Origin of the sequence: Bradyrhizobium sp. 76 (assembly GCF_023073025.1) — a bacterium.
In the GTDB taxonomy this organism is placed as follows: Bacteria; Pseudomonadota; Alphaproteobacteria; order Rhizobiales; family Xanthobacteraceae; genus Bradyrhizobium.
The window spans coordinates 1-53,860 of sequence record NZ_JADPIS010000019.1 but is presented as its reverse complement, the minus strand read 5'-3'; the positions used below and the strand labels follow the sequence as shown (position 1 = coordinate 53,860).

The 53,860-nt window shown below is 61.1% G+C and carries 59 protein-coding genes and 3 pseudogenes; 33 read left to right on the top strand and 29 right to left on the bottom strand.

What is annotated here, in order from left to right; all coding sequences use genetic code 11:
* Positions 1-500: 500 nt before the first annotated feature.
* The gene (locus IVB48_RS06720; RefSeq protein WP_247398735.1) at positions 501-1,655 is read left to right on the top strand and encodes a LuxR C-terminal-related transcriptional regulator; all 1,155 of its coding nucleotides are present in this window, start codon (positions 501-503) and stop codon (positions 1,653-1,655) included.
* A gap of 362 nt (positions 1,656-2,017) precedes the next feature.
* Here IVB48_RS06720 and IVB48_RS06715 read toward each other — a convergent pair whose 3' ends face one another.
* Together IVB48_RS06715 and IVB48_RS06710 are read right to left on the bottom strand one after the other, a co-directional pair.
* Positions 2,018-4,045: a Hint domain-containing protein gene (locus IVB48_RS06715; RefSeq protein WP_247398732.1), complete on the bottom strand. Its 2,028-nt coding sequence runs from the start codon at positions 4,043-4,045 to the stop codon at positions 2,018-2,020.
* Between the two features lie 49 nt (positions 4,046-4,094).
* Positions 4,095-4,297, bottom strand: a pseudogene (locus tag IVB48_RS06710) (DNA ligase); the annotation flags it as partial.
* Positions 4,298-5,215: 918 nt separating this feature from the next.
* Here IVB48_RS06710 and IVB48_RS06705 point away from each other — a divergent pair.
* The 3 genes from IVB48_RS06705 to IVB48_RS06695 all read left to right on the top strand — a co-directional run bounded on the left by IVB48_RS06705 (position 5,216) and on the right by IVB48_RS06695 (position 7,545).
* On the top strand, positions 5,216-6,445 hold the full coding sequence (locus IVB48_RS06705; RefSeq protein WP_247398729.1) for an ABC transporter substrate-binding protein: 1,230 nt from the start codon (positions 5,216-5,218) through the stop codon (positions 6,443-6,445).
* 129 nt (positions 6,446-6,574) lie between these two features.
* On the top strand, positions 6,575-6,904 hold the full coding sequence (locus IVB48_RS06700; protein ID WP_247398725.1) for a hypothetical protein: 330 nt from the start codon (positions 6,575-6,577) through the stop codon (positions 6,902-6,904).
* 464 nt (positions 6,905-7,368) lie between these two features.
* Positions 7,369-7,545, top strand: coding sequence for a hypothetical protein (locus tag IVB48_RS06695; RefSeq protein ID WP_247398723.1), 177 nt, complete (start codon positions 7,369-7,371; stop codon positions 7,543-7,545).
* A gap of 911 nt (positions 7,546-8,456) precedes the next feature.
* On the opposite strand, the gene IVB48_RS06690 is transcribed toward IVB48_RS06695, so the two are convergent.
* Together IVB48_RS06690 and IVB48_RS06685 are read right to left on the bottom strand one after the other, a co-directional pair.
* Positions 8,457-8,726, bottom strand: a complete 270-nt coding sequence (locus tag IVB48_RS06690) for a hypothetical protein (RefSeq protein ID WP_346658969.1) — start codon at positions 8,724-8,726, stop codon at positions 8,457-8,459.
* Between the two features lie 106 nt (positions 8,727-8,832).
* The gene (locus tag IVB48_RS06685) at positions 8,833-8,988 is read right to left on the bottom strand and encodes a hypothetical protein (RefSeq protein WP_247398719.1); all 156 of its coding nucleotides are present in this window, start codon (positions 8,986-8,988) and stop codon (positions 8,833-8,835) included.
* Between the two features lie 352 nt (positions 8,989-9,340).
* On the opposite strand from IVB48_RS06685, the gene IVB48_RS06680 reads away from it, so the two are divergent.
* The 3 genes from IVB48_RS06680 to IVB48_RS06670 all read left to right on the top strand — a co-directional run bounded on the left by IVB48_RS06680 (position 9,341) and on the right by IVB48_RS06670 (position 11,624).
* A complete protein-coding gene (locus tag IVB48_RS06680; protein WP_247398716.1) occupies positions 9,341-9,568 on the top strand; it encodes a hypothetical protein in 228 nt (75 codons plus the stop codon).
* A gap of 204 nt (positions 9,569-9,772) precedes the next feature.
* Entirely contained in the window at positions 9,773-10,636 is an 864-nt protein-coding gene (locus IVB48_RS06675; RefSeq protein ID WP_247398714.1) for a L,D-transpeptidase family protein, read from the top strand.
* Positions 10,637-11,081: 445 nt separating this feature from the next.
* Positions 11,082-11,624, top strand: a complete 543-nt coding sequence (locus IVB48_RS06670) for a hypothetical protein (protein ID WP_247398711.1) — start codon at positions 11,082-11,084, stop codon at positions 11,622-11,624.
* Positions 11,625-12,252: 628 nt separating this feature from the next.
* Here the strand turns inward: IVB48_RS06670 and IVB48_RS06665 are convergent.
* Complete coding sequence (locus IVB48_RS06665; protein ID WP_247398709.1) at positions 12,253-12,462, bottom strand: hypothetical protein; 210 nt, start codon at positions 12,460-12,462, stop codon at positions 12,253-12,255.
* Positions 12,463-13,044: 582 nt separating this feature from the next.
* Here IVB48_RS06665 and IVB48_RS06660 point away from each other — a divergent pair.
* Entirely contained in the window at positions 13,045-13,245 is a 201-nt protein-coding gene (locus IVB48_RS06660; RefSeq protein ID WP_247398707.1) for a hypothetical protein, read from the top strand.
* A gap of 47 nt (positions 13,246-13,292) precedes the next feature.
* Here the strand turns inward: IVB48_RS06660 and IVB48_RS06655 are convergent, their stop codons facing one another.
* Positions 13,293-13,658, bottom strand: coding sequence for a hypothetical protein (locus IVB48_RS06655; RefSeq protein ID WP_247398705.1), 366 nt, complete (start codon positions 13,656-13,658; stop codon positions 13,293-13,295).
* 849 nt (positions 13,659-14,507) lie between these two features.
* On the opposite strand from IVB48_RS06655, the gene IVB48_RS06650 reads away from it, so the two are divergent.
* The 4 genes from IVB48_RS06650 (at position 14,508) to IVB48_RS06635 (ending at position 16,957) form a co-directional block, all read left to right on the top strand.
* On the top strand, positions 14,508-14,762 hold the full coding sequence (locus IVB48_RS06650; RefSeq protein ID WP_247398703.1) for a hypothetical protein: 255 nt from the start codon (positions 14,508-14,510) through the stop codon (positions 14,760-14,762).
* A gap of 142 nt (positions 14,763-14,904) precedes the next feature.
* Positions 14,905-15,639, top strand: a complete 735-nt coding sequence (locus IVB48_RS06645) for a GGDEF domain-containing protein (protein WP_247398702.1) — start codon at positions 14,905-14,907, stop codon at positions 15,637-15,639.
* 22 nt (positions 15,640-15,661) lie between these two features.
* A complete protein-coding gene (locus tag IVB48_RS06640) occupies positions 15,662-16,003 on the top strand; it encodes a PilZ domain-containing protein (RefSeq protein WP_247398699.1) in 342 nt (113 codons plus the stop codon).
* 609 nt (positions 16,004-16,612) lie between these two features.
* Positions 16,613-16,957 carry a hypothetical protein gene (locus IVB48_RS06635; protein ID WP_247398696.1) on the top strand — a complete coding sequence of 115 codons (345 nt, stop codon included), beginning with the start codon at positions 16,613-16,615 and terminating at the stop codon, positions 16,955-16,957.
* 289 nt (positions 16,958-17,246) lie between these two features.
* On the opposite strand, the gene IVB48_RS41125 is transcribed toward IVB48_RS06635, so the two are convergent.
* The 8 genes from IVB48_RS41125 to IVB48_RS06600 form a co-directional block, all read right to left on the bottom strand.
* Complete coding sequence (locus tag IVB48_RS41125) at positions 17,247-17,369, bottom strand: hypothetical protein (RefSeq protein ID WP_256468872.1); 123 nt, start codon at positions 17,367-17,369, stop codon at positions 17,247-17,249.
* A gap of 10 nt (positions 17,370-17,379) precedes the next feature.
* Positions 17,380-17,508 carry a hypothetical protein gene (locus IVB48_RS41120; RefSeq protein WP_007600646.1) on the bottom strand — a complete coding sequence of 43 codons (129 nt, stop codon included), beginning with the start codon at positions 17,506-17,508 and terminating at the stop codon, positions 17,380-17,382.
* Positions 17,509-17,596: 88 nt separating this feature from the next.
* Complete coding sequence (locus IVB48_RS06625) at positions 17,597-17,824, bottom strand: hypothetical protein (RefSeq protein ID WP_247398694.1); 228 nt, start codon at positions 17,822-17,824, stop codon at positions 17,597-17,599.
* A 172-nt stretch (positions 17,825-17,996) separates the two neighbouring features.
* A complete protein-coding gene (locus IVB48_RS06620; RefSeq protein ID WP_247398692.1) occupies positions 17,997-19,646 on the bottom strand; it encodes an amidohydrolase in 1,650 nt (549 codons plus the stop codon).
* Positions 19,647-19,911: 265 nt separating this feature from the next.
* Positions 19,912-20,775 carry a methyltransferase domain-containing protein gene (locus IVB48_RS06615; RefSeq protein ID WP_247398690.1) on the bottom strand — a complete coding sequence of 288 codons (864 nt, stop codon included), beginning with the start codon at positions 20,773-20,775 and terminating at the stop codon, positions 19,912-19,914.
* Between the two features lie 93 nt (positions 20,776-20,868).
* Entirely contained in the window at positions 20,869-21,795 is a 927-nt protein-coding gene (locus IVB48_RS06610) for an NmrA family NAD(P)-binding protein (RefSeq protein WP_247398688.1), read from the bottom strand.
* A gap of 154 nt (positions 21,796-21,949) precedes the next feature.
* Positions 21,950-22,705: an alpha/beta fold hydrolase gene (locus IVB48_RS06605; protein ID WP_247398686.1), complete on the bottom strand. Its 756-nt coding sequence runs from the start codon at positions 22,703-22,705 to the stop codon at positions 21,950-21,952.
* A 38-nt stretch (positions 22,706-22,743) separates the two neighbouring features.
* Positions 22,744-23,637, bottom strand: a complete 894-nt coding sequence (locus IVB48_RS06600) for an NAD(P)/FAD-dependent oxidoreductase (protein WP_247398684.1) — start codon at positions 23,635-23,637, stop codon at positions 22,744-22,746.
* Between the two features lie 114 nt (positions 23,638-23,751).
* Here IVB48_RS06600 and IVB48_RS06595 point away from each other — a divergent pair, with 114 nt between their 5' ends.
* Positions 23,752-24,429: a TetR/AcrR family transcriptional regulator gene (locus IVB48_RS06595; protein WP_247398682.1), complete on the top strand. Its 678-nt coding sequence runs from the start codon at positions 23,752-23,754 to the stop codon at positions 24,427-24,429.
* A gap of 218 nt (positions 24,430-24,647) precedes the next feature.
* Here IVB48_RS06595 and IVB48_RS06590 read toward each other — a convergent pair whose 3' ends face one another.
* On the bottom strand, positions 24,648-25,385 hold the full coding sequence (locus tag IVB48_RS06590; RefSeq protein ID WP_247398680.1) for a hypothetical protein: 738 nt from the start codon (positions 25,383-25,385) through the stop codon (positions 24,648-24,650).
* Positions 25,386-25,732: 347 nt separating this feature from the next.
* On the opposite strand from IVB48_RS06590, the pseudogene IVB48_RS06585 reads away from it, so the two are divergent.
* The 4 genes and pseudogenes from IVB48_RS06585 to IVB48_RS06570 all read left to right on the top strand — a co-directional run.
* A pseudogene (locus tag IVB48_RS06585) lies at positions 25,733-25,951 on the top strand (hypothetical protein); the annotation flags it as partial.
* A 5-nt stretch (positions 25,952-25,956) separates the two neighbouring features.
* Positions 25,957-26,682, top strand: a complete 726-nt coding sequence (locus tag IVB48_RS06580) for an SOS response-associated peptidase family protein (protein ID WP_247398677.1) — start codon at positions 25,957-25,959, stop codon at positions 26,680-26,682.
* 153 nt (positions 26,683-26,835) lie between these two features.
* Positions 26,836-28,992: an exonuclease domain-containing protein gene (locus IVB48_RS06575; protein WP_247398674.1), complete on the top strand. Its 2,157-nt coding sequence runs from the start codon at positions 26,836-26,838 to the stop codon at positions 28,990-28,992.
* A gap of 195 nt (positions 28,993-29,187) precedes the next feature.
* Positions 29,188-29,412 carry a hypothetical protein gene (locus IVB48_RS06570; RefSeq protein WP_247398671.1) on the top strand — a complete coding sequence of 75 codons (225 nt, stop codon included), beginning with the start codon at positions 29,188-29,190 and terminating at the stop codon, positions 29,410-29,412.
* Between the two features lie 59 nt (positions 29,413-29,471).
* Here the strand turns inward: IVB48_RS06570 and IVB48_RS06565 are convergent, their stop codons facing one another.
* Positions 29,472-30,326 carry a recombinase family protein gene (locus tag IVB48_RS06565; RefSeq protein WP_247398669.1) on the bottom strand — a complete coding sequence of 285 codons (855 nt, stop codon included), beginning with the start codon at positions 30,324-30,326 and terminating at the stop codon, positions 29,472-29,474.
* Positions 30,327-30,420: 94 nt separating this feature from the next.
* Between IVB48_RS06565 and IVB48_RS06560 the strand changes: the two genes are divergently transcribed.
* The 4 genes from IVB48_RS06560 to IVB48_RS06545 all read left to right on the top strand — a co-directional run bounded on the left by IVB48_RS06560 (position 30,421) and on the right by IVB48_RS06545 (position 33,163).
* Positions 30,421-30,687, top strand: a complete 267-nt coding sequence (locus tag IVB48_RS06560; protein ID WP_247398667.1) for a hypothetical protein — start codon at positions 30,421-30,423, stop codon at positions 30,685-30,687.
* A gap of 88 nt (positions 30,688-30,775) precedes the next feature.
* Positions 30,776-31,138: a response regulator gene (locus IVB48_RS06555; protein ID WP_346658968.1), complete on the top strand. Its 363-nt coding sequence runs from the start codon at positions 30,776-30,778 to the stop codon at positions 31,136-31,138.
* Between the two features lie 106 nt (positions 31,139-31,244).
* Positions 31,245-32,036: an alpha/beta hydrolase gene (locus IVB48_RS06550; protein ID WP_247398663.1), complete on the top strand. Its 792-nt coding sequence runs from the start codon at positions 31,245-31,247 to the stop codon at positions 32,034-32,036.
* A complete protein-coding gene (locus IVB48_RS06545; protein WP_247398662.1) occupies positions 32,036-33,163 on the top strand; it encodes a PAS domain-containing sensor histidine kinase in 1,128 nt (375 codons plus the stop codon). The genes IVB48_RS06550 and IVB48_RS06545 overlap by 1 nt, the downstream gene beginning before the upstream one ends.
* Positions 33,164-33,338: 175 nt before the next feature.
* Here the strand turns inward: IVB48_RS06545 and IVB48_RS06540 are convergent, their stop codons facing one another.
* The 4 genes from IVB48_RS06540 to IVB48_RS06525 form a co-directional block, all read right to left on the bottom strand.
* Positions 33,339-34,037 (bottom strand): GrlR family regulatory protein, encoded by a 699-nt coding sequence (locus IVB48_RS06540; RefSeq protein ID WP_247398661.1) that lies wholly within the window; start codon positions 34,035-34,037, stop codon positions 33,339-33,341.
* Positions 34,038-34,154: 117 nt separating this feature from the next.
* Positions 34,155-34,817 (bottom strand): HAD family hydrolase, encoded by a 663-nt coding sequence (locus IVB48_RS06535; protein WP_247398660.1) that lies wholly within the window; start codon positions 34,815-34,817, stop codon positions 34,155-34,157.
* A gap of 1 nt (position 34,818) precedes the next feature.
* The gene (locus IVB48_RS06530) at positions 34,819-35,154 is read right to left on the bottom strand and encodes a hypothetical protein (RefSeq protein ID WP_247398659.1); all 336 of its coding nucleotides are present in this window, start codon (positions 35,152-35,154) and stop codon (positions 34,819-34,821) included.
* Between the two features lie 6 nt (positions 35,155-35,160).
* Complete coding sequence (locus IVB48_RS06525) at positions 35,161-36,108, bottom strand: Ku protein (RefSeq protein ID WP_247398866.1); 948 nt, start codon at positions 36,106-36,108, stop codon at positions 35,161-35,163.
* A 151-nt stretch (positions 36,109-36,259) separates the two neighbouring features.
* Between IVB48_RS06525 and IVB48_RS06520 the strand changes: the two genes are divergently transcribed.
* Positions 36,260-36,484 carry a hypothetical protein gene (locus IVB48_RS06520; RefSeq protein ID WP_247398658.1) on the top strand — a complete coding sequence of 75 codons (225 nt, stop codon included), beginning with the start codon at positions 36,260-36,262 and terminating at the stop codon, positions 36,482-36,484.
* A 1-nt stretch (position 36,485) separates the two neighbouring features.
* A pseudogene (locus IVB48_RS06515) lies at positions 36,486-36,719 on the top strand (hypothetical protein); the annotation flags it as partial.
* 55 nt (positions 36,720-36,774) lie between these two features.
* Here IVB48_RS06515 and IVB48_RS06510 read toward each other — a convergent pair.
* On the bottom strand, positions 36,775-37,239 hold the full coding sequence (locus IVB48_RS06510) for a hypothetical protein (RefSeq protein WP_247398657.1): 465 nt from the start codon (positions 37,237-37,239) through the stop codon (positions 36,775-36,777).
* A gap of 598 nt (positions 37,240-37,837) precedes the next feature.
* Between IVB48_RS06510 and IVB48_RS06505 the strand changes: the two genes are divergently transcribed.
* Entirely contained in the window at positions 37,838-38,665 is an 828-nt protein-coding gene (locus IVB48_RS06505; protein WP_247398656.1) for a hypothetical protein, read from the top strand.
* Positions 38,666-38,670: 5 nt separating this feature from the next.
* Entirely contained in the window at positions 38,671-38,796 is a 126-nt protein-coding gene (locus IVB48_RS41115; RefSeq protein WP_256468871.1) for a hypothetical protein, read from the top strand.
* Between the two features lie 628 nt (positions 38,797-39,424).
* On the opposite strand, the gene IVB48_RS06500 is transcribed toward IVB48_RS41115, so the two are convergent.
* The 3 genes from IVB48_RS06500 to IVB48_RS06480 form a co-directional block, all read right to left on the bottom strand.
* Positions 39,425-40,615: a cytochrome P450 gene (locus tag IVB48_RS06500; protein ID WP_247398653.1), complete on the bottom strand. Its 1,191-nt coding sequence runs from the start codon at positions 40,613-40,615 to the stop codon at positions 39,425-39,427.
* Positions 40,616-41,624: 1,009 nt separating this feature from the next.
* Complete coding sequence (locus IVB48_RS06485; protein ID WP_247398627.1) at positions 41,625-42,800, bottom strand: PHB depolymerase family esterase; 1,176 nt, start codon at positions 42,798-42,800, stop codon at positions 41,625-41,627.
* A gap of 4 nt (positions 42,801-42,804) precedes the next feature.
* On the bottom strand, positions 42,805-43,233 hold the full coding sequence (locus tag IVB48_RS06480; protein ID WP_247398624.1) for a CopG family transcriptional regulator: 429 nt from the start codon (positions 43,231-43,233) through the stop codon (positions 42,805-42,807).
* 230 nt (positions 43,234-43,463) lie between these two features.
* Here IVB48_RS06480 and IVB48_RS06475 point away from each other — a divergent pair, with 230 nt between their 5' ends.
* Positions 43,464-43,646, top strand: coding sequence for a hypothetical protein (locus tag IVB48_RS06475; RefSeq protein WP_027568297.1), 183 nt, complete (start codon positions 43,464-43,466; stop codon positions 43,644-43,646).
* A 10-nt stretch (positions 43,647-43,656) separates the two neighbouring features.
* Here the strand turns inward: IVB48_RS06475 and IVB48_RS06470 are convergent, their stop codons facing one another.
* The 3 genes from IVB48_RS06470 to IVB48_RS06460 form a co-directional block, all read right to left on the bottom strand.
* A complete protein-coding gene (locus IVB48_RS06470) occupies positions 43,657-43,872 on the bottom strand; it encodes a hypothetical protein (RefSeq protein WP_027568298.1) in 216 nt (71 codons plus the stop codon).
* A 183-nt stretch (positions 43,873-44,055) separates the two neighbouring features.
* Positions 44,056-46,161, bottom strand: coding sequence for an alpha/beta hydrolase (locus tag IVB48_RS06465; RefSeq protein WP_247398621.1), 2,106 nt, complete (start codon positions 46,159-46,161; stop codon positions 44,056-44,058).
* A gap of 9 nt (positions 46,162-46,170) precedes the next feature.
* The gene (locus tag IVB48_RS06460) at positions 46,171-46,779 is read right to left on the bottom strand and encodes a TetR/AcrR family transcriptional regulator (protein WP_035961606.1); all 609 of its coding nucleotides are present in this window, start codon (positions 46,777-46,779) and stop codon (positions 46,171-46,173) included.
* Positions 46,780-46,958: 179 nt separating this feature from the next.
* Here IVB48_RS06460 and IVB48_RS06455 point away from each other — a divergent pair, with 179 nt between their 5' ends.
* Together IVB48_RS06455 and IVB48_RS06450 are read left to right on the top strand one after the other, a co-directional pair.
* Positions 46,959-48,023, top strand: coding sequence for a class I SAM-dependent methyltransferase (locus tag IVB48_RS06455; RefSeq protein WP_027568301.1), 1,065 nt, complete (start codon positions 46,959-46,961; stop codon positions 48,021-48,023).
* Between the two features lie 1,387 nt (positions 48,024-49,410).
* Positions 49,411-50,310, top strand: a complete 900-nt coding sequence (locus tag IVB48_RS06450; RefSeq protein WP_247398618.1) for a 3'-5' exonuclease — start codon at positions 49,411-49,413, stop codon at positions 50,308-50,310.
* A gap of 35 nt (positions 50,311-50,345) precedes the next feature.
* Here the strand turns inward: IVB48_RS06450 and IVB48_RS06445 are convergent, their stop codons facing one another.
* The gene (locus IVB48_RS06445; RefSeq protein ID WP_063994485.1) at positions 50,346-50,531 is read right to left on the bottom strand and encodes a DUF3606 domain-containing protein; all 186 of its coding nucleotides are present in this window, start codon (positions 50,529-50,531) and stop codon (positions 50,346-50,348) included.
* 397 nt (positions 50,532-50,928) lie between these two features.
* Here IVB48_RS06445 and IVB48_RS06440 point away from each other — a divergent pair, with 397 nt between their 5' ends.
* From IVB48_RS06440 to IVB48_RS06420, 5 genes are all read left to right on the top strand, one after another.
* On the top strand, positions 50,929-51,249 hold the full coding sequence (locus IVB48_RS06440; protein WP_247398616.1) for a PepSY domain-containing protein: 321 nt from the start codon (positions 50,929-50,931) through the stop codon (positions 51,247-51,249).
* Between the two features lie 35 nt (positions 51,250-51,284).
* Positions 51,285-51,905: a general stress protein gene (locus IVB48_RS06435; RefSeq protein WP_247392913.1), complete on the top strand. Its 621-nt coding sequence runs from the start codon at positions 51,285-51,287 to the stop codon at positions 51,903-51,905.
* A 77-nt stretch (positions 51,906-51,982) separates the two neighbouring features.
* A complete protein-coding gene (locus IVB48_RS06430; RefSeq protein ID WP_231190556.1) occupies positions 51,983-52,441 on the top strand; it encodes a YidB family protein in 459 nt (152 codons plus the stop codon).
* Positions 52,442-52,466: 25 nt separating this feature from the next.
* Positions 52,467-52,730 carry a GlsB/YeaQ/YmgE family stress response membrane protein gene (locus IVB48_RS06425; protein WP_027568307.1) on the top strand — a complete coding sequence of 88 codons (264 nt, stop codon included), beginning with the start codon at positions 52,467-52,469 and terminating at the stop codon, positions 52,728-52,730.
* 62 nt (positions 52,731-52,792) lie between these two features.
* A complete protein-coding gene (locus IVB48_RS06420) occupies positions 52,793-53,131 on the top strand; it encodes a hypothetical protein (RefSeq protein WP_249803189.1) in 339 nt (112 codons plus the stop codon).
* Positions 53,132-53,360: 229 nt separating this feature from the next.
* Here the strand turns inward: IVB48_RS06420 and IVB48_RS06415 are convergent.
* Positions 53,361-53,860 (bottom strand): hypothetical protein (locus tag IVB48_RS06415; protein WP_247398613.1); only part of this gene is annotated, 500 nt, incomplete at its 5' end.

The following is a 53,860-nucleotide window of genomic DNA, read 5'->3' as shown; positions in this document are numbered from 1 at the left end:
GATCAACCGACGGGGTATAACGGGGGAAAGCGATCCCGAGTGGAAGATGCGCCGAAAACCATTGAGACGCATGAGCACGGAGGCAAGTCGGTCAAGACGCCCGCCGGGGCGCTCGTATTGAATATCGCGACCGCTAAGGATCGCGGTGGATACAGTGCCGGGAAAGTGGGCAGGATCGAAAGCTGCGGTCACGGACCGAGCCGCCCCTATCGGGACCACGATGAAGATATGCCTCGGCAGTGCGTTAAAGTAAGTCTGCATCGGATACGACGAAGGCGATCAATACTGCCGTTGTCGAACATGCAATTGAATCTCGGAACCTCCGGGCAAGATGTGGCTTTGCGGCAGGGCGGTTGCATCCCAAGTTATATCAGTTGACGTGCCATCCGCGGTCTGAAATGTTGGTGAAGAGCTAGGAACCTCATGACCTATCGTGAATTTCTGCATGCACTTCGTGCATTGCCTGGCGGGCGTGCCGCGGATGCCCAGTATAGCTCAACATGATGGATCTGGATGGGGTTTCCGCCCAGGCATTGTCCGACACCATCGGCGCGATCTATGACTGCGCGCTCGATCCGCAGCGTTGGCCCGACACCTGCCGTAAGGTCGCTGATCTCTGTGAAAGTACCGGCGGCGGTATATGTGTGCATGACGTACGGCACGTGCAAAATGACCAGCTGTTCGTATTCGGATATCAATCGGAATTCTTGGAAAAGCTGGGAAGCCAGTATGCGAAGAGCCCGATGGCTGCGGCGGACATTGTCGCCAATCTCGGCGACGTGAACGTCCTCTCCACGAATCACAACGAGCTGGTCGAAAGCCGATTCTACAGGGAAGTGTTGGAGCCGTTCGGCCTGATGGACATGATGTGGTTTCCGGCGTTGCGGACCGGGGCGCGCATGGCCTCGATGCACGCATCACGGAAAGACAAGGCGCCGCGTTACCAGCAGCTGGAGATCGGCCTGTTCAAGCTGCTTTCGCCGCACGTCTGTCGTGCCTTGACGATTTCGGACGCGCTCGACATCCGAACGCTCCGGTCGGAGATGCTGGAAAAAACGGTCGATGCCCTCACCGCGGGCGTTTTCCTCACAGACCGCGTTGGCCGGATCGTGTACATGAACCTCACCGCCGAGCGCCAGGTTAAAGCCGGCGCTTCCCTTCGAATCCTGAACAGCCGCCTAGATCCGGTCGACCCTGCGGCCAGCGCCGCTCTGTCGATAGCGATTGAGCGGGCTGCGGCTGACGATGATGACGGAGGTTCCGGCCAGCATTCGCTCGCCATTCCCAATGGAAATGGCGCTGGATATGTCGCAACCTTGCTTCCGGTACAGCGCGGTCACCGCCGCGATATTGTGGCGCCGTTTGCAGCTTCGGTTGCGGTTTTCGTGCAGGATCCTATAGACGCCCCTCTGATGCCGGGTGAAGCCTTTGCGCGGCTACACAAACTGACCGGAGGAGAATTGCGCGTCCTGCTGGCGCTGGCGCAAGGGCTAGGCGCCAGGGAGGCGGGCGATATGCTAGGTATCGGCGAGCCAACCGTGCGGACCCATTTGCAGCACATGTTCGCGAAGACTCAGACGCTGCGGCAGGCCGACCTGCTGCGCCTGTTGCACACCTCCACGCCAGCAGTTCGCGACCCGCGGCCGCCGGTGTAGAGGCGTCCGAAGATCATCTGGCACAAGCCGTAGTTCTTGGATGAACGGAAACTATGTTGGCAAGTTCGCTTGCGGAAGAGGTTGTTTCAGCCAAGGACCCGGCGTTGTTGCGCGCCCTTTACAGTTGGTCTGGCAGCGATGTTTTCTCTGGCCAGAGAGCGACGAACCTGCCGAAGAGATCGGTGCCTGCGGCAGGCACGTAGTGAAGACGTGATTGCCGCTTCCAATCCCCGCTTGCGCCAAATCTCCCCGATAACGATTAGCCAATCACCCTGTCGCCGAGGCAAATGTCCAGGCAAATCGGAGTTTCGGGATAGTCAGGATTTTACGCCCATCCCTCGATACGATCGCATGTAACCCGATCAACATTGCCTCGCAGAGAAGTGGCAAGTGTTTCGATGAGTCCGGAGTCCAGCTCTCGATTCGATCCGCTCTCGGGCAGCCTCAACCTCATTACCGCAATCGCGCCGCGGCGCGCAGTAGCGCACTTCGTCTCGATGTTCTTCCGTATAAAGCAGGGAGTACTCATGGGCATTGTCGAAAATACCGCGACTGTCATCGTCAATAAATGTCTCGGACAACGAACCTTCCGCTATGATGACGTCATGAGTATCCAATTCGATGTGGAAATACTCAACCTTATCGGTATCAACCGGTTGAACGATGCTGACGCCGTTGACTAGATCGCGGGCCTCGATCAGTGCGCATTGCAGATACATGGCATGATGCGGCGAGATCCAAAGGTCGCGTTTTGGTACGTTCTCGTCGATCGCTCCGGCATTGATGCGGATAGGCAGAATATGCTTCTGACCGATCAGGAACCGTCCAGCATATGAACGCCGCCCGATCCATTTGATAGCACGCGCGTTTCCTGACATCGTTATGACCTGGTCGCCGACGGCGAGGTCCTCTACCCTGACTTCGCCGCCGTCGGTAAGGATGAGCGTCCCAGTGCAGTAACATGCGACGACCTGCTCAGCCGTGTACGCTGCGTCTGAAAACTTGAAGAACTCGACGTTCACTACGGTATCGGTGCCGTCTGGGGCGCCGGCGCGCTGATCGGCGATCGTGAGCGAGCCGTCGGCCAGCTGAGTGACAATGTAGTCGGAGCGGGCACCGGTGAAATGAGCGGTATCGTCACCGTTGCCGCCGTTCAATTTGTCGTTGCCGCTGCCACCGTAGAGATTGTCGTATCCATCTTGGCCGAACAGTTGATCGTCGCCGCCCAAGCCATAAAGCGTGTCGTCGAAGGCACCGCCGCGGATAGTTTGATCGGCGGCGCTGCCGATACGGGTGACGGCGGCGTCCGGCGCCCGTCCATACAGCACGTAGCTCGAGCCAGATGCGCTGCCGTTGAAGTCTGTCCCAGGCGCGCCCACGATCAGGTCGTCGAAACCGTCGCCGTTGAGGTCTCCTGCCGAGGCGACCGATGAGCCGACTTGGTCGCCGGCCGCGGCTCCAGTGAGCGAAAATCCGTTGGTGCCGTCGATGGAGGAGGGGCCGAGCTTCGCCGTGAAGGCTCCGGCATGGCCGAACAACACGTAACTCGTGCCGGAATCGGTCGCGGTGCTGTCCCTGTTCCGGGCGCCGATGATGAGGTCGTCGAAGCCATCGCCGTTGACGTCACCCGCCGAGGCGACAGAATAGCCACTGTTATCGTTCGAGGCGCCACCAACACCGAAAATGAAGCCGTTGGTCCCGTTGAGTGAAGACGACAAAGCTCCGGCCTGGCCAAACACCACATAGCTCGCGCCCACTTGGAGGCCAGATGCATCGTTGAAGGGGCCGCCAACAATGAAATCACCGTATCCATCGCCATTGACATCGCCTGCGGCGGCGACGGAGTAGCCACTTCTGCTGCCAGTGATCGCTGAGGTGAACTGGTAGCCGGCAGCAGTGCCGCTGATGCTCGTCAGGTTGATGGCGGCGGCGAACGATGCATGGCCGTAAATTAGGTAGCTCATGCCCTGACTCCCGTTATATCTGGGAGCGCCGACGATAATGTCGTCAAAGCCGTCGTTGTTGACATCACCCGCTGACGCGACGGAGAAGCCGCTCTGACCGCTCACGCCCGTGCCGTTCAAGGTGAAGCCCGCGGTCCCGTCGAGACTGGACAGATTGATGTTAGGTGTCGATGCAAAGGAGATTTTGCCAAACACCACATAGCTCGCACCGCTACTGATTTGGCCGTTAGGATCGGACAAGGGCGCGCCGATGATGATGTCGTCGAAACCGTCGTTGTTGATATCGCCTGCGGATGCCACGGATGTGCCGCTCTGGTCGCCCGCCGCGACGCCACTCAATTTAAAGCCCGTGGTGCCGTCGAGACTTGACAGGCTGACGTTCGCCGTGAAGGAGGCTTTTCGACTGACCCTTTTGCTGCCGCCCATTCCCCATCCATAGACCCGTCGTAGCAGCCGACGCGCTGCAGTTCTTTTTGTACCGCCACGCAGCGTCGTCGCGTACCGCCAGCACGAGGGCGCCGAAGAAGGACCGGGTTCGCCTCGGAGCCGTGAAGCGATCACGACCTCCTGCCGCTGCGCGGTCTTCACCTTCATCCAGTCTGCGGTCCGGCGTCCGGACGGGTACGGGCCGTCGGCGCGCTTGGCCATGATGCCCTCGAGATGTCTCTGCTCAGGGTCCCGAGCGACATCCGCTCCACGTGCAGGACGGGGTGTGATGTTCTCGCCCAGGTCACCCGCTGCAATTTCGAAGCCAGCTTCAACAAGGGATGCAAAGAGCTCGGCCGGGATTAGGTGGACTTGCCTGAGATTGGGTAACCGGGGATCGCACCGGGCGAGATAACGGTGCCGGACGAACGGGCCGGCGTGGGCGTCGCCTCCGACGCGATGGCCTTCCAACAGCACCGCTCCTGTCTCCGAGGGTAACCAAACAGTCAGGTCTCCTTAACCCGGGCCAATCACGCTTCTGTGTGGGGCATCGTTGTGATCGAAGCTCGCCGTACTGGTTTGCTTTGCGTTGCTTGCGGCGTTGCTATTGCTGCCGCTGCTTCGAAGCCTACTCCGGTATCGGCGGCGTCAGTCGCTTATCCGACTGCAGCGTGCAATAAGGCCGATCGCTTATCGCTAGTCAGGATGCACGACATCCAGCCGAGGGTGAGTAGGTCGCGCTTACTGGCACACCGCCTTCCGAGCCTCCAGGAGCGACTGAGCCAGAGGAAGTAGCGAAGGCTAAAGCTCCAGAACGCGTTCCTCGCGACTGGCACGACCCGTCCGAATCAGTGCGAGGAAGCCAAAGGCGGAGCCTCGTAGAACTGCATCGCGGAACGGCTCCGTCAGCGAGCCGGCTGATGCGCAACACCGTCGAGCTGATGGCGTAAGCTCAATGTTCCGCAAGCTCAGCTTGCAGCCGGCCTGCTCCCGCTAATTCCTGCTGAAGGAATTTGTGCGATGCGTCTAACCCAGGCCTTTTCCCTCGTGACATCAATCGGCGCGCACGTTTCGTTGCTGCCGCGGACGTTTCCCATGCATACTCTCTACCGCGCGCTGAACAGCTCACCAGAATGGCTGAAACAGCTTGGGATTTAAGGGAGGACAACGATGCGTGGTTCGTACGTCAACTTCGTCTATTCGACCGCAATCACCGCGGCACTTCTTGCAGCGATCTCATCAAATGCGAATGCCCAAAAGAAATACGATCCCGGTGTAACGGACACAGAGGTCAAGATAGGCAACATCATGCCGTACTCTGGTCCGGCGTCCGCCTATGCGACGATCGGGAAGACGGAAGCTGCCTACTTCAACAAGATTAACTCTGAAGGTGGCATCAACGGCCGCAAGATCAATTTCGTCTCTTATGACGATACGTACAGCCCGCCCAAGACGGTCGAGCAGGCCCGCAAGCTGGTTGAGAGCGACGAAGTGCTGCTCATCTTCAACCCGTTGGGCACGCCCGGTAACACCGCAATCCAGAAGTACATGAACTCCAAAAAGGTGCCGCAACTATTTGTCTCAACCGGAGCAGCCAAATGGAATGACCCGAAGAACTTCCCTTGGACTATGGGATGGCAGCCGAGCTACCAGGTGGAGGCTCGTATCTACGGCAAGTACATCCTGCAAAATTACCCTGGTAAGACGGTCGGCGTGCTCTACCAAAACGATGACTTCGGAAAGGACTACGTTACCGGCTTAAAGGACGGCCTCGGCGATCAAGCCACGAAGCTTATCGTTGCTGAGGCAGCTTATGAGACGAGTTCGCCTACCGTCGATTCCCAGGTAGTGCAGATCAAGGGCGCAAACCCGGACATCTTCGTCAACATCGCAACACCAAAGTTTGCCGCTCAGGCCATCAAGAAAGTTGCTGAACTGGGCTGGCATCCCGTGCAGTTCCTGACCAACGTCTCAGGGTCTATAGGCGGGGTCATCAAACCTGCAGGCTTCGAGGCCAGCCAGGGCATCCTGTCTACTGCATACCTCAAGGACCCCAAGGATTCAGAGTGGAAGAATGATGCTTCAATGAACGAGTGGCGTGCCTTCATGACAAAATGGTATCCTGAAGGTGATCTCGACGACTCCGCGACTGTCTTTGGCTACGGTGTAGCTAAGGGCCTGGAGCAAGTCCTGCGTCAGTGCGGTGACACTCTGACCCGTGAGAATGTGATGAAGCAGGCAGCCAACCTTGATTTTGAGATTGGAATCTACATTACAGGCACGCGCATCAAAACAGGCCCTGACGATTTCGCCCCGATCGAGCAGCTCCAGATGATGCGATTTAAAGGAGAAAGCTGGGAGAGGTTCGGTCCGATCATGAGTGGTGCCAAAGGATCCTGATCGACCATTAACGGTCGTCGCTGGGCCCGCACAGCTTTCCGATTGAGCACGTGCGGGCCAGAGCGGCCCAGCGTCATTGTTCAAGAACGATTTGAGAAACGTTCAAACCCCCAAATGCGCGAGCCAAAAATGACGCAGGCTGAAATGGAAACCGAGCTGCGCGCAGTGCGTTCGGAGCTGGACGCTCAGGTTGCTGGGGCCATGGCTCGTGACATCGAATGGCGTCGGCTCGGATTGATTGCTAAACTCAGCGGCATACTATCCTCTTTTGCTGGGCTAGGCTTCATCATCACCAACCTTGTGGTCTCAAAAGCATCAGCAAATTCTATTTTTCACGACCAGCTCGTGATGATGTCCATCTTTTTTGTTTTTTTGACCATTCCCCTAATGATCATGGGCCAGGCGCTGCACGGGTCGCCGCAACTGAGTATCGGACGTTCCCGAACGCCGCCATCGTAACCGCTGACTTGGTTCGACGTGACGCACCGCACATACAAGACTTCGGTGAGCCCCCCCATTCTCACGGGCACGGGCGCGCAATAGTGCGGCGCCTGATTTGGGACCACGAACATGACCAGCTTTCGTACAGGATTATTCGCCATCGCAACTGCAGCGGTGATCGTTTTACCGGCGGCTCCGTCTCCACGGCAGCAGCTGGAGCGTATGATTGGATGAGCAACAAACCCTATGTCGCTTGCGTGCAACGCGCTTACAGCAACAGCCAGGTAATAACGCAGCTCTACGGTCATACGGCAGGTGTAATCGCATGCAACGGCGATCGTCGCGCTTGCAACAGACAGCAGGGCTACCCGGATGCCTGATTTGTTCATGCGGTGAGCCAATGAATCCCACTCGGCTCACCATGATTTACGAACGTGCCCTGACATGAACACTTCTAGTTGCCCAGCAGAGGGATATCTCAGATGCGTTGGTTGTTTGTCAGTGTTGTCGGCATGTCGGTTGGGCTAGGAACGCTGCTCATCACATTGCTGGATAACTTGTTGAGGGGTTACAGCGTGTTTTGGTGGGTTATGCTGACGCTTCTCACCTTGTTCTCGATCCTAGTCACCGGTTTCACCGTGATGACGCGGATTAAGTGAGTCTGGACTTATTATTACGGAGCTCCAGGGCAGTGGCGATACGTGCCGGTGACCGCTCATTGCAATTAGAGAAGGACCCAAAATCGTTCACGTCCAGCAAGTCGCAACTCAAACCCACCAGTACAGCGAAATCGGCTCGTCTATCGTTGATGGCCTAATACGATCCCGATCTTCAACGCCTTCTGACGCAAGGAAAACCCACGGCCCCCTTCTTGAGCTTGGCCATCTTGGTTACAGGCGTTCGTGCCTTGGAGTGGGCACGCAACTCCTTCACGTCTCCTTGGTGTATTCCCGTCTGCCTGTCGTCTTCGATTTTTTGGCCATGTCTACTCCGCTAAGTGGAGTGACCTTCTATCATGATTGCGTCGATGTCCAACTTGAGTGCGTTGTTGGTTGATCATCTGCAAAGATGCACCTTCGGCACTCTGCAGTCCTAGCGAGCGCGGAGATGGCTTCAACCCTTCAAGAGCTGCTTCGATGATTTCGACGTCACTCTAAACCAAGTCTATCGGACTAGCAGCATTGATCGTCGAGACTTGCTTGCAGCTGGCTCAGGATTCTGCGCCGGTGCGTCAGCTGTTCGCAAAAGCGGCTGTCTCTCACTACGTAGCCCGAAACGATCGGTTCAATTGCTTGCGACATCTGGATCCGTCCAAGGTCGTGCACGCTTGCTTTACCAGTGTTTCGCCGCGTCGAGTCTATTTCGAGGCTCGCCCGCCGGTTGATGAAATGCACCCAGACGAACTCGCCGTTCGCCCACAAAAGCTCGCATCCGCGTGTGCGCGTCGGTCCTCACGAAGCAGCGCAGATCGTCGCCCATCGCGCTGAGCAGAGTGGTGCATGAAGGTAGGCGCGGCCATCGATGAACCGACCGAGATCCGCGAGATTTTACACGCGCGGGATGAGCATCCTCAGAGAGGGTCGGCGGTTCGCGCGACGACAAGCTCTTCCGGCCGGGTTTGCCGCAACTTCAGGCCTCGCCTGGTCCAGAAGGTCGATGATTGCGCCGTCGTGCGCGGCGCCGGCAGCGGACGGCGCAGTCGGACTGGAGCGCGAGGAGCCATGCCCTTGGCTTTGTACCGGTTGGCAGGGTCCAGCAGTCCTCGCCTGGTGAACGGATCGGCCTTCTCGGCGAGGTTCCGGACCCGCTGGGCGATGCCCCGGTAGAATTCCTGCGCCATGACGCAACCCGACGACGTGGATAGGTGGAGTTGAGGAGTATGCCAATGCTCCCGGAGCCAACACCGGCAGGACCGTGCGTGGTTCGGCGTGCTTGGTGGCAATCGCTCAGAAGAGGGCGGACCAGAAGTCCGGACCAAACACCGTGGCTGCTGCGAGAGATAGCAGCAGCCCGGCTCCGCAGAAGATCGCGAGCGCCTTGAATTCTTCGAGGTCCGCATCCGTGCCGGTCGCGCGTGCCAGCAGCTTGGCCGTCCAATCCATGGTTCGGCCTCCTCTGAAAACCACCAACCAGCCGTAGCAGCTCTTCCCACTAACTTGTGTGAACTGGCTCTCACGCGCCAGCACCACCTCGCCCTGATGCTGGCAGAAAAGCGGGCCATCCTCGCGTCCTGGACCTCGGACGCTTCGGCCGTCGCCTCCTGCCAAGCGCCGCTTCTCGGTGTCGCGCCTGCGGCGTGAAACACGCAGTCATGCGGACAGTTCAATCGGCATAGCAGAGCATCGCCCCCCAGGCCGAAAGCGGCTGGGTCCGCTGTGGATCGCCTTGCGCTGCGCACGGAACTGAGCGTGTTCGAGTCCGTTGCACTCGTAACCTTCAAAATGGAGAACGCTCATGAGATTGATTTTGGCAGCGGCTTGCGCGGCGGCCATTTCGCTGGCTTTCGCACCCGGCGCGGACGCCAAGGGCTGCATCAAGGGGGCCCTCGTCGGCGGCGTTGCCGGGCACATGGCGGGACATGGCAAGCTCGGCGCTGCGGCCGGCTGCGCCGTCGGTCATCACGAAGCAAACAAGGCCGACGCCAACAAGGCTAACGCACAGCCGCCTGCGGACCGGAAGTGATCCACCAGCGCCACCGCAAGCCAAGCTGGCATGTATCGTCGGGATGCATTGTGATCGGCATTGTGCTGGCGGGCGTCACCAGCTCCGCGCGTCGGGCGTCACCAGCTCCGCGCGTGCCACTGAAATGAAGCCTGCCGCGATCGAGCGGCCGAGCGCTCGAAGAAGACCCTGTCCAACGAGAAGCCGACCCCGGCGGGGGTCCGGTTGCAGGTCCTGCTCGAGCGGGCGCACTTCTCGCCAGGCGAGATCGACGGAAGGTTCGGGGAGAACGCGAAGAAGGCATTGAGGGCCTTCGAAGAGGCGCAGCAATTGCCCGTCTCCGACGACCTCAACGCCGATGTTTGGGGAAAGCTTGCTGCGGACGACCGCCCGGTGACGATGAACTACACCATAGCGGAGGAGGACGTCGGCAGGGCCGTTCCTCAAGAAGCTGCCTGCGAAGATGGAGGACATGAAGGACATGAAGGACATGAAGGACATGAAGGACATTCCGAAGCTGTCCTACGGCAGCCCGCGCGAAGGCTTGGCCGAGAAGTTTCACATGAGCGAGAATCTCCTGTCCGCTCTGAATCCGAGAAGGCACTTCGACCGCGCCGGCGAGACCATCGTCGTGATCGACTCCGGAGCAGAGCAGACTTCAGCGAAGCGGCCAAGGTCGAAGTTAATAAGAGCAGCCGGCAGACGGTCAAGCTGTTCGACAAGTCGAACGCGCTGATAGGATTCTACCCCGCGACGATCGGCAGTGAGGAGAAACCATTCCCTTCCGGCACCTTGAAGGTGACGAAGATCGATCGCAATCCGACCTACCGCTACAATCCGGCTTACCATTTTAAGGGCGTTCACTCCCGCAAGCCGTTCACCATCAGCCCGGGCCCGAACAATCCTGTCGGCTCGACGTGGATCAATCTCTCCGGCGACGGTTACGGGATCCACGGCACACCGTTCCCGGGAAGAGGTTCCAAGTCGGAATCGCACGGCTGCGTCCGGCTCACGAATTGGGATGCCGAGCGAGTCGCAGAACGCCTCTCCAAGGGCCCGCCGGTGGAATTCGTCGACCGGGTGAAGTGACTCCCCGACGACTCTGCTCACGTCGGCGCTTACAGCTCCAGAGGCCATTCGTCCTGGCCGTGGCACCAGGCGGCGCAGCACCCGGTAGTCCGTCGACCGGCTCAAAGCTTCGACCATCGCGGCCAGGTCCGATGCGTTTTGAAACATCGCTTCTCAAGGTGAACCCCACCCGATTGCTGGGTGAGGTCGCAGAATACCGGAGCGCAGGCCACGAGGTATCTGAAAATCGAGCAATTCACCGGCTTTTCGGAAGGTGCCTGTGCAATTCCATCCTGTTGCAAGGTCGCTCGTGCAGCGGCCGCTGAGCGCGAGCGACCTGAAGCGGGCCCCGCTGTTCCGCCGGCCTCCTGCCAAGCGGCTCGCCGAGCTACAGGGGCATATCGTCCCGCGCTGAAGGCAAGCCGAACTACGGCTCGTTAACGCTGTGGCGTGTAGGTTTTGGGCCATGCAATACACGGACGGTTCATTCGCCGATGTGAAGTCCATCAGTCAGCAGGCCATGTGCCGGTACTGGGCCCGCACGGCTGGCGATCTGCCCTTTCCTTCGCTCGATCAGTTCAGGCCGGAAGCGCGGCTGCATGACCCAAAACAACTCATCATCTGGAGCGTTGAGTATCGGGGAGACGGGCCCATATTTCGCGCGCTTTACCAAGATGCGAGCGTTGGAGAGGTCTTCAATTCGAGCTGGGCCGGGAAATCGATGGAAGAGGTTCTTCCACCAGCCCTGAAGGAGTTCGGTCTAGCCGCCGCCGAGCAGAGCGTGACCAGCGGCTGCGCCATTTACAGCGTGTTTTCGACCTACAACTGCGGCGGCCATACGATCAACTGTGAGCGCTTGCTCCTGCCTTTGGGATGCGAGGGCCGTGTCGAGCAATTGGTTGGCTCCCTTCAACTGATCAGCATGGCCGGATCGTTCAACCGCGAGACCGTCATCCGACATTTCGAATGGAAAACGAAGTATCCTGCGCAATCCGCATCTACGCTTTAGCCGGTCCCCGCAGTCACCTCACATCGACGACTGAAAAGCGGGAAGCGGCTCGCTCTCGTTAGCCAGCTGCGCGCCGAACGAGTGGGGCGGATCGGGGCGGGGCATGTCCGGACGGCTAGACACCAGCCGCGTATGGTGCCGACCCCGGATTGCTACGGTCGCGCTGGTGCGTGATCGTTTACGATCTGCAACTATATTGCATCCATGGATCTCCAGTACGACCCCGAGCGCGAGGCCGTCGCGGCGATGAAGCTGGCCGCCGAAGCCGGTGGGCCGGAGCGGCAGAGATGGATCTCCGCCGCGTTGGCATGGTCGGAACTCACTCGTCTACGCGGGGCTGCCGACCACAACGTGCCGGAAGGCTGGCCTACACGGCGGCTCGTTACCGGTGCAAGGCGCAGCGCCTCCTCCAACCCCCTTTCAAGCCGCTAGGATCGCGTTCAGGGCGGAATGCGATCCCACACCCGCTTACGGCCTCAAATCCTGGCTGTAAGGCCAGAACCACCGGCTGGGCACGCGAGCTTGGTCCCCGGGAGGCGTCGTCGGCGGCTCTCTTCGCGCGCGGCAGGAGGGCGGCCGCGCTCTGGCCGGGGCGCGCTGCGGCACCACCAGGAACGACGGGTTCGCGTCAGGCCTCGCCGGGTCCGGAGAAGCTCGATGCAGGCGGCGTAGTGGGCGGCCTTGGCAGCGGCCGCTCGGTCGTTCCGGATCGCGCGGTGCCGCCTCTGGAGTCGTACCGCTTGGCGAGATCCAGCAGACGACGCCGGGTGAACGGATCAGCCTTTTCGGCCATCCCGCGGACCCGCTGGGCCAGACCTCGGTAGAACTCCTGCTCCATGACACGCCCTCAACATCACTGCCCGAGTTGAGTGCTCTGCGGCCGCGGAGTCAAGAAGGCCCGCAATAGCGCGTGAACGCGGCCAGGATTTCATCGGCCAGCTTGAGCTCCCGATGTCGGCTGAATTAGAGTGCCATCGCAGGGGGAAACAGATGGCCATGCTCCATCCGGTCCGGAAGGCGTGCCCGGCGTGCGGCAAGCCGATGAAAGCTGTGCCTGACGAAGCTTCGGAAGGCCGGCCGCGGTACGTTTGCACCAATTGCAACGACGACCCTCTGCGCGATCCCAACGTCCTCAAATGGGCGCACGGCCCGCTGCGGCCTCCGGAGCCATAGTTCTTCGCGTTGGGAGAGCGGACTTGTCGTGAGCCTGGAACTGGCTTGGCCGGATGCCGTTGGTGCGGTGGGCCCGCGCGAATGCAAGGCCTGCGTGGCTCCGCCCTCAAGCCCCCAGCCCCCAAAAGGCGGGGCCACGCTCAATCCTCTCCGTCCTTCCGCAGAATTTTTCCTCATCCCTAACTTGCGTGAATCCCAGGCTGGGCAGGTTCAGGCAGGATGCTGGCTTCGCTGGGAGAGACCTCCAATGTTCGATGCTGAAACGACCGCGCTTATGCGCGCGGTCCTCGAAGATGTCTGCGAGAGCGTGTCTTGCTACGAGACCGCTGCCCGCACCCACGTGGCCTCCATGATCCTCGAAGCCGCGCGCAAGGGCGAGACCTCGGTCGACGGGCTTAAGCAGATCGGCAGGAGTGCACTTCGCGGGGCGCCGATCGTGTGGAATTGACTGCTCTAAAGCGGAGCAGCGCGCGCCCAGCGCCGCTTGGCCTCGAACTAGCCGAGGCTTATCGCTCGAGCTAACAGGCTCGCGTCCAAGTGCACCTGATCGACGCATCGCTGCACCGGACCCGGGTAGTCCTGCTCTATCCAGGGCTCATCGGCAAAGCGCACATCGTCGATTTTCGGCAGCCGAAGGCAGATCCACTTGGCCTGGACCGGAGGCTTCGCGCGCGAACTCGCGTCCACAAGGAGGACGAATGCGCGCTCCTCGCCGGCGGCGTGTCCCAGGATGTAGGGGCAGACCGTCTGGTACTTGCCGTTACGGCTGACCTGGACGGGCCGGCGTTCAAGCAGCGCTTGTCTGAGGATCATGAAGGCTTCGCTGTGGCCTTCGTTAAGGATAGGCGCGTTTGCAGCCATCAAGCGCGCGTACGAATTGAACAAAACAATTGTACCGATAGCGCTACGTTTGGCGAGAATCCCAAGCGATCGAGGAAAACATCAAGATGCTGTGGACACGTTGAGTGAAACGCTGTCCCGTTCACCATCCAAAGAGTTGCGATACGAGCTTGGAAAGCTGCTATCCGAGCATCGGCACCTGAAGTCGGGCATGGACAGAGTTTCCCTTTTTGAATCTTCTTTCGACGCCGAAGATGACCGCCGGATGCCGAGATTGTATCTTCTGCGAGAGTATTGGCGAGACAGAAGTGCCGAGAAGTACCGCACTTTACAGGCTTCACTCCGGGCAATGACCGTCCTCGTCATCTCCGTAATGGACCTATGCTGATCATTTCGGACGATGGAGATGCCACAATGTTTTCTAGCAGGATATCGAATAAGTCCGCTGACTACGCTTTTGTCCAACCCGACAACGGCAGTCCAGACGTATTCTTGCATCGGAGTTCTTCACAAGTAGGGCTGTTTGATAAAGCATCAGTGGGCGCCAAAGTTCAGTTTCAGACCAGATTTTCAGCTAGTGGGGCTGTAGGCGTTTTATCGGGAGCGACCTGATCACAACGTGTCGCATGAGCGGCGATTCTCATTTTGCGGACGTGTGAATTTTCCTATGGACCGGTCGAAGCACCTTTTCCGCTGAAGATTCACCGCCCCCCCTGGCTGGGTTAACTATCGGCTAAACCGCCGCGCGTTTTTGGGCAGAAGCGGCACAATGATGCCGTCCTGAGCAGATCGCAACCTCCTGCTAACTAAACTTCCAACAAGGATTTTAACGGGTTTGCGCTTTCCTGATCGGATCGGGAAAAGGCGGCAATGGTGCGACCGACGCTCAAGAACTCTGTAAGCACTGGTGTTGGCGTTGTGGATCAGTCCGCATGGTCCAAGCGCTCTCGGTTGCGCCGACAGACATATTTTGCGCAGTTCATAAGCTACCTAGTAGACGTTGCGATCATCTACTTCTATTCGCTGAACGGAGTAACGAGCGCTGACAGCGCGCTGTTGTATCTGGCGGCGACGGGCGGCTGGACGGCCACGACACTCTTCCTGTCCGAGATTCATTTTCAATGATCGTTACAAGGATCACTATTTAACGGTCCCGCAAAGCCTCGGTAGCATCAGCATACAGTTAGGCGCGATTTATCTTGCGCCCCAAATCGGCTTCTACTTCGCTTGCATCATTTTCATCGTGCTAAGTTTCGGCGCACTCCGCATGTCAGCGCGACAGACGGGAATCGTTTGGGCATATGCCGCCTTCGGCCTGACCATCATGTTCGCGTGGACCGACAAGCCAATTGCAATGCCGATGAACGGTCTGATTGAGCGCGAACTGGCTTTGCTCTGCTTCGTGACTGCGCTCGGCCGTTGCGCGTTCACTGGTCTTTACGGTGCGTCCCTCCGCGAAGCTCTTTACAAGCGCGGAAACGAGTTGAAAATCGCGCACGCAAAGATCGAAGAGCTTGCTCAGATCGATGAACTCACCGGTGTATTGAACCGACGTTACATCATGAGAAGCCTGAACGATGAAATGGCCCGCGCTCAACGTTCAGGCTTGCCATGCTCGGTAGCCATTCTGGACATCGATTTCTTCAAGCGCATCAATGACGGGTATGGTCATCCGACCGGTGACGAGGTGCTACGGAGCTTTGCAGCCGCGCTTGCCGTCCATATGCGCTCAATCGATAAGCTCGGAAGATACGGCGGCGAAGAGTTTCTCGTAGTCATGCCGGATAGCTCGAAGGATCAAGCCGCCTTGGCAATCGACCGGCTGCGTCAAATGATTTGTAATCTAGGTTGGGATTCAATTTCGGATGACTTGCAGGTGACGTTCTCGGCGGGCTTAGCGCAAGTTGGCTCTAATGATGCGGCAGAGGACATCTTGTCGCGCGCCGACGCTGCACTGTACAAGGCGAAGGATGCGGGCCGCAATCGTGTCATGGCTAGTTGACGCGGCTAACGGGTCCGACTTCATGGAGCGGGAAGCAAACACACAGGACGGTAAGCGTGTCGTGTTCGAGCTGCCTATCGAGGCCCGCTTGATGGCGATTGATGGCACATGGCAGCGAGTGTGCAAGATATACGACGTGTCAGAAATGAGCGCCAAATTGGTGATCGATGGCGTGCTCACCGATATCGGTCAACGAGAATTTTTTCTCGTCTTGTCTGCGACTGGTCTCGCCTATCGCCATTGCGAACTCGCGTGGGTGAACGGCGAGTTCGTGGGTGTGCAGTTCTTGAACCGTGGAAGAGCGAAGCGAGCGCGGCGCGGCGAGACTTTGGTGAAGCAAGGGTCCGTCGGCAGCCGTAATTAAGCCGCCGCGGGAACCTTTGCTTGTTCCTAAACTTCTCCTGGGTGCCTGAACAAAATATCACAATCGCGATTGGCTGTTCTCAGGGTGGCGTTGAGGCGCTGATCAGGCTGGTTCAGAAGTTCGATCTTATGTGGCGTGCGAGCATCCTCATCGCGAGTCATATTTGGCGCCAGCCCTCGTCTTTACCGGCAGTGCTACAGCCGCATTCCGAGTTCGCGGTTTCGCACTCGCACAATGACTGCCTGATGCTGCCCAACCACATCTACATAGCCCCGCCGGATTTTCATCGCTGCACGCTGGGGGACCGGCTCAAGCTGAGCCACGGCCCAACCGAGATTGGTCCCGTCCCGCGATAGACCCGATGTTCAGGTCCGTTGCGGGCAGTCATGGTCGAGGCGTCACCGGTATTCCTCTTAGTGGCAGGCTCGATGACGGCGTGAGCGGGCTCATCGATATACAGACTGAAGGTGGACAGACCATTGTCCAGAGCCCTACAGATGCGCTTGTGCCTGACATGCCGGAAGCAGCTCTGAAACGGATGACACCGACTCATGTCGCTTCAATAAGAGAAATTCCGGGAGCGATAGAGTCCTGTCTTGAGGACAGGCGATGACCGGCTACAACATGCAAAGGCCATACACTATCACGTGCCCCGAGTGCGGGGTTGCGTTGTTTCCCATGATCGCAGAACCGGCGCCGCACTTCGAGTGCCACATCGGCCACAGGCTCTCACCCGAGACTATGATGGATTCTCAGTTGAAGCGGCTGGAGGTCTCGCTTTCAGCGGTGATGGTGGTTATGAAGGAGCGAGCTGAACTTTGCCGCCAGCTCGAAGAAAGTGGCCTGATAGACCGCGAGACAGCAATCAAGATGGCCGCGGAATCAGATGAACGGGCGAGGGAAATAAAGAAGCTTCTAGAACTTTCTTGGATGCCCATTCCTGCCGAATTGTAGATGCGCTTTGCCCCGCGAGCGGTGGCTAGATCGCTCGGAAGCTGCGCGATTGCTGTGGGCGTGCTGGGGGTGCCGGGAAACGCAGACTATTCATGCCGGACCACTAAAGGGGCAGAAGACCGAAACTGATTAGCGGCCTTCGCGTCACGTAGCCCGTTTCATTCTGATCCGCCTTTACACCGGGACTCGGGCCGGTGCCATCGCCAGTGCGTCGCCTTTTCACGAGGAGGGCAGGTCTTCGTCGATATCGAACGCGCCATTTTTTATCGGCTTGCAAGGACCGCACGTTCTACGTCGGCGGCGCCACCGACTTCGAGCTGGTCGAGCCAATCGTCGCCCATTCGAAATACATCGTCGAGAAGCACTTCGCCGGCGGGGTCCAGCGCCCGTCGTAGCGGGGCGGGGCAGTCATCAACCCATCATCACCGCACGCCCGTGCCCTTGCAGCGCTGGCACTTCACCACCTTGTCGCCCTTCTTGAGCAGGCCTTTGCCTTCGCAGTTCTTGCATTTCTGCTTCTTCTTGATGTTCGGGCCTTTTTCACTGGTCATGGATGGCTCCTGCCGCGGGAGGGGGGACGGGCGCCTTGTATAGGATATTGAACCCGCGAAAGTGCTGTGCCGTAATCCCGGCGTTCGATCAGGGACGTCCGCGAATACTCGCGCTGGACGGGCCGCCGACCGTCTGGATCGGTTCACCGGCCGCGCGGTCCAGCGGTGGGTGCGGCCTGGCGAGTCCAACTGTTCCGGGAGCTGCGTCGTTGCTGACCGCAGGCATGTTGACGCGCTCCATCGTGATCGTGGCCACGATGGCAACGGCGAGGGCGACAGCACTCAAAACCAGGGTCATCCGATTCTGGTCTTCCATCGTCAGACCTCCGCGAAACGGCTCCGTAGCGCGGGGATAATGCCGGATCTGCGGTTTAGTTGCTCTCACCTGGTTCAGGCTGCGCCGGACACCACGCCTCACCCCTCGTTCTCCGCGCGGCTGCGCCACGCGTAGCCCGCAGGGCAGATGCTCGCCTTCGGGCCTCCAACCCCTATTTCGCGCTCGCGAAAGCATCCGCTGCGTAGACGACCTTGCCGCCCACGACCGTCAGCAGAGACGCCGTGGCGCCAATCTGCTCGACGGGGACGGACAGGAAATCCCGATCGAGAATCGCGAAGTCGGCGAGCTTGCCGGTCTCCAGCGTGCCGCGCCGCGTCTCGTCGAAGCAGAACCACGCGCTTCCCACCGTGTAGAGGCGCAAGGCATCTTCGCGGCTGGGTGTTTCGTCCGGGCCGCGCGTCGACAGTCCGCCGACGGTCTTGCCGTCGAGCATCCATTGCAGCGCCACGAACGGATTGTAGGATGCGACCCGATGCGCATCCGTACCGGCGCCGACATGGACCCCCATGCGCAACGCCGTGGCGAGGGGTGGCATGCTGCGCGCGGCTTCGCCGGCCTGCGCCACGATGCGGTCGCCGCCGAGATACATCGCGTCCTGTATGGTCCAGCCGACACCGAGGGCTTTCATGCGCGCCAGCGTTTGGGGCGAGGTGTTGTCGAGATGGGCGATGGACCAGCGCAGCGGCGCGAGCGGCGTCTCCTTGTTGACCTCGTCATAGAGGTCCAGGAGGTGATGGACGGATTTGTCTTCCTGCCAATGGATGGTGACGGTCAGCCCTTGCTTGGCCGCCCAGCGAATGATCTCGCGGAACTTGTCCTTGGCGGCCGCGTCGGGCGCGTTGTTGTTGTACATGGCGCCGGTGATCCGTTCACCGATTCCGTTGAACCGCAGCATGTCGTCGCCGAATCCCATCGGCAGGAACGGCGTGAGAGTCTTGTACTCCTCGAATTCCGCGCCGACATTCTGGGCGAACAGGCTGAAGGCAACCCGAACCGAAAGCGATTTGTCACGCCAGAGCTTTTGCAGGGCGGCATAGTGGCTGGGATAGATGCTGAAGCCGCCGGGATCCACGATCCCGGTCACGCCAAGACGATTGAGCTCCGTGAAGAACTGCCTTGTGCCTGCGACATTCTCTTCGAAATTCGGCCTCGGCAGCCGATCGAACAGCGCGGAGATGCTGACAATGGAGCCGTTGAACCAGCCCGTGGTGTCGCCCGATGCGGCGCGCTCAGTCGTGATACCGGCCGGCAACTGATCCGCGGACATCCCGAGCGATTGCTGCGCTTTCGGCGTCATCAGCACCGCCGAATAGAACAGCTGGATGTAAGCCGGATTGTCGGGAACCGCCGACGTCACCTCGGCGAGCGTTGGCCGCCGCTTCTCCGCAAATTGCAATTCGCTCCAGCCACCGGCCACGATGATCCAGGATGCCGCGCGCGCCTTTGCCGCCTGGCGCAAGCGTTCCATGGCCTCGGGAATCGTCTTTGCGCCGATCCAGTTGACCTCGGTTGCGTAGGTGAGGCCGGCGCGCACGGCGTGAATATGGGAATCGATCAATCCCGGGATGATCGTGCGTCCGCCGGCGTCGACGCGGCGCGTCGTGGGCCCGATCAGGCCTTCCACGGCATCGTTGCCGCCAATCGCGACGATCCTGCCGTCGCGGACTGCGAGAGCCTGCGCGATCGTCGATGCTGGATCCAGCGTCACGATTTTTGCGTTCGTGACAATGAGGTCCGCCTTTTGTGCGTAAGCCAGAGTGGCCCAGCACGAGATCACCAAAATCGCCAGAAGCTTGCGCATGTTCAGTCCCGAAATGAGAGAGGCAGGAGTGAGAGGCAGGAGCGGCGCCGCACATCCGCTGGATGCGCCCGCGGACATCGCGTGTCGCAACGGGGAGTGTCGTGATCTTGACCACGTCTGGCACCAACAAAATCAGCCGGTCCACCGGAAAGTTCGGTAACGGCTCAAGCAATTGATGTTGCAGCCCGCCTTCGCCCGATGGGCTTCCGCGCGGCAGCCTCACTCGCTTTGCACCGAGCGGGGCGTCTCCCCTGCTAATCCCTTGTCAGCTTGCCGGATTGCGCGCCGTGACGATCCAGGTCGCTCTGTCGATCATCACCGACCGCTCGCCGGCGCGGCCCGCGAAGGCGGCACGAACCGCGGCCGAGGCGCGGGCGCGGATGTCGTCGGGCTGATCAGCGAGCGCGCGCGCCAGCGGGCCGACCTCGAACGTCATCTTCACCGCGTCGTCGACCGCCGCGTCCCGCGTCTCGCCCTCGCCAAACGGGATGGAAACATCGAAGGGCGCGATAGCGATATCGGTGAAGCCGGCCGCCGTCAGGATGCGAACCACCCGCCCCCGGTCGCCGAACGAGAATGGGCCGGGCACTTCGGGATCGGGCGGCGCCGTCGGCGGGACGATGCCTTTGATCGCGTCCATCGGCAATCGCACCCAATCGTTCTCGGCCGCACCACGCCAGCAGACGAAAGCGACCCGCCCGCACGGCTTGAGCGCACGGCGCATATGAGCGAACGCCGCCGTAGGATCGTCAAAGAACATCACCCCGAAACGCGAGAACAGGATGTCGAACGCGCCCTCGGGCAGCTCGGCTCTGCCAGCGTCGGCCACCCGGAACTGGACCGGCATATCCGGTGGCGCAAGCGCGCGCGCGCGGCCGATCAGCGGTTCGGATATGTCCACGCCCAGCACATGGCCCCCCGCGCCGACGCGGGCGGCCAGAGCCAGACTCGACGCGCCCGCGCCGCAGCCGATGTCCAGCACGCGTTCGCCCGTGGCGGGCGCTGCGGCTTCGATCGCGGCCTGGCCGAACACCGCCACCCTGGCATCGAGCCGGGCCTGGTGGGCGACCCAGCGCTCCCCGCTTTGGCCATTCCAGTCGGCGACCTGATCGGCATTGTGCTTTGCCATGACATGTCCTTGTTCTGGCCTGGTCACTGGAAGCAGTGGCGACCGCCGGGGACTTCCGAGACGATGCAGTTCATCCGGCCCACAAGCGAAAGGTTACGGCTTGCGCGCGTCTGCCTTCACAAAGTCGTTCTGATGCGCGCGCACGAAGTCCTCGATCGACATCGGCGACACACCGGTCAGCAGGTTCACATGGTCCGAGGATCGGTCGTATCGGCCGTCTCGGTGCAGCAGTGCCATGGACTCCAAGTGGGCGACCACGTGTTCGGATGCGCCAAAGGATAGCAGGCTCCCCAGCCACCGTTCCAACGGAACGTTCATGTAGGTGATTGGACGCCCCAGGACTCTTGTGAAATCTTCGGCGACCTCACGAAGAGTCTCCGCACGGGGACCGGTCAGCTCGTAAACCTTTCCAAGGTGAGACTCGGGATTGGCCAACACCTCTGTCACGCACCGCGCAACATCGTGGGCGGCGATTGGCGACGTCTTTCCCTCTCCAAAGGGCAACATCAGCGCATCCTGAGCGGTGACCGTCGGAACGGCAAATCGCCAGAAGAACGCGTCCATGAAGGCGGTCGGACGCATCGTGACCACCGGCAAGCCGCTCCACCGCAAGACCTGCTCGGCGAGCCAGTGCTGCTTGTGCTGCGGGCTGCGGGCGGTCTCGCGGATGCTCATCTCCGAGACCGTCATCTGCGACATGTTGACGAATGCTTCGACGTCATGGTGCCGGGCAACCACAGCCACGTTCGTCGTAGCCTCGAGATACCTCTCGTTGACCGACATGCTGAAGTACAGGCGCTTGCAGCCATCCACGGCGCGGTGCACCGCGTCCAGGTCGAGCAGATCTCCGACGATCACCTCGGCACCAAGCGCCCTCAGCGATTCCGCTCGACCGTCATCCTGGCGGACCATGGCGCGCACCTTCAGCCCGCGCTCCAGCAGGGACTTCGTCACGCTCGGTCCGATCGCTCCAACTTGGCCAGCGGCACCGGTGACAAGGATGGGATGGGAGTGTTTCATGTCAAGGTTTCTCCGCGAGACCAATAACGGCGCTCGTGCCGGTGACGAGAATGGTGTGACCGAACAACTTCACTGGCGAGTCGTGGACCTGATGTTGAATTGGTAGTGCCCGCGGACGTCGCGTCTCGGCTGTGCCGTTTCTGCTCGGCGCGACTCACGACGCCACCATGTCGGCGTGAATCGCCTCGACGACCGCGGCGGGGTGGGTCAGCGGGATCATGTGTGCAGCGCCGGGGACAACGACCGTGCGGGCGTCGAACGCTCCCGCGAGCAGACGGCTCACCGACCGCGGAGCGGCCGACGTCCGCTCGCCGACGAGCACCAAGGTCGGCACCGCGGTCGAGGTGAACTCGGCGAGCATGGTCCGATCGGCTGCGCTGGCGGTCATCTCGAGCCTTAGCCGCGGTGCGAGCCGTGTAACCAGCGCACGCCCCTTCTCGCCCAGCGCGTTCCACGTGCCGGCGCCGCTCCAGTGCTCCACCAGCAGGCAGGCGGCCGCACCGTGATCCGGCCACGCGCGCATGAACCGATCGCAGAGGGTCTGCCCCTCGCGCAGGGCGTCTTCTTCCCCGGGCACGCGCAGCACGCTGACGACCACAGGATCGATCAACGTGAGCCGCGCCACGCGAGACTCGACGGCCAGCCGCAGGTGAAGTCCGAAAAATGCCCCGAGTGAGTGGGTGACGAGGTGGAACGCGCCGACGCCCTGCATGTCGAGCCAGCCGCGCAGGTGGGAAACCTCGTCCTTTGGCTGCCACGCCTCGCTCGGTGTCGGCGACCGTCCGTAGCCGAGCATGTCGGGTGCCAACGCCCGGGCGCCGCGCGCCTCAAGACCTGTGCGGACCGCGGCCCAGGAGTGGGAGCCGGTGGCGGAGCCATGGAGGAGCACAATGGGAAGGTCGTCGATCATCGGAAATCCTGATTTCGGGTAAAAGGGAAACTTTGATCTCAAACCAGCATCGACTGCTGGGCGAAGATACCCGCCATCGCGCCTTGCCATGACGCCGTGGTGACCGAGGGCAAGAAGGGCGTGGTGAGGTCGCCGGCGGCGTAGATGCCGGGCATGCTTGTTTGGCGGCGCTCGTCGACCTTGAGAACGATGCCGCCCGGCGTATCCACCGTGGCGAGGCCCAGTGATTCATGCAGGCTTGCGGACGGCTTGGTGCGCGGATGGGCGAACAGGATGTCGACTGCGACATTGCGGCCGGTATCGAGATTGACGGTGGCGATATGCCCCTTGTGATGGGCGATCCCGGTGATCCGGCCATCGACGACAGGTATGTTGCGGCGCGCCAGATCGGCCTTAATATCAGGCGGAATGTCGCGACCATCGGCAAAGGCAGTCAACTTGTCGGTCCAGTCGAGGAACAGCCTGGCCTGATTGTGCGACTGCGGGCCGGACCAGACGAGGCCCCAATGCTGGCCGGCGACTTCAAAGCCGTCGCAATAGGGGCAGGGCACGATGGACGTGCCCCAGCCTTCGGCAAAGCCCGGAACATCAGGCATCTGGTCGGTGATGCCATAGCTCAGGATCAGACGACGCGCCCCAAAGCTTTCGCCATCGGAAGTGAGGACATTGAAATCGTCGATGCCGCCGGAGACACTGTCGGCCCGGGCACTGACCAGCTTGATCGTGGGATAACGCGCCAGCTGCTGCCGCGCCTCGACCAGGATGTCCAGCGGCGCCTTGTGATCGTGGCCGAGCAGGCCATGCGAGTGGCCAGCGAAGCGGTTGCGCGGCAGGCCGGTATCGAGAACGGTGACCTTGCGGCGGGCACGGCCGAGCTGCAGGGCGCCGGCGAGACCGGCAAAGCTGCCGCCGATGATGATGACGTCATCCATGGTGATGGGCTCCGTGGGAGGGCAGGTGGAAACCTGCCCAATGGCTTGCATATTTCAGACACTGCGTGGTATCGTAATTCAAGTATTAGAATACTGTCAAGTACTGGAATTGTGGTGACCGAAAACAGACAGGGACGGCGCGGCCGGCCCGCCAACGAGGCGCTTGGCCAAACGATCCTTGACGCCGCGCGCGAACTCTTTGTGGAATTGGGTTTTCAAGCGACGACCTTGGACAAGGTCGCCCAGCGGGCGAAGATATCCAAGCTCAGCATCTACAGACACTTCGAGAACAAGGAGGCGCTGTTCAGGGCGGCCATCGCGGCCGGCTGCCATCAGTTTACACAGGCCCTTTTTGAAGGCGTCGATGGTTCGGCCGAAGATCAGCTCATGGCGGTGGGATCATCCCTGCTTCGCACGCTGTTGAGATCAGATGTCCGCAATGTCGAAGCCATGATCATGGCCGACACGACCAATCAAAAGTCGTTAAGCAAGCTCCATTACGAAGCCCGTCCCGCGCATGTCATCGCCCAAATCGAGGCCCTGTTGCGTCAGTTGCACGCGAAGGCGCTTCTGAATGTGCCCGATCCTCTCCGGTCCGCCCGCTTGTTTGCCGCGCTTTTCAAAGGATCCGATCTCCTGATGATCGCACGCTTCGATCAGGCGAGAGCAGAGGACGACGACGAAATCGAATCCTATTGCCGGTCGGCCGTCGCCATGTTCATTGCCGCGCACGTTGGCAACGACCACGTGGGCGGATATTTGCCTGCCCCAAGGTCAAAAGACGAAATTTGAATCGTGCGTGACCGATGTCGTCAAAATAACCATTGAGCTACAGGCCCCACCGCGAGACGGCCATTTTGGCAGCGGCGGCCAACGCTGCGCGGTTCGTTTACAGGGATGGAGGTATTAGGGTGACGGTGCATTTAACTCGCCGGACGCCTGTTAAAGCGGAAGCGCATCATTCAGTGCACGGTCATCCTAGTTCCGCGATATCGATCAAGTTGGACCTGTCACGCCCCAGGCGCGCTTTGCGCCACATCGATCACGTGGCGATCCGATCCTACGGTGATCACCACAGTATAGCTCTTTTGCGCGCCGGCCTGATCAGTGGGCGGCGCGAGGTGTAGTTGGCCTCCGTACCATTCGCCGGGCAAGAGCGTGTTGTCCTTGATCACCGCTTGCTCGAGCACGGCCATGTTGCGTTGACCTGCTTCAATCGTCCCGGAAATCATCGCGTCATTTTGTGCGGCCGCGTTGCCTTGCGCGATCGCCGCGGCTGTCGGGCTGTAGAATGAGCCGGTCCGGCCACTTGGGGTCGTATAGGTGCCATGTCCTGCTCGCGATGCGCCGTAGGCGTTGGCGCCGGCGGCGACCCCGGTCAGAAGCGCAGCCGCGACCTGCCGGTTCTTCTCCTCTTGAACGAGCATCTCGTATGTCACGATCTTCATTTCGAAGTCGGACCCCGCGGCGTGCTGGACGGCTTCAACTTGCCCGACTCGAAACTCGACCGGTTGACGGCCGAGATTGTTGATGCCGACCACGAACACGGGCCGGCCGTTCGCTTGGAGCTGTCGGGATGCCGGCCGAACGAGGACCAGGGAGCTCTTTTGCCGCGAGACGAGAGCAGGCTGCCCATCCCTCATGAGAGCTTGTTGCTGTGGATTAGAAGCTTTGAACGAGACCGTTTCGCCCGCTGTCATGCAGCCGGTGAGCGCGGCGCAAGCCGCCACCAACACTAAAATACGCACGCTGAATTCCCCCGCCGAAAGAGTCGATGCAAGCGCAACCATTGAGCGACGGCAAGGACAGTTTACGCGCGCAGGCCCGCGGTCCTCGATCAAAAAGTCTAAGAGGCACCGGCTTGCCTAGCCGAAGCTCGCGAAGCGAGTGTGGGGCCACTTCGAAAGCGACTCGGCTATCTCGTTGATTTTCCACGGCCCCGTGTTTTGAAATCGACTCGATCTCTACTTTAAGAACGACTCGATCACCTCGCTTTTCGATTTAAGAGCGACTCGATCTTGTAAGTCGTTGAGACGCATCTTCATTTCTGCTGATTTCATCCCGCTTTTGCTCCGACCTACATTCGATCGGGGGCGCTGTCTGAGGAGCCTACCCCTGGATCGAGATCGAATGCTCGCGCTGCAGGACCAAGCGGGACGTCGACATGGCCGCGCTGCGCCATCCGCCCACAACCTTCGTCCATGACCTGGCGAGCCGTCTCCGCTGCACCAAGTGTGCTAAGGCCGGGCGACGGCCGGCGGCCACCCTGCTGCAGCTGGCGCAACGGGGTCGAAATCCGGATCCGGAGACCTGACGACCTTGTGCAACCTCTACTCCATCATCACCAATCAGGCCGCCATCAGCGCGCTGTTCCGCGTCGTCAACCGGTACGTCGGCAACCTCGCGCCGATGCCCGGCGTGTTTCCGGACTACAAGGCACCGATCGTCCGGACCGGTGCCGACGGCCGCGAGCTCGCGACCGCGAGATGGGGCATGCCGTCGTCGTCGAAAGCACTGATGGACGCGACCAAGAAGCGTGCGGAGAAGCTTGAGGCCAAGGGCAAGACCGTCGAGTTCAAGGAATTGCTCCGGATGGAGCCGGACGGCGGCACGACCAACATCCGCAACGTGAAGAGCAAGCACTGGACGCGGTGGCTGGGTCCGGAGAACCGCTGCGTGGTGCCGTTCAACTCGTTCAGCGAGTTCAACAAGGTCGAGGGTGGCGACATCTGGTTCGCGCTCGACGAGACCCGCCCGCTCGCCTGCTTCGCCGGCATCTGGACCAACTGGACATCGGTCCGGAAGGTCAAGGAGGGCGAGACCACCAACGACGTCTACGCATTCCTGACGACGGAGCCGAACGCCGAGGTCGGCGCCATCCATCCGAAGGCCATGCCCGTGATCCTGACGACGCCGGACGAGGTCGAAACCTGGATGACGGCACCGGCGGACGAAGCCTTGCAGCTGCAACGGCCGCTTCCGGACGGGACGCTCCGGATCGTCGCCCGCGGCGCGAAGGAAGATACCGCACCTTCGCTTTCCTAACACCCCGCGAGTCCGGGCCCACGGCTTCGTGCGGCGGAAGGACGGCGCAGCCGGCGAACATCGACGGGCATTCTAGAGCCCATCGAGGCGCTTGACTCCATGCATGCCATTTGAACAAAACTAGAACAAACGATTCCCGCCGCGAAGGTACGCTTGACCAAACTGCCGCAACTGCCCGTCTACTATTACCTCGACCACTTCGCCGAGATGCTCGGGTTCGTGCAGCGGACGTATGAACCCGTTCTCGCTCCGGATCATCACGCGTTCATAGCGCGCTTCGAGCGCCTCTCGCGAGACGCCCAATGCCTGTTGGTTCGCATGATCAACCGGCGTGGTGCCATATTCAATCGATCCCTGTTCAACTACTCCGAGATCGATGACGTCGAGCGGGCAATATCCGATTTGACAGCGGCCGGTCACGCACGCGCAATTGGCGAGGCCGATTATTCGGTCTTCGTTTCATGTCTGCCGAAGAACGTCCTTGTCACAGGCGCGCAGGCGGCCGGCCGAGGAGATGTCCGCAGATCATGGTCGAAGCCGAAGTTCATCGACTACTATCTTGAACAGATACCCTTTTCGACGGCGGCGCAGCACTGCGGTGCCCGCAACTTCATCGCGCTCGCCGGCACGCGGCCAATGGAATTCCTGCTCTATCTCTACTTCGGCAAGACCGAGGTGAACCTCAAGAACTTCGCGCTGCGGGACCTGGGTATCCTCCGCACCAACCGCGAAACCGCGTTCAGCGCACGCTTCACCGATGCCGAGGAGGCGCTTGCCTCATTCCACTACAGCCAGATTCTGGACAGCCTTGAGGACGGATCGGAGCCCGTCCACAGGCGAGCCGCCGTCGACGTGCTCACCGGGCCCGCCTGCGGGACCCAGTTCGGCGGCGATCTGCGCAATCGAGCCGCGCATCAGACGGGACTTTTCTTCGAGAAAGCGGGCGAGAGCGATCTTGCCCGACAGCTCTACCGGGCGGGGTCTTCGCCGGACTGCAACGAGCGCCTGGTTCGCCTGCTTTACAATACCGGCGATCGGATCGGAGCCGAAGAACTGCTGCACCGGATGATCGATGATCCCGCCAGCGACGGGGAGCACCTCTTCGCCACCGACTTCTACGCCCGCAAGTTCGGCGGACGGCGTACGGGCCTCTACACCGAAGTGTTGCGGTCCGGCCGCACGATCACCGTCGACGACACTTATCGCGGCAACCCCGAAGCCGGCGTCGCCGGTGTTCTGCGGCGCGAGGGCACCAAGGTTTTCTTCGCTGAGAATGTGCTGTGGCAAACACTGTTCGGCCTGCTCTTTTGGGACGAGCTCTTCGAGAGCACCCAGATGCCCAGCGGGTTCGATTGGCTACCCCACAGCCTCAAGGACCGCAGCTTCCGTGGGCTGTTCGCCGCGGCGATTGACGAGAAGCTGGCCGCCATCACATCCGGAGCTTCTCTTCCGTTGATCCTCCGCACGGTCGCAGCGAAATGGGGCCGCCCGAATGGGATGTTCAGCTGGGATCACGTGCAAGTGGAGGCGCTGCGCGCCCTGCTCGAAGGATCCGGTCCGGCTGGCATCGCCAGCATCATCGGCAGCATGTGCGACGACTTCCGCGGCATGCGGGACGGTTTCCCCGACCTGATGCTGGTGCAGGACGGGAAGGCGTCCTTCATGGAGATCAAGGCGGAAGGGGATGTGATCCGCCGTAACCAGTTGACCCGCCTCCGCCAACTCGGCGCCGCTGGCATCATGGCCGAGATCGGCCGGGTCGATTACCGTTTCGACCCCGCGCAGGATTACGTGGTGGTCGATATCGAGACGACCGGCTCCTGGTCGAACGGAGATCGCATTACCGAGATCGGTGCGGTGAAGGTTCGCAATCACTGCGTTATCGACGAGTGGCACTCTCTCCTCAATCCGCAGCGCTCCATTCCCGCAAAGATCGTTCAGCTGACCGGCATCACGAACGAGATGGTTCGCGACGCGCCTTTGTTCGCAGAAATCGCGGATTCGTTCACGGAGTTCATGGGAGACGGCATTTTCGTCGCCCATAATGTCAGTTTCGACTACGGCTTCATCGCCCACGAATTCGAGCGGATTGGGCGACGCTTCAGATTCCCGAAGCTCTGCACGTGCGCCGGAATGCGGCGGCGCTATCCGGGACACAAATCCTACGGACTTGGAAAGCTTTGCGAGATCTACGGCATAGACCTCAAGAATCACCATCGCGCCTTATGCGATGCGAGGGCCTCGGCGCAGTTGTTGAATCTCATCAATCGGAAGCGGAGCGAAGAGAGACACAGCGCTGAAGCAGCGTAAGGCCTCTGATACGAAAAGCTGCCAGGAACCGCGCCGTGTGGCCGAGATTCAAGCCAATCTAGTCGATCGTGACAGCAGTTCATTAGCCGCAGCGTTTGGGTCAAAATTCTGATAAATAGAAATAATCGCTTGCTCCGTCGGGCAAAACAGTGGTTCATAAGGCGCTGGTCCTAGCAAGACGAAGGAGCCAGCGCGATGGCAAATGACGTCGATACATCCTCGGAATTGTCCAAGATCGCGAAACTGAATGGTGACTTCCGAAGGAACTACGGCACGCTCATCGGAGCGATTTTATATCTCCGCACCGTGAGCGCCGCCCGCCGAAGCCCCTGGCTTTGGGCCAGCCTGATTTCGATCGCTTTTTCGGCGGTGCTAAGCTGGTTGGGGCGGCACGGTTGGTTTTTGCCAGCGTCGCCTTGATGGCACCGAACAATGCCCCCTTTTCCGCGTAAAGCGCGCCCCGACGTCGACGAAGGGAATCAGATGAGAGCCAGACGTAGCGTCCTGAGCACAACGGGGCAGGCAACAGCACGTAGTACTCGATCTCGCGGTTCGCCGCATCCAACCGCATCACGGCGAGTAGGCCCGATGAGATCTGCCTTCGGTAGGCCTTCCATTGCGCAGCGTGATCCCTTCCACGATGCGCCAGTCGTCGTGCGACCAGAAACGAAACCACGCGCGCCTCCCACATCGAGCCCTATGCCGTCCGGAACTAGATCGGCCTGGAGACCAAGTTCCGTTCGCAGCGCCTCCGCGAGTTCGGTGGCGTGCCTCGATTGTTCGGCGGCCCAAAAGTCCCGGTTATCGATCCAGTCACAGTCGCGCGGCGACACGTATCCGATCAGCGCATAGGCCTTCCGCAGCGAACCGAAGTGCTTCACGTACGAGGAGACGTGATTGAGACCCAGCGTCGTATTGATGATGTGCGAGTTGAGTTTACCGCGCCGGCGGAGCGTGAGACGAAGCCGCAACAGCATCTCTTCTTCCGGAATCTCCACGCGGCGCTCGGCCAGCAGCTTCTGGGCGCGAGCGAAGATGCCTTGGTCCACGATAGGCTCGATCGCCGCAGCGCCCCGGACCCAAGCGTTATCCGGATTCTTGACCAGCTTCTGCCCCAAGCGTCTTGAGGTGCGATTGTAGACGGTCTTGCCGATGTAGTTCTCGTTCCCGAGAATGGTGGGTATCATGCCGTCGGTCCAGGGCCGACCGTTGTGATTGGCGATGCCCGCGTCGTTCAGTTGGCGACTGATGTCGCTGTAGGATTTCCGGCAGTTGACGAACTGATCGAAGATTTCCCGGATCACGGCGGTCTCTTCGGCCGAGCCGTGCAGCAAACCTCAGCTCTGCCCATTGCGAATGCCTGCTGCGTGCTAACCGCCCGGAACGAGAAGACGGGCGAAAGGATTCGTCCCGGCAGGAGCAAGCTTTATGCTGATGACGGAGGAAAGACGGCCGGCGAGCAGAACACTGCGTGGATGGGCGATCAGCGTGCTGCAGGAGGCGGGCGCCATACACGAATGCGAGGAGCACGGCTGGGCAAAGGACCGGGCCGACCCTCACGCCCGCGAGCGCGCGGTGAACATCGCGAGGCAGGAGCCTCCAGACGGCTTGTCTCCAGACCACGCTGTCGCCGAGGTCCGCCAAGTGCTGGATTCGGTCGGCGATACCTGCCCGGAGTGCCAGCCCGAGGACTAGCCGTTCGACCGAGGCGGGCAGCAGCGGAACATCCTCGCACGCCAGACGTTCGAAATAGGTTGCAAATCAATGTTTTGAAGGTCGTCCTGTGCGTATACTTGTAGTCGAGGACGATCCGCTTGTTCGAGAGTTTGTGGTCGAAGTGCTGCGGGACGAAGGTTGGAACGTGATCGAGGCCGGAGAAGGCGAGCAGGCACTGTCATTGTGCCGAACGACACACCCGGACGTTCTCGTCACCGACATCAAGCTCCCGGGGCGGATCGATGGATGGCAGATCGCGGAGCGCTGTCGAGAGCGCTACCCCAAGCTCCCCGTCATCTACGTGACTGGGTTTTCCCCGGTCGAGGCCAGGCCGGTCCCGGATAGTCTGACCCTGCACAAGCCGTACCACCAGGACCGCATCGTCGAGGCAGTTCGGACAATGGGCAAGAACAAGCCGAGCTTCGGTTGAAACCGCGACATCCGCCTCGACCTGGATCGAGGGAGAGATCGGTTGGCGAGCCACGCCTCCGCGACTACGATGACAAAAACCTCGTGAAAAAGAAGAGGCCGCGCGGATGCCGGGCGTGATCGAACGAAATAATATCAACGTCCGGGGAGCCGGCAGCAGGGGGATAATGTTCGCTCACGGCTTCGGCTGCGACCAGAACATGTGGCGGTTTGTGGCGCCAGCCTTCGAGAAGGACTTCAGGACGGTCGTGTTCGACCACGTGGGCGCCGGCGGCTCCGATTTGTCGGCGTACGACCGGAGCAAGTATTCCAGCCTGGGCGGGTACGCGGACGACGTGGTGGAAATCGGGCGCGAGCTAGATCTCCAGGACGCCGTCTTCGTCGGTCATTCGGTCAGCAGCATGATCGGGGTGCTCGCCGCTCAGAGGGCGCCGGGCATGTTCGGCAAGCTTGTGCTCATCGGCCCTTCGGCCCGTTACATCGACGACGATGACTACGTGGGCGGTTTCAGCGCCAAGCAGATCGAGGAACTGCTGCAGTTCTTGGAGTCCAACCACATGGGCTGGTCCTCACAGATGGCGCCGGCGATCATGGGCAATCCGGATCGGCCGGAACTGGGCGAGGAACTGACCAACAGCTTCTGCCGAACGGATCCCGAGATCGCAAAGGCGTTCGCCCGGGTGACCTTCACGTCCGACAACCGTGAGGATCTGCCGGGCGTCGGGGTGCCCACCTTGGTCCTGCAGTGCAGCGAAGACATCATCGCGTCGCAGGAGGTCGGCGACTACGTGAGCCGCAACATTCCCAAGAGCCGGATGATCGTACTGAAGGCAACCGGCCATTGTCCGAACCTCAGCGCGCCGGATGAGGTGGTCCAGGCGATGCGGACATTCGTCTAGTGCACATCTCTGGCCCAGATTTCCAGGACCTGGTCGAGAACGCACCGTGCGGCTACATCACCCTGCAGGCGACCGGCCGCGTCGATCAGGTGAACCGGACGTTCCTGGACTGGAGCGGACGTTCGGCCGAGCAGATGATCGGGAAACGCTTTAGCGATTTCCTGACCATGCCGGGCCGCATCTACTACGAGACCCACATCGCGCCCCTTCTGCGTATGCAGGGCTCCTTCCAGGAGTTCGCAATCGACATGCTGGCTGCCGACGATGCCCCGCTGCAGATGATCGCGAACGCGAACGAGCGCCGGGACGCCGACGGCAAGCTGCTGCAGATACGGCTCGCACTGATCAAGGCGACCGATCGGCGGCGGTACGAGCAGGAGCTGCTTTCGGCGCGCGAATTGGCGAAGGCAGCCGAGAAGGCGATTGAGGAACGGTTGGAGCGCGAGAACGAGGCCTCCGAGTTGCGCGAGCAGTTCATTGCGGTCCTGGGCCATGACCTCCGCAATCCGCTCGCCTCGATCAGCGCCGGCGCCCGTATTCTGGACCGCACCGTCCAGAGCGAGAAGGAGCGCCAGATCATCGCGATGATGCAGACGACGGTCATGAGGATGTCCGCGCTGATCGACGACGTGCTCGATTTTGCGCGCGGCCGGCTCGGCGGCGGAATATCTCTTGACCGCAACACGACCGAACCGCTGGAACGCACTCTCTCTCAAGTTGTAGACGAGCTCAGATTGGCAACGCCCGGCCGGGTGATCGAAGCCGAATTCGAGATCGATCGACCCGTGAATTGCGATCGCACCAGGATAGGTCAGCTCCTATCCAACCTGGTGGGCAATGCGCTGACGCACGGGTCCTCGAACAAGCCGGTCGTGGTGGGCGCCGAGACGACCGCAACCGCATTCGAACTTTGGGTCTCCAACGCGGGGGATCCCATCCCTCCCGAAGCAATGGACAAGCTGTTCGAGCCATTTTTTCGCGGAAAGGCTCGTGCCAGCCGTCAGGGTCTCGGGTTGGGCCTCTATATTGCGTCCCAGATCGCAGAAGCTCACAAGGGAAGGCTGACGGTCACATCAACTTCAGAGGAGACACGGTTCACGTTCTTGATGCCGCTAGATGCCGTCTGAACGTCTTGGAACTTGTGAAGCTACGGACTGACTGTGTGACCATGATTCTGAGATCTCTCAGAGATAGGCTTGACGGTGTGGCGCGGCCGTCTGCGGAGATGAACTGATCCCGGACCGGTTTCTACGCCATGGTGGACCGTTGAAGCGGCTTCACCAGAGCACGAACTGAACTATTTCAGATCCTGTGCAGGAGCTTCATCTCGGCCGCCAGCTGGAAACTTCGTTTTCCGGCCAGCGCCGTCGCCTCCCAAACCGCGCCGTTGGCCTCGCAGCTGCCCGAAAAGCCAATGCCCACTTCGTACCCGCCGAAGATCGCGTCGCGAGCCGCCGTGTGTTCCTGGTTGACGATTTCACCGCGCCAGCGGTTATCTGCAGAGGAGTAAGAGCCGAGATAGTAGAAGAAGGCGTCTCCGCCCAGCATGCGGCCGTCCTCCAGCAGCATCACACCGGTCAGTCCGCCGTCAATCCCATCGAGCGCGCGGATGCGCAGCCCGTAAAGGCCATTTGGGATGCCGCCGTTGCCGACCTTTCCTGGCGGCGGCAATGACTCCTCATCCAAGCTGGTCATCACGGAATGCATCACTTGATCAGGGAGCCGGACCGGAGAGGCGTCGAAGTGATAGGAATCGCCAACCGCACGGCCGCGCAGGATCAGCTCGTCATCGTCCGCACCATAGAGCTGCCGCACCTCGGGATTCATGGCATGGCGCTGTCCGGCTACGCGACCGACGATCACGCCATCGATCTCTTCGTAGCTTCCGACGTGGGCGAAAGCCGAGTTTCCCCCCAGCATGCGGCCACCGCGCACATGCATGACGCTACGGTTCAGCACGGGGCCAGCGCGATACTCGCATTTGTACAACCCGTCGAACAACACCCTGTCCCCGCTGCGCCTACGTATTGTAGCCGGTCCGAGGGTAGGCGAAAAGGCACAGCAAGAGCAAACCGCCGCCTTAAGGCTCGCCTTGATCATGCCCCTCGCACATGGAACTCATCTGGCGAGGAGCGAATCCCCGAAGCAGGCAAGCAGGGCGGCCGGGCCGGGATATATCTGGACGCATCCAGCCTGCCTCAGCGAACTCTCGGTGAAGCCGCCGCACAGCACGCCGACGATCGCGATCTGCGCTTTCCTCGCCGCTTCGGCATCGTAGGGGGTGTCACCGATCGCCACCGCATCGTGGCCCTCAACCCCAAGCTTGTTCAGGACCGCTTCGAAAATGTCGGGAGCCGGCTTCGATTCCTGGACGTCGTCCGACGAGGTCGTCACGTCGACCAGGTCGCCGATGCCCGCGATCTCGAGATACTTGGAAAGCTCATCCTTCTTGGCGGAGGAGGCGACGGCGATCCGGACGCCGGCATCCTTCACGCGCCGCAACAGGTCGGGGACCGCCGAGAATGGGCGAACCAGCGGCAGATACTGGGACTTGAAGCGGTTGCTGCGCCATTCCTCCATCTCGTTGCCGTGGTCCCGCTGGGCTTCTTCGGACAGGAAGTGCGGAATGAGCTTGTCGCCGCCCTTACCAATCTGGCCTCTCGCCTGCTCGAAGCTGACATCGTGGCCGAATTTCACCATCGCGTCGTGCCAGGAGAGGGCGTGGAGATCGACCGAATCCAAGAGCGTCCCGTCTACGTCGAAAATTGCAGCTTTGGTCAATTCAGGATCCTCCTGAGCGTGAGCGGCCGATCTTCGCGTACCATTCGACGTAGGTTGTATTTTTGACCACGTGCCGGTTGAGATCCGGTGCGCCGTCTTCCCACCAGACGGGGCCTCTCTCACCTAGCTCGCGTTTTGCCTTGTCCACTGCCTGATGCGCAGCGGCCTCCGCCTTGGGGTCTGCGCTCCGCTTGGCGTCGCGGACCGCGCGACGAGCCTTCATCAGATGGCCGACGAGACAGGTCCGCTCCGCTTCACCGAGGGCAGGGTTGGCCATGCGCCACAACCTGCCGCGGACGACGAAGTAGCGACCGTCGGGCGTCACCGGATACTTCACGTTACATTAGGCCGACTTGCGCCGCGCCCCTGATGCTGGCTTCTTCGCCGCGGCTTCCTTAGCCGGCTTCTTGCCGGCGATCGGCATGAGCATCTCCTTCTGAGCCGCCGCAGCTTTCTTCGTCTTCTTGGCAGGCTTTTTCGGAGCCTCGGTCTTGGCTGCTGCGCCGCCGACGCTCTTGCGTAGCGCGTCCATCAGATCGACGACGTTCTCGCCTTTCGGCCGATCCTTCGGCACGATCGGCTCGCCGGCCCGCTTCTGGTTGATGAGCTCGATCAGCGCGCTTTCATAATGGTCCTCGAACTTCTCCGGCTCGAAGGTGCCGGCCTTCTGGTTCACGATGTGCCTGGCGAGATCGAGCATGTCCTTCGTCACTTTGACGTCTTGGATCTCGTCAAAGTATTCGTGCTCGCTGCGCACTTCGTAAGGATAGCGCAGCAGCGTGCCGACGAGACCTTTGTCCATCGGCTCGAGGGCGATGATGTGTTCGCGGTTGGTCAGCACCACCCGCCCGATAGCGACCTTGTTCATCTCTCGGATGGTCTCGCGGATGACCGCGAACGCGTCGTGGCCAACTTTGCCGTCCGGACGGATGTAGTAGGGGCGGATCAGGTAACGCGGATCGATCTCGGCCTTGTCGACGAACTCGTCTATCTCGATGGTGCGCGTGGATTCCAGCGCGATCTCCTCTAGCTCCTCCTTGGAGACCTCGATGAACTGGTCCTTCTCGAGCTGGTAGCCCTTCACGATGTCTTCGTTGGGGACCTCGTCGCCGGTGTCAGCGTCCACCTTCAGGTACTTGATGCGGTGGCCGGTCTGCCGGTTGAGCTGGTTGAACGAGATCTTCTCGCTCTCCGAGGTCGCCGGGTAGAGCGCCACCGGGCAGGTGACGAGGGACAGACGAAGGAAGCCTTTCCAGTTCGCGCGGGGGCCATGGGGTACGCAACGCTCCAGGATACGGGGACACGGACTCAAGACGAACGGGGCCGAGCGGTTCCGACACTGCCGCAGGCTTCCACCGCCAAATTGAGCCACTCCCGGTCAAGTGCCTGGCAGACGTGGCGGGCAGTCTTGACTCTTATGAACAAAATGAGAACATGCACCGATGACCCAGCCCATGGCAACCGGACCGGCCAGCTTCGACTTGGAGGACGCCGCCGACCAGGCGATTGTGGCCTGTGGGGGCGACGCTCGGGAAGCTCTCAAGGCGCTCATCATCGCGAATGGCTTCCTGGAGGCGCAGGTCGAAGAGCTGCGGGCTTCGATTTCTGCCGGCTATTCGCGCGGCCGGTTCGACGTACCGCGCGACCGGAAGGATTGGTACGACTGACATGCCCGCGGTGACCTACTATGTGGCTCTGCCGTTCCATCCTTCGGATGACGGTATCGCTGCCGGCGAGACCGTCGAATGCTTCAATCCCAACGCCGCCGTGGCGAAAGCCGAGGCGCTTTCGCGAAAGCCTGGCATTGTCGGCGCGGTGGCCTTCAGCCGCAGCGGGGATTCGGCTACAGGCGAATTCGGAGACGCAACCGTGATCCGCAAGTTCGGCGACGTGCCGGGAGACGAGCACCCTGTGAAGGGACGGGCGCAGAAGTGCTGCGCGGAGTCCCGCAAGGCAACTATCTTCCGCTCAGCGACAGACTCATTCGAGTGACAATGTTGTCCCAAGCGTGTTCTTCCTCTGCGGGATAGTCGATCAACACGCAATGGATCAGCCGCCCCGAGAAGTTGCAGCGGTTGTACCAAACCTTGTCGCCCCTGTAGCTGGAGACCGCAAAGAACCGTGGTGTCACTCGCTTGTACTGAATGCGTGAAGGCGGATGCTTTTTGGCGAGAAAGGCCGCGGGTGAATCGTTCTCGACGTTGGGCGCGGCCTGAATCGTGATGTCGGCGCGCCCGTCGGCGGTTCGGAACCGTTGCCCATAGCCGTCGGGTCGGCCAGCGTCTTCCGTGAAGATCGAAGATGGGAAATCCATCGAGGTGCCGGTCTGGGGAATGGTGTACTTGGTCCATCGCACCGGCTGCGCCGAGGCCATCGCTGTGGAGACGACAAGTGCCAATGCGAGAGCGCTCATCGATTTCATCGCACTTTCCTCCGACTACCACGGAGCAAAAAGCCGGAACGTCAATTACGTTCCAGACGCCTGTTACGATGGATTGGAAGCGCGCGAGCTAGTCGTGTTCTTCGTGGGGACCATTGGGATCGAACCTGGTCAGCTCGGTGTCGCCCGCAAGAAGCCGGCACCTCGAAAGTCGCCGTCATAGCTCCTCCGGTTCTTTGGCCGCGTTGTGTCAGGCAGCGCGCAGCGGGGGCGTTGGTCGGCGGAGCCGGCCGGCCTCCTCCGCCTGGCACCTCGGACACCTGAACTGGATTTCGCGTAGCGCGAAGGCAGACCTTTGGATGTTTGCCGCCATAGGCCATGCACCACATTGGGGACACTTCTCCAGCAGGGTCTCCGATTCTATCATCGCACCGCTCCTACCCGCGCCCACAACTCGCCAACGCGCGGAGACAACCCGCGTTCCGAACGGGTCCTGGACGAGACACGGAACGAATCAGCGCGACCGCGTTGAATCGGCATGTGTGCCGTGGCGTTGCGTCAGTCTCGTTCGGGAGTATCGCGTGTCCACGGCGCTATCAAAGTTGCTATCCCTGGTTACATCGAGCCGTGTGATCCCACGTTGCGCGAGAAGCCGCCTCGCGGCGGAGACTGGGTCTACGAGATCAAGGCCGACGGTTACCGCGCGCAACTACACCTCGAAGCTGGTGATATTAAAGTTTATTCGCGCACGGGCCTGGACTGGACCGAACAGTTCTTCTCGATCGCACCGAGTGCCGAGCTGCTCAAGGCACACAGCGCGATCATCGACGGCGAAGCGGTGGTATACGGCAGCGGCGGCCTGCCGGATTTCCAACAGCTCAGAAGAGAACTCGGCCGAAAGCGCAGCGCGCGTGTGCGGTACCACGCCTTCGATCTCCTGTACCTCGACGGCTACGACCTGCGCAGCGTCGTGTACGAAGATCGCAAGCTGCTGCTGCAGCGGCTTCTGAAGAACGCACCCGAGACGTTCATGTACGTCGAGGCGCTTGCGGGCGACGGCAACGTAATCTTCGAAAAAGGGTGCCAGCTGGGGCTAGAAGGCCTGATCGGCAAACGGCTAGGCGAGCCCTACCGCTCGGGGCGGCAGGAAAGTTGGATCAAGCTCAAGTGCAAGAAAAGCGAGACCTTTCCGATTGTCGCGTTCGTGGAGAAGCTAGGAGCGCGTCCCCGGAAAGTGGCGTCGCTCTACGTCGGCCGGCGCGAGAACGGCAAGCTGGTCTACGCCGGCAAGGTGCGTAGCGGCTATCTGCGCAATGGCCGCGGTACCACGGCCATCGGCACCTACTCCCCGCGTGCCCGGCAGGGATTTCCGATCGCCGCGCCCGTGACCTGGAAGCGCATCGAGAGCGGGATCGCGCCAGACGCCTTCACCATCGAGAGTCCATTCCGCGCCAAGTCGAGGAGGTGAACTATATGTCGGATGCATTCGATCAATGGATGGAATGGCGTCACAAACCTACCGGCGACAAGCGGAGCATTCCTGCCGAACTCTACGCCGCCGTGATGTCTTTGCCTGACGCCGATCGCTCCGACCGGTAGAGGGTGAACGAGGCTGTCCGCGACCATGACGAGGCTCGCCGCGAGGGAAGAACCGTATGGCTCTACCTGGACGACTATCAGGACGGCAGAACGCGCACGATAGGCGAGCCCGGATGGATAAAGGTGTTTGCGTCTGCCGATACGGCCGACAGGTGGTTCAAGGAAAACGACCCTGAAGGCGTTGCTTGGGAATACGAAGTGGATGGCGGTCCAGCCGAAGGATCGGTCTGGCTCTACTCGCCGGACCCGGACTCCCGAGACGTTTCCGCTCAAAATCCGGGGGGCGGCGATCTATAAGCGAGTAAAGCTCCAGACAGCGTCATGAGCTTTGGTGATGGCCCCCCAGCCCTTGCCCCGGCGCTGCCGTCGCGCTTCAGGAGACCGCGATTTTCCTGGATCGATTACTACGTATGCCGAACGTTCAGCTATTTCGGGCGGCGTAATCGGAGTCCGCTGATCTCGAGCTTCGAGCTGCGCGGGCTCCAATTGGTACCTAGCGGTCCCGAGACTTAGCTCGGGAGCTTGCCCGGGAGCCTTCTATTTCTCTTCTGACAAAACCGGCGAAGTGTCCCACCAAGAGCTTTGTCGGCTTTATCTGTTTCGAATGCGGCTGCAGGCGGCTAAGAGGCTACTGCAGCAGAACCGGCAGATTGAGCGGGCCGCGGAAACCGAATCCGTGCCAACGCACACTCACTGGATCAGGCAAGGTCATTTTAGGGAAACGCTCGAACAGCAGCGGTAGGAGGATGTCCCCCACAGTTCGCCGCGAAAGGTGCGCGCCCGCGCAATGATGCGGGCCATTCCCAAACGCCTGGTGAGGGTTGGGTTCGCGAAGGGCGTTATAGTTTTCACCGTCTTGGAAGACCTCCTCGTCCCGGTTGGCGGAGGCCTGGATTGTCATAACGGTTTCGCCCTTCGGGATGAAGTAGTCCCGAATCTCCGTGTCCTCCATTACAAGCCGTGAACTGGCCTGGATCGGCGCCACCCATCGGATTCCTTCCTCGAAGGCTGCGCGCCATTTGCCCTCTGCGCGCACGGCCTCAAGCTGATCGGGGTTGGTCAAAAGGCCGTAGAGGACCGTCAGCAGAGCGTCGCGCGGCTCGTTGATGCCCCCGCCAATCGCGATTTTCACGTTGGCGATCATCTGGCTTTCCGGAATCGGATTCTTTGCATTCACCATGAAGGAAAGGGCGGAGGAGTCCGGCTCGGCTCGCACCCGTTCAGCATTGGCCCGGATGCATCTATCCATCTCCGCGTTGGCGATGTCGGTTGCTTGGAAAGGGCCGGGCGTCCAGCCGAAATTGCCGGCACCGTCAATCAGCATCTGCGACCACCGCTGCATGTCCTCATCGCTCGCATCCGGAACGCCCATTGCATGCGCCAGCATCCGTGCAGCAAGGGGCCCCGCGAGCGCTGGAAACAGATCAACAACCTCGCCGCGCGGCAAACGGTCGAGATACCCTTCCGCGAGGTCCGCATATAGCGCCGCCCAGACGGATTCAATTGTCTTCGGCATCAAGGCGGGCATCATAGCCATGCGTTCGCTCCGGTGCTCCTCGTGGTCCTTCCGCATTAGCGTATGCGCAAGAAAGGCTCGCTTCATCGGCGTGTTCGGGTCATTGGAGCTGAACAAGGTTGGATTGTCTTTGACGTACTTAGTGTCAGCGGCCTTGGTGAGAAACGTGCGGCCCACTGACTTGACCCGCAACACGGGCGCTTGGCGCCTCAAGCGCTTGTAGATTGGATAGGGATCGCGAACGAGGTCCGCGATGGTGATCGTCTCGTCCATGGGGCTCGATCGGTCTGTCACGTAGGTCATCCGTCGTCCACTCCCTAGTATGAGCCAAGGCAAGCGCAATGGGCTAAACTATCATCAGCGCGGATTCGTTCACGGACAACGGCAATCGATAGGCTTGTCTGTCGAAAAAGGCCGAAGCGCTGAGGCGATTTCAAGAGGTGTGAGGGGCGCCTATCAAGCTGTGACACTGAGCTTCTTCCGCCAAAGGAGCGCTTCGGCGAACGGATGTCTGCGCACACTGCGAGACCGCGTCTGGACGCCTGGATTCGTCCTGTTTGCAATGCGCGATCGCTTCTGAGCACGTCGCTGCGGAGGCCGGCGAGGGAACAGGCAGGCGACGAAAACAGCAGCGGTCAGTATTCGCATGGGGAGCAAATCCCGGCTGTGGTGCGATCGATGTATCGTAACCAGAGCACCGGGGTCGCGGGGAAATTCCTATTTTACCGGCGGGCGCAGCGGGCTATCCGCCCACTTGCGGGCCGTTGGGTCCTGCAGCGGGTCATCGGCGCAACTGGTGCAGACGTACCGCAGCTTCCGGTCGCCGATTTCATCGCGCACAGCCTTCATCGGCCTGCCGCAAGCCGGGCACGCCTTCCGGACCGGATCGGACACTGGCATCTGGTTTTCCCCCGCTATGGCAGTCTACGTCCGCCGCCACCGCGATCTCAAGACGGTTGCGGAGAGTTGCATGGGCTTGCCGACGCTTCTTGACTCCAAGACCGCGGGTTACTCGACTCGAGGCAGTGATTGCGTCGGGGGGCGTGATGGGGCAGGAGTTTTATGAAAGCCTCGCGCAGCGGGTCCGTGTCATCGCCGAAAAGGCCAATCCGTCCACCCGACGTCGTCTGCTGGGTCTCGCCATGCGATACGACGCCAAGGGAGGCCCTTGGGCGATCTGGAGCAGTTGACGGCGGCTGCCGGTCCCGGGCACCCCGCTCGCTTCCATCTTCTCCGGACCGAGCGGGGCCTGACCAGGCCTTCGACAGCGGGCCGCTCCGTCGCAACCCTATCTCCGCGTGAAGCTTGCCAGCTAATGCTCGAGGAAGAAACGCAGCATCTCCCTGGTCGCGTCCGGCCCGCGCGGATCCGTGTAGGACCCGGCAGGACTGCCTCCTGACCAGGCGTGGGCGGCCCCGTGGACGCTCCAGTGCTCGGACGTGCCCAAGCCACCTTCGTCGGTGAAGATCGCGCGGGTATACGCGTGTCCCTCAGGTACTCGCCCGCGAAGAATCTTCGTCCTCACGCTCGCATCTTCGCCCGGCCAACGGAGAATCCGGTCAGCATTGCTGGGATGCACCGTGGTGTCGCGATCGCCATGGAAGACGATGGTCGGCACCGACGCGCCAGCCGTCTCGATCGGTCCAGCGCTGCCCTGCCGCATAGCGGCCAGTGCGGACGGAAGGTCGCTGGCAGCCCCGCAGGCTAGGCCGGAGTGGACGCCGACGGCGGCGTATAGGTCGGGGTACGTCGCGCCCATGATGGCCGCGGCGGCCCCGCCGGCCGACAGGCCTGCGACGTAGACGCGCTTGCGATCGATAGGATGCTCCCGCATGATCTGGCGGGTGATGCCAGCGATCAGCGAAGGCTCGCCGCCATCCCGCCGCTGGTCCCCCGTGCGAAACCAGTTCCAGCATTTCGCATGGTTGGCTCCGCGTGGCTGCTCCGGATAGACAACGAAGCATTCCCGCTCCTCCGCCAGAAAATTCATCCGGGTGCCGGCGGCGAAATCGTCTGGAGACTGGGTGCAGCCGTGAAGCATGACGATGAGGGGACGTGCTCCTCCTTCCGCGCGGCTCGGAATGAACAGCTTGTACATCCGGCTTCCCGCCGCGTTGCTGAAGGTGGCAGCGACGAACCTTGTGCCGTCCGGTGCAATATCCACCTTGGACAGTGGAGCGCGCCCGACCGGACCTGGCAGGCTGAAACCGGAAAGATCTTTAATGCCGCCGAAGGGCGCGGGGCCTTTGTGTCGTTTGGCAGGCCTGGCTTGCGTGGACGGCCCGCTCTCCCTCTCCTCGACGACATTGGCCTTCAGTTCGAGTGTCGACGGCTCGAGCCTCGCACGCTCGACAGGCACAGCATTTCCCCTTGTCGCTGCGGGGCCGCCATCGCCGCGCAGCATTCGCTGCAGCAGTGCAGTGGCTTCGACCAGTTGGCCGGCACGTGTGAGGCGGGTCGCTTCGCGGACCATGTCTGGATTCAGCATCGGTTCACCTCGTTCGGTCGGCGAGAGCGGCCTTGACTGCGGGGCTGGCATGAAGGGCTCCGAGCACCGAGACCGAGGCAATTGTGGCGCGTGCCAGCTCAGGCGTGACGTCCTGGTCGATGGTCGCCAAGCCGAGGACGTTGATGTGCAGCATCTCGCCGTCGCGCCGCGCCCTCTCGAGATCGACGCGGGCATAGTTACGCAGCCCCAGGTCCAGACTTTTACGGACCGTCGATTGCTTGACCACCTCCGCGTGCCGCTCGAGCTGGTTGCGGATCGCCGTCCGGATGAAATCGGTGCGGTTCGAATAAAATCCTTCCTGCACCATGAGATCGACCTGGCCGAGGTCCACATAGCCCAGGTTGATCGTGATCTTCTCCGTATCCGGGGTCCGGGGTCGCAGTTCGCGTACATTGTCGGTCAACGGGTACATCCATTTTGACCATCCAAATGGATGGCGGTTGGATGGTAAATGGAAATTCACGGAAGAATTTCAAGGCGGCAGGCAAACATCTCCCGCCGCCGCGCTTTCGGGACGGGATCCCGCTGCCGTTTCGCGAACCTTCCCAGGGTAGGTTTGTCCGGCCGTGAGGTCTAACCGACTGAAATCAACTGAGGGCTCGTTGGGCGCGTGCTATCATCGCGGCTACAGGAGGAAGACACATGTCCACTTCCAAGAAGCGATTAGCACCCGATGATTTTCCGGTGACTGCCGAAGGACAAAAGATCAAGAAGCAAGATGGCGAGCCCATCGCCACTACGGAGGATCATGAAACCGCTGCCGATCTGGCCGAGCGCATCAACGACGACGAAGCGCGCCGTGAGGAGGACAAATGGTCGGCCTGAGCGGCTTCTCTCAGTCCTCCAGCAGCGTGTCGATCAGCTTCAGCAATTGCTGGCGCTCTGGACCCCCGGCGCCACTACGCAGGAATTGGCCGATATCCGTATAGGTGACTTGGCCACCTGAGCTGATGTTGGGCTGGTGCTTCACGACGGGCGTATTCGTCCGCGGATCTCGCGTCAGCGCCCAGACGTCACCATTGCTGCTTTCGTAGAGAACTCGCTCGGTCATACCGACCAATCGAGCGGGCGATCATCCGTTCCAGATTGTCCGAAGGCAGGTGCGAGCATCTGTGTCGATTTCTCGCTCGACGCGGAGCGGTCGCGGCGCCATGTGGCCAGCAACACGAACTCGTAATTCGGCCTGACCTACAGCAGCTTCAAGCACGAATCGACACTGCGGCCGGCCGCGGCATCAGAGCAGTTCCGCAAGCATGTGCGCCGCGCGTGCTGCGCCGCCGCTTTCGACCGGTTTAGAGAACGTCGGCTCGGTCAGGGCTCGGATAGTCGCTTCAGCAATCATCTCGCGCGTTGAGTCCGCATAGTTCATCCGCCGGCCAGCGCCATAGCGATCAAGTCGATATGCCACATGGTAGGTCTGCTCGAAATGATTCTGCAGCGGGAAATAGATGAAGGGGGTGCCGGCCGCTGTCAGCTCCATGCACGTGGTAAGTCCGCCCTGAACGATGGCCAGGTCGCAGGCTGCGAGATGTCGGTCCAGGTCGGCTACGAATGATCGAACTTCAACGCCGACCGGAGCGTTCAATGTCGCCGGATCAATCCGGGGACCGGCGATCACGATCATGCGCAATCCCGGTATCCTGGACCGTACCAGCGGATAACTCTCCAAAACGCGCCGGATGAGCGGCGCACCGACGCCTGAACCGCCCACCGTGACGATGCAGACGCGCTCGCCGTCCCGGTAGCCGAGCCGTCGTCGAAGCTCGGCGCGCGGCCCGAATGTCTGGGGGTGTTCACCGAGAATGTAACCCGCGAACTCGAAGTGCTTGGGCACCCAGTCCGGCATTTCGGGCAGGTCCCTCCCAAATGACCGAGGAATGACGTCGTCCGGGTTTCCGACAAAGATCGCGCGATCACGCACGCCGGGATGCCGTTCGACATGCTCGATCATTTCGGCATTGTAATCGGTTGTCAGGAATGCCTCGTGTTCGCCACCCGATGGCATCGGAACGAACCCGACGAAGTCAGTGAACCACACCAGCGGTGCTCGTTTCAGTTCGGGATGCTCGTGCCAGTAGTGATCGATGTCCCACGCCTCGTCGGCAATCACGAGGTCATAGCGCAACTCCTCGACGGCATCCTGAAATGTCATGAAGTTAGCAATCAGCACTTCGTCCATTCGGCGAATCGCCTGAAAGGCATGCAGCTCATGTTCGCCACATTCCATTTCGATATGACGGGTTTCACTGGCCAGGCGGCCGCTGAGCGGATGAACGGTCTCGCCACTCGCTTCGAGCAACCGGGTGACCGGATCCTGTGCCAGCCAGTCGACCTGCAGATCAGGAAGCACGTTACGCAACTCCCGCGTGATGGCGATGTCCCGCCGGGCGTGGCCGAGCCCGATAGGGGAGGACAAGTAGAGGACGCGCTTCGGCCCTGACCGCGCAGGAGTCCGCTTAGGCCGAGCAACCAGGCCGAGCCGGCGCTGGAGAAATTCTGTAATCAGGGTGTTGCACTTCGCCGGAAAGCGACCTAGCGGATTGTGGCCTCCTCCCTCGATCGTCGTTAACTCCGCACCTGTCAGGCCGGCTACGATTTGTGCCCGGGCATAGGGCTGGATTTGATCGTCGTTGCCATGGATCATCAAGACCGGGCAGGTGATCTTGCGATACATGGCCTCGCTCACATCGAAAGCTGGCGGCATCGTCCGCGCGTTCACCGTCCTGGCAAGGATGGACCCCGTAGTCTCGCTGGCCCAACCAACGGCATCCTCAATTTGCTTGGTCGAATGTGGCTCGGAGAAGATGGAGCCGACGAAGTAAGCCGCGAAATCCTGATAGTTCGAGAGCCAGTAGGCGCCGTTGTATTTGTCCCAATCCTTGAATTCCGCGCGCTCGGCCTGAAAGTGGTCCGGCGTCATGTAAGGATAGGCGGGCCCTACGCTGGCCGATGTGCCGACCAGGATCGCGGCCTTGACTCGTTCTGCATGGTGAGCCGCGATCACAGATGCGATCATCCCACCGAGCGAGAGGCCGACGAGAATGGCAGTACCAACTCGTGCCGCATCCATGACGGCAAGTGCATCTGCGACGTAGTTGTCCAGCGTATATGCCGCCACGTCGTCTGGCCGATCGGATCGGCCATTGCCACGGCTGTCATAAGTGACGCAGCGGAAACGCTCGCTGAACCACGGCAATTGCGCTTTGTAAACCCGCGAATGAACGATGCTCCACGGGGGCACGAAGACGATAGTCTCCGCGCCGCTGCCGTAGATTTCGTAGTGAAGCTTCACACCGTTACGTTCAACTATTCCTTCGAAAGCCGGAAGTTTGGCGCGCATGTCAGCACCTCATTTTCGGTGAGCAGTCTCCAGGATGCGAATAAGATCACCAAAGCGCCGAAGAGCCGGCCGGACAGGAACGCCTTTCTTTTCCAGTCCGAGCAGGTAGTGGCTCTCCGCGCCGATAAAGGCGTGGGCGACCAACGCGGCGACCTCGTCGGCCGTGAAGGGGCCGAGACCGCCGAATTCGCGCTCGGCCCGGCGCGCGAGGTCTGTGATCAGCTTCATCCAGCCCATGATGCCGGCCTGGACCACTTTCGCCACGGGGCCGTCACCCCAGCTGGCAGCCATCAGCTCCTGCAGCACGCGAACGTATCCCGAGGCTATGTCCTCGTCGAGATAGTCGCAGGCTCGGTCCCACTGCTCGGACAGCTTTAAGGCGGAATCTCGGAACAGTGCGTTCTGGCGGTCGAGCAGCTGCGAGTTGAGGTACTCGAACAGCGCCAGCATCATCCCTTGTTTGGATCCGAAATGATAATGGATCTGGCTGAGTGGGACACCAGCCGCCGCAGCAACATCGCGGGTGGACAGCTTGGCGTATCCCTTTTGCCTGAGCACCCTCTTTGCGGCCTCCAGCACTACCGTTCTGGTGTCTGCCTTCCGGCCGTTTCGCGGCATTCTGTCCCCACCTTCCTTGACTACAGTTCGGTCGATCGGCCGAATGTCGGGCGCCCCGTGGTCACAGTCAACAAGAGACAGCCTACTTGACTCCGCGCATCATCAGCACATAATTCGGCCGACCGACCGAATTTATATCTGACCTTTGTTCAGCTCGAAAGCCAGAGAAGGACTAAGTCATGCGCGCAGTGGACAATGACAGACTTGGCGCCCTCGTCGGAAAGATGCTGGGGGACTTGGGCGGGGCCTTTAGTGTGCCGACGGCTGGGATCGGCTTCCGTCTCGGCCTGTTCGACGCATTGCACCGGGACGGCCCCGCGACTGCTTCTGAACTCGCACAGCGAACCGGCCTGACCGAAAGGTGCGTCCGTGAATGGGCCTTTGCACAGGCCGCTAACGGCTACATCACCCTCGACAAGACAGACCAGCGGTTCAGTCTGACACCTGAACAGGCAATGATCTTTGCCGTAAAGGACAGTCCCGTCTACTTGGAAGGCGCTTTCGACCTTGCGGCGGCGATGGTGGAAGGGCGAACGATGGTCGAATCCGCATTCAGGAACGGAAACGGCGTCGCTTGGGGTGAAAGCTCGGGCTGCCTGTTCTGTGCTGTTGGCTCCTTCTTTCGTCCGGGCTATGTCAACAACATCGTGCAGTCTTGGCTACCAGCGCTGGACGGCATGCCCAAGAAGCTCTCCGAGGGTATTAAGGTAGCCGACATCGGATGCGGGGTCGGCTTTTCAACCTTGCTGATGGCGAAGGCGTTCCCGCAGAGCATATTCGTCGGCTACGACTTCCATGCGCCGTCCATCGAGCAGGCGAACGCACACGCCATGGCCCATGGTCTCGCCGACCGCGTCCGCTTCGTGACCGCGCGCGCCAAGGATATCGCTGAGCGAGACTTCGATCTCGTCACCATGTTCGACTGCCTGCACGACATGGGTGATCCCCGGGGCTGCGCCAGGCATGTGCGGAGCATGCTTAAGCCCGGTGGTTCCTGGATGATCGTCGAGCCGATTGCCGCGGATGATCCGGCCGACAACGTCGGCAATCCGGTCAGCCGTCTCTACTATAATGCATCGACGATGATCTGCGTGCCGACCTCGATGGCCCAAGAAGTCCGCGAAGCACTCGGCGCTCAGGCCGGAGAGGCAAAGCTCACCGAGGTGCTGAAGGAAGGTGGCTTCCGTCAGGTCCGTCGCGCCACCCAGGGTCCGTTCAATATGGTGCTGGAAGCGAGGCCATGAAAACGTGGTCGGCACCTTGCAGGCGCGCCGCCCCCAATTCCTTGGTCGGTCCTTTCTGTTCCTAAGTTGGTCGGCTTCCGACCCATCTGTGGCCTCTGAGGCGATCCGCTCTTCGGCAGATGCTGACGGCAAACCGGACATCAGAGGTCTAGCCGCTTAATGCGTACGCACCTTAGTTAGAGCCCGGGGCGGCTCTCGCCACGCTGCTCCGCTTCAGAGCACATAATTCCGCACTCTCGGGGCCTCGCAAGTACACTCCCGCCGATCTGCTCCAGCCTGTCGACCGATGTCTCGCCCTGCTGGCGGCTTCGAGGATCATGGACGCGAGTGGTGCGGGCAGAGCTCTCGTTGCGTGACACGCTCTCGCACACCTCGTCGAGGACTGCGCGTAAAAACGCGGTGGTTTCAGCATGGAATATTGGAAGGTCTCCCCAGCGAAAGCAGCATTCTGTCCGAAACCGCCCGGCCGGACGCAAGTTACGGTCAACGAAAAATTCTGCAGGGGCGAGAATGAGCGTGGCCCCGTCTTTTGGGGGCTGGGGGGCTTGAGGGCGGAGCCACGCAGGCCGTGCATTCGCGCGGGCCCGCCACATCAACCGTATCCGGCCGAGCCCGCTCCACTGCTTGAGGCAAAGTCGGCGCGCAGCGAAGGACCTACGGCTCGAAGGGCCGCAGGGGGCCGTCGGCCAAGTTTCGACCGATCGGGTTGCGCAGCGGTCGCCGTCGCAGTCTGCTCAAGCGCATTGCAGAATCGTTTCTGCGCACCCGGGCGGCCTGGCGGGAGGGCCTCTGCCGGTGATTTTAGCCTCACCAGCGAGGATTTGAGGTCGTAGACGGGTGCGGCATCGCACTTCGCCTGAACGAGGGCCTAGCAGCCTGAGAGGGGGTAGGGGAAGGCGCTGCGCCTTGCACCGGCAACGAGCTGCCGCTTAGGCGACGCTTCTTCGACAGCCCCCCGGAGGCGAGTGAGTTCTGACCACGCCAGCGCGGCGGTGATCCATCTCTGCCGCTCTGCGCCGTTGGCTTCGGCGGCAAGCTTCATCGCCGCGACGTCGCGCTTGGGGTCGTACTCGAGATCCATGGATACAAATAGTTGAAGATCGTAAACGATCACGCACCGGTGGGACCGTAGCAATCCGGGGTCGGCGCCATATGGGGATCCTGTCTAGCCGTCCGGAGATGCCGGCCCCGATCCGCCCCCATTCATAGGCGCGGACCTCCGGAGCGCTCGCGATCGAGGCCCTGCGCGAGCCTCCCGCGACGGGATCCAACTGCACCGACACTCCCGAAAAGCCCGTGAATTGCTTGTCTTTCAGATATCTCGTGACCGGCTCGCCCCGTATTGTAGGGGCTCAGGGCCTACCTGGTCGCCTCACCATGAGAAGAGATGTTTCAAAACGCAGCGGATCTGGCCGCGATGGCCGAGGCGTTAGGCCGATCGGGTGACTACCGGGTCCTCCGGCGCCTGGTGCCGCGTCCGAGGTCGATGGCGGTCTCCGGACAGGAAACGAGGATCGGCATCCTGCTCGATACCGAAACCACCGGCCTCGACCACCGCAAGGACGAAGTCATCGAACTCGGCATGGTCAAGTTCGGCTACACGCCGGACGGGCGCATCATTGATGTCAGGGACACGTTCTCCGCCTTCAATGAGCCGTCCGAGCCGATCCCAGCCGAGATCACGGCGCTTACCGGCATCACCGACGAAATGGTGGCCGGCCACAGGATCGACGAGGTCGCCGTGAACGCCTTCGTCGACGATTCCGTGGTCCTGGTCATCGCGCATAACAGTGGATTCGATAGGAAGTTTTCCGAACGCTACTGGCCCGTCTTCGAGCGGAAGGCGTGGGCATGCTCAGCGACCGAGGTCCAGTGGCGGCAGCAGGGCTTCGATGGAGCGAAGCTTGGCTACCTTCTGAATGGCGCCGGCTATTTCCACCAGGCGCACCGCGCGGTTGACGACTGTCACGCGCTGCTCGAGATCTTGGACTTCGACCTACCAACGACCGGCGCGCCCGCGCTCGCCGTCCTGCTCGAGACCGCACGACAGAAGACCATCCGGATCTGGGCCGAACAGTCGCCGTTCGAACTAAAGGATTCGCTGAAGCGGCGCGGCTATCGCTGGAGCGACGGCACGGACGGTCGGCCAAAGTCCTGGTACGTCGACGTCTGCGAGTCCGCGCTCGACGCGGAGCTCGCATTTCTCCGGTCAGAGATCTATCTCCGCGACGTGGAGCCGCGGCTGCAGACGCTGACCGCTTTCACGCGCTTCTCCAGCCGGATCTGAGACCGGCAGCTCGGGAAGAAGCCGCCGCCTGCGCATCAGCGCCCGAGACGCTTCTCGACCCGCTTGCGGGAATTGCCGACTTTCTTGACCGCCTTCTTGACCGCGGGCGCGGACCGTCCGGTCTTCTTCGCCTCATAGCCGACTTCGTGCTTCTGCCCGCCTGCGACGCTCGCCCGGTCCTGCTTACGTCCTCGCGCAGTCTTCTTCTTCGCGGCTGCCATCAAGTCCTCCTTCTGCGAATCTAATGGCAGTGCAACGTTGTAAGGATTCGCAGGTTCCGCAACGGCCCCTCTATCCGAGCGCGACGGCGGGCGGCAACCGGGATGGACCGGCCTGCATCGGCGTAACTCGACAGGTGTATCTAGCACCTCCTGTCGCGGCTGCTTCGATGCTTTCCAAGAGTGGTCGCGCCAAGTCGAACCAAACGAATGATGTCGTCAAGAGGCAGCACTGTTCGGCGTCATGAGGCGAGGACGCAGACCTCGCGCAGTACGCGACGGCGCCAGCTGCCATCTTGTAGTTGCCCTGAGGACCCTTCCACCCAAGCCGACCGGACCGGGAAAAATTGGAACTTCTCGGACCAGCACCTGTTGTGCCGTGCCACTATTGGAGGACGACATGAACAATAAATTTCTTCTTGTGCTGACGGCGGCCTCGCTACTCGCCGGCCCGTCGTTTGCGCAAAAGCCGCCGGCTGCCGATCGGCCCAACAATAATGCGGTCAACAGTTCCGGCCAGAACAATTCCAGCAAGCCGGTTGCAGGCGCCAACAGCTTCACCGAGGGCCAGGCCAAATCCAAGATCGAGGACGCGGGCTACACGAACGTCACATCGCTGAAGAAGGACGACAACGGCGTTTGGCGCGGAAAGGCCAGTAAAGGCGGCGCCTCATCCAATGTGAGCCTGGATTTCCAGGGCAACGTCAACGCGGCCAAATAACTTCGCGCAGCAGCGAAGATTTAGAGGGATTCAAGATGACCATTACGATTTCACGTCTCTACGACAACTATTCCGATGCGCAGCGCGCGGTGACGAGCCTGGAGGCCGCGGGCGTGCCGCATTCGGATTTGAGCATCGTCGCGAACAATTCGGACAACTGGTACAGCACCGACAAGAAGGTCGATCGCGATCGCGATGGGGTTGACGATCGGGCGGAAGGCGCGGCTACGGGAGCGGGCCTCGGCGCAGGTCTTGGTGGCGCGGCCGGCTTGCTCGCGGGCCTTGGTTTGTTGGCTATCCCCGGCCTCGGTCCGGTAGTGGCGGCCGGATGGCTCGCGTCCACCGCGCTCGGCGCCGTTGCCGGCGGCGCGACGGGCGGAGTCGTCGGGGCGTTGACGCAGGCTGGCGTATCCGACGAGGAAGCACCACTCTACGCCGAAGGTGTGAGGCGCGGCGGCACGCTGGTTTCGGCTCGTGTGCCGGATGCGGACCGCGCGCGATACGAAGCGATCCTGAACCAGTCCGCCGTCAATTTGCGCGACCGAAGCGCAGCCTGGCAGAAGGCCGGGTGGAAGAGCTACGATCCCTCCGCCAAACCTTACGGCGCGGAGGAGGTCCGCAGAGAGCGCCAACTCTACGGCACCGGAATGCGATGAATAACCGGCGGCCCGCACACCAGGCGGGCCGCCATTTCTTGCGCACGATTGCCCATCATCGAACTCAGGAGCCGAAAATGAGCCGCGGAATGCCATCGATGACCGCCCTCCTGGGTATGCTTGCGATCGCCGGTTACCAAAATAGGGACAAGCTGGCGGACATGTTTCGCAATGCTACCTCCGGTCAGCCGGCGGGTGCCAAGGATTCCCTGAGCGGCATGCTCGGCAATCTTGGTGGCCTTGTGGGAGGCGGTGGCGTGGGTTCGCTGCTGAATGGCGGGATCGGCGAATTGCTCGAGCACTTCAAGCAGAACGGACAGGGCGACGCGGCTCAATCCTGGATCAATCAGGGGCCAAACCGCGAAGTCACCCCGCCCGAACTCCAGCAGGCTATCGGTCCGGATGTTCTTCAAAAGCTGGAGCAGCAGACCGGCCTGTCGCAGCAGGAGATCCTCGACCGCTTGTCGCGAGAACTTCCGACGGCCGTGGACAAATACACGCCGGACGGACGCCTTCCGGCGCAATCCGCGGGATAACACTCCTCAAGACTCGAGAAAAGATATGAGCATCATCTGGACGATCATCATCGGTTTCATCGCAGGCGTCATCGCGAAGTTCATCATGCCTGGCGACAACGAGCCCTCGGGTTTCATCCTGACCACGATCCTGGGAATAGTAGGCGCGTTCGTTGCGACCTATCTTGGTCAGGCTCTCGGCTGGTATCGGCCCGGAGAAGGCGCAGGACTAGTGGGGGCGGTCGTAGGCGCCATCATCGTGCTTCTCGTCTACGCTTTTGTGGCCGGTCGCAGCCGCCGGGCCATCTAACCACCGTGAACGGAATTCTTTGCGTTAGCGGTGAATGCCCGGTGTGAAAGGTGATCGGCAAGATGAAATGGATGCTCGTTGTCCTGGTAGGAGGCATGACACCGGTCAACACCGACCTGGTGTTCGACAAATTCGCCGATTGCCTTGCCGCCGAGGAGCAGATGCGGAAACACTACACCGACGCCTTCGAGGTCTGGGACCGATGGGCCGCGGCCAATATCGAGCGAAGACGCGAATACTCAAAGGTGCGCGACCTCCAGGCCAAACGCCTGCTCAGCAATATCGGTACGTGCGTTCCTCATGCGGGCGGCGACCCCGCGGCGCCTCAGCAGCAGAGCGATCCAACACCTCCTCAAACTCCTCAAGCCGCACCTACGCCGCAGCCAAGTCCGAAAACGTGAGGTCTGACCGTTCGGAGCCGGGCGGTCGCGAACCAATGTTGCTGCTGCTTGCGAATCGCTTTTCACCGCCGACGGTAGGCTGAGCTCCGGCTTAGTGTGCGAGCGCGCGAGTGGAGGGAAGCTGACCCTTTTGAGACCCCTTAATGCACCCGAACAGGCCTGGGGCCTCCTCGCTTTGCCGCGCCTGACGCCGAAGCTTCTGTGGCCCATCACCTCTGTCGTCGATGCTTTAGCAGTTTTTGCATATCTTTTTCACGGTCTGGTCGACTTTGCTGTTCTCCTGATCGATCTTGGCGTCACTATCGTGTTGATCAGTGGTCGTCGGCCGACCGATGCCGCCCGCGGCGGCCCCTTGGGTATTGGCAGCAGGCGTTCCGGATGAAGCTGCGGTTCCGGCAGCATTGGTGCCGGGGCTTGCGGCATTCGTGCTGTTTCCATTGACCGCTCCCTGATTGAGCCCTGATTGAGGAGTAGGAGTACCATTGGCGATACCGGTTATCGCATTGGTGGTGCCGGTGGTTGGATTGGTATTTGCATTCGGGGCAGTAGCCGACGGGCTTGCCGTTCCGCCCGAGTTCGCAGCGCCTGCGGCTCCTGTAGCGGACGGAGATGCTGCAGTCGAACCCCCTGCAGTCGAACCCCCTGCACCTGGAGACGACGACGCACCGCCAGCGCTTCCACCGGCAGATCCGCCGGCACCACCAATGCGATAACCGGTATCGCCAATGG

What these genes read in the sequence shown, in the direction of transcription:
- IVB48_RS06670 (WP_247398711.1), top strand. Translation starts at nt 11,082, where the DNA reads ATGCAATACACGGACGGTTCATTCGCCGATGTGAAGTCCATCAGTCAG.
- IVB48_RS06470 (WP_027568298.1), bottom strand. Translation starts at nt 43,872, where the DNA reads ATGACCGAGCGAGTTCTCTACGAAAGCAGCAATGGTGACGTCTGGGCG.
- IVB48_RS06660 (WP_247398707.1), top strand. Translation starts at nt 13,045, where the DNA reads ATGTTCGATGCTGAAACGACCGCGCTTATGCGCGCGGTCCTCGAAGAT.
- IVB48_RS41120 (WP_007600646.1), bottom strand. Translation starts at nt 17,508, where the DNA reads ATGACCAGTGAAAAAGGCCCGAACATCAAGAAGAAGCAGAAATGCAAG.
- IVB48_RS06640 (WP_247398699.1), top strand. Translation starts at nt 15,662, where the DNA reads ATGGAGCGGGAAGCAAACACACAGGACGGTAAGCGTGTCGTGTTCGAG.
- IVB48_RS06450 (WP_247398618.1), top strand. Translation starts at nt 49,411, where the DNA reads ATGTTTCAAAACGCAGCGGATCTGGCCGCGATGGCCGAGGCGTTAGGC.
- IVB48_RS06520 (WP_247398658.1), top strand. Translation starts at nt 36,260, where the DNA reads ATGACCCAGCCCATGGCAACCGGACCGGCCAGCTTCGACTTGGAGGAC.
- IVB48_RS06440 (WP_247398616.1), top strand. Translation starts at nt 50,929, where the DNA reads ATGAACAATAAATTTCTTCTTGTGCTGACGGCGGCCTCGCTACTCGCC.
- IVB48_RS06560 (WP_247398667.1), top strand. Translation starts at nt 30,421, where the DNA reads ATGCTGATGACGGAGGAAAGACGGCCGGCGAGCAGAACACTGCGTGGA.
- IVB48_RS06620 (WP_247398692.1), bottom strand. Translation starts at nt 19,646, where the DNA reads ATGCGCAAGCTTCTGGCGATTTTGGTGATCTCGTGCTGGGCCACTCTG.
- IVB48_RS06475 (WP_027568297.1), top strand. Translation starts at nt 43,464, where the DNA reads ATGTCCACTTCCAAGAAGCGATTAGCACCCGATGATTTTCCGGTGACT.
- IVB48_RS06570 (WP_247398671.1), top strand. Translation starts at nt 29,188, where the DNA reads ATGGCAAATGACGTCGATACATCCTCGGAATTGTCCAAGATCGCGAAA.
- IVB48_RS06420 (WP_249803189.1), top strand. Translation starts at nt 52,793, where the DNA reads ATGAAATGGATGCTCGTTGTCCTGGTAGGAGGCATGACACCGGTCAAC.
- IVB48_RS06510 (WP_247398657.1), bottom strand. Translation starts at nt 37,239, where the DNA reads ATGAAATCGATGAGCGCTCTCGCATTGGCACTTGTCGTCTCCACAGCG.
- IVB48_RS06605 (WP_247398686.1), bottom strand. Translation starts at nt 22,705, where the DNA reads ATGATCGACGACCTTCCCATTGTGCTCCTCCATGGCTCCGCCACCGGC.
- IVB48_RS06550 (WP_247398663.1), top strand. Translation starts at nt 31,245, where the DNA reads ATGCCGGGCGTGATCGAACGAAATAATATCAACGTCCGGGGAGCCGGC.
- IVB48_RS06635 (WP_247398696.1), top strand. Translation starts at nt 16,613, where the DNA reads ATGACCGGCTACAACATGCAAAGGCCATACACTATCACGTGCCCCGAG.
- IVB48_RS41115 (WP_256468871.1), top strand. Translation starts at nt 38,671, where the DNA reads ATGTCGGATGCATTCGATCAATGGATGGAATGGCGTCACAAACCTACC.
- IVB48_RS06455 (WP_027568301.1), top strand. Translation starts at nt 46,959, where the DNA reads ATGCGCGCAGTGGACAATGACAGACTTGGCGCCCTCGTCGGAAAGATG.
- IVB48_RS06650 (WP_247398703.1), top strand. Translation starts at nt 14,508, where the DNA reads ATGGTGCGACCGACGCTCAAGAACTCTGTAAGCACTGGTGTTGGCGTT.
- IVB48_RS06615 (WP_247398690.1), bottom strand. Translation starts at nt 20,775, where the DNA reads ATGGCAAAGCACAATGCCGATCAGGTCGCCGACTGGAATGGCCAAAGC.
- IVB48_RS06460 (WP_035961606.1), bottom strand. Translation starts at nt 46,779, where the DNA reads ATGCCGCGAAACGGCCGGAAGGCAGACACCAGAACGGTAGTGCTGGAG.
- IVB48_RS41125 (WP_256468872.1), bottom strand. Translation starts at nt 17,369, where the DNA reads ATGACTGCCCCGCCCCGCTACGACGGGCGCTGGACCCCGCCGGCGAAG.
- IVB48_RS06430 (WP_231190556.1), top strand. Translation starts at nt 51,983, where the DNA reads ATGAGCCGCGGAATGCCATCGATGACCGCCCTCCTGGGTATGCTTGCG.
- IVB48_RS06705 (WP_247398729.1), top strand. Translation starts at nt 5,216, where the DNA reads ATGCGTGGTTCGTACGTCAACTTCGTCTATTCGACCGCAATCACCGCG.
- IVB48_RS06685 (WP_247398719.1), bottom strand. Translation starts at nt 8,988, where the DNA reads ATGGATTGGACGGCCAAGCTGCTGGCACGCGCGACCGGCACGGATGCG.
- IVB48_RS06500 (WP_247398653.1), bottom strand. Translation starts at nt 40,615, where the DNA reads ATGACCTACGTGACAGACCGATCGAGCCCCATGGACGAGACGATCACC.
- IVB48_RS06465 (WP_247398621.1), bottom strand. Translation starts at nt 46,161, where the DNA reads ATGCGCGCCAAACTTCCGGCTTTCGAAGGAATAGTTGAACGTAACGGT.
- IVB48_RS06425 (WP_027568307.1), top strand. Translation starts at nt 52,467, where the DNA reads ATGAGCATCATCTGGACGATCATCATCGGTTTCATCGCAGGCGTCATC.
- IVB48_RS06665 (WP_247398709.1), bottom strand. Translation starts at nt 12,462, where the DNA reads ATGGAGCAGGAGTTCTACCGAGGTCTGGCCCAGCGGGTCCGCGGGATG.
- IVB48_RS06445 (WP_063994485.1), bottom strand. Translation starts at nt 50,531, where the DNA reads ATGGCAGCCGCGAAGAAGAAGACTGCGCGAGGACGTAAGCAGGACCGG.
- IVB48_RS06690 (WP_346658969.1), bottom strand. Translation starts at nt 8,726, where the DNA reads ATGGCGCAGGAATTCTACCGGGGCATCGCCCAGCGGGTCCGGAACCTC.
- IVB48_RS06715 (WP_247398732.1), bottom strand. Translation starts at nt 4,045, where the DNA reads ATGGGCGGCAGCAAAAGGGTCAGTCGAAAAGCCTCCTTCACGGCGAAC.
- IVB48_RS06485 (WP_247398627.1), bottom strand. Translation starts at nt 42,800, where the DNA reads ATGCTGAATCCAGACATGGTCCGCGAAGCGACCCGCCTCACACGTGCC.
- IVB48_RS06435 (WP_247392913.1), top strand. Translation starts at nt 51,285, where the DNA reads ATGACCATTACGATTTCACGTCTCTACGACAACTATTCCGATGCGCAG.
- IVB48_RS06680 (WP_247398716.1), top strand. Translation starts at nt 9,341, where the DNA reads ATGAGATTGATTTTGGCAGCGGCTTGCGCGGCGGCCATTTCGCTGGCT.
- IVB48_RS06480 (WP_247398624.1), bottom strand. Translation starts at nt 43,233, where the DNA reads ATGTACCCGTTGACCGACAATGTACGCGAACTGCGACCCCGGACCCCG.
- IVB48_RS06655 (WP_247398705.1), bottom strand. Translation starts at nt 13,658, where the DNA reads ATGGCTGCAAACGCGCCTATCCTTAACGAAGGCCACAGCGAAGCCTTC.
- IVB48_RS06625 (WP_247398694.1), bottom strand. Translation starts at nt 17,824, where the DNA reads ATGGAAGACCAGAATCGGATGACCCTGGTTTTGAGTGCTGTCGCCCTC.
- IVB48_RS06695 (WP_247398723.1), top strand. Translation starts at nt 7,369, where the DNA reads ATGCGTTGGTTGTTTGTCAGTGTTGTCGGCATGTCGGTTGGGCTAGGA.
- IVB48_RS06700 (WP_247398725.1), top strand. Translation starts at nt 6,575, where the DNA reads ATGACGCAGGCTGAAATGGAAACCGAGCTGCGCGCAGTGCGTTCGGAG.
- IVB48_RS06645 (WP_247398702.1), top strand. Translation starts at nt 14,905, where the DNA reads ATGTCAGCGCGACAGACGGGAATCGTTTGGGCATATGCCGCCTTCGGC.
- IVB48_RS06720 (WP_247398735.1), top strand. Translation starts at nt 501, where the DNA reads ATGATGGATCTGGATGGGGTTTCCGCCCAGGCATTGTCCGACACCATC.
- IVB48_RS06600 (WP_247398684.1), bottom strand. Translation starts at nt 23,637, where the DNA reads ATGGATGACGTCATCATCATCGGCGGCAGCTTTGCCGGTCTCGCCGGC.
- IVB48_RS06610 (WP_247398688.1), bottom strand. Translation starts at nt 21,795, where the DNA reads ATGAAACACTCCCATCCCATCCTTGTCACCGGTGCCGCTGGCCAAGTT.